A 55,608-nucleotide genomic window follows, 5' to 3' on the forward strand; every position below is an offset into this window, starting at 1 on the left:
ATACCCCCATATAGGACTTTTATATTTCATTGTCCTATATGAGGGTAGCATATCAATGATGATGGTTCTTATTTTAGTCTTACATATGAAATTCTTTAACAGATCAATCAATCTTCTCCATAGAATCTTTTGCGTTCTGGAGAACTGTGTCAAAAGCAACTGCGGCTTTTGCATATTCTTCATCGCTTTCGATGTTGGAAAGCATCGGATCACCGCTCTCAGTACGGGCAAATGTGTAGAGGTAAACCTCGCCGCTTTCATTCTGACCGTTCTCATCAAGTGGGAGAAGTGCGATATATTCCTTAGCATCTACCGGGAAAACGGTGAGGATCGCACATTCTACCTCTGTATCGTCTTCCATGGTAAGGGTGATTGTCTTGTGGTTTTCAACAGGATCGCATCCGCCGGCTGAACTGCATCCACCACCGCAGGAAGCGCAGTCACTCGGGTTACATCCGCCAGCTGTAAATTCGTCACTCATTTTATATTCCTCATTCTTTCTTATTTATCAGGGACTATGTTTATCTGATGTCAGTTCATTGTAGCAGAAACCGGAAAAAAATGCAATGAGCAGAAACCGGAGAAAAAGAGGTTTTTTACAGTCATGAAACGTGCTATAATAGACCAGAAGCGTTCAGGGGAGAATCGTTAGCAAATGCTGAACAGGGCTAATAAGAAAACAAAGGGGATCAGTTGATTATGAAATTAATCTCATGGAATGTAAATGGTATACGTGCATGCATTGGCAAAGGGTTTGAAGAGAGCTTTGCAGCACTTGATGCGGATATTTTCTGCCTGCAGGAAACGAAATGCCAGCAGGGGCAGGTGAAGCTGGAACTTCCGGGATATTATCAGTACTGGAATTATGCCAACAGACGGGGATATTCCGGAACTGCTGTTTTTACAAAGAAAGAGCCACTGTCTGTGGCGTATGGAATTGGAATTGAGGAACATGACAAAGAAGGGCGTGTGATCACCCTGGAATATGAAAAATTTTATCTGGTGACTGTATATACACCAAATTCCCAGAGTGAACTGCGCAGACTGGAATACCGTATGCACTGGGAAGAGGATTTTCTGGCATACTTGTTGAAATTGCAGGAAAGTAAGCCTGTGATCTGCTGCGGGGATTTCAATGTGGCACATCAGGAGATCGACCTGAAGAATCCTAAGACCAACCGGAAAAATGCCGGATTTACAGATGAAGAGAGAGCATGCTTTGGTAAGGTGCTGGAGAGTGGATTTATCGATACATTCCGTTATTTTTATCCGGATGTAGAGGGCAGATATTCCTGGTGGTCTTACAGATTTAAAGCAAGAGAGAAGAATGCAGGGTGGAGAATTGACTATTTTATCACGTCTCCACAGTTGAAGGATAAGCTTGAAGGCGCAGAAATCCATTCTGAAATTATGGGTTCCGATCATTGTCCGGTAGAACTTCAGATTACATTATAGCGTTGTATAGTGTTTCTGAAAAGTGTAATGAGCAACAAGAAAAAATATGAAGGAGAGAAAGAGATGGCTGAGAGCAGAAAGATGAAAACAGAAAAGGGGCTGGCTCTTGTGCCTGGTGCAAATCCGTTGGCAGATGGCTGTAATTTTGCAGTTGAGGTACCGGAAGACAGCAGAGCATCTCTGATTCTCTACAAAAAGAGATCAGCAAAACCTTATGTGGAGATTCCTTTTACAGAAGAAAACAGAACCGGAAATGTATATGCAATGTATATTCCGGATTTTAATCTGAAAGAGTACGAGTACAATTTTCTGATAAATGGAAAGGTGTATACTGATCCCTGTGCGTACAGGATTCTGGGACGGGAACGCTTTGGTGCAGAGGTGGGTACGAATCCGCACAAAGTCAGGGGAGGATTTCTTAAAAAAGAAGTTTTTGACTGGGAGAACGACAAAAATCCGGCTATTCCATATCACGAAATGATCCTTTATAAACTGCATGTGCGCGGATATACAAAAGCGAATCGGACGATAACCGGTACAAAGGGAACTTTTCAGGCACTGGAGGAAATGATCCCGTACTGGAAAGAGCTTGGTATCAATACAATTGAACTGATGCCTGCATATGAATTTATGGAAAGCGGTACCTGTAAGAATTCTGAATCTGAGAAAATGGTATCTGAGAAGCATACACAGGGACGTGTTAATTTCTGGGGATATATGTATGGCTATTATTTTGCACCCAAGAGATCTTACTGTGCAACAGATGATCCGGAGAAAGAGTTTAAAACATTCATTAAAAAACTGCATCAGGCCGGAATTGCCTGTATCATGGAAATGTATTTTCCACGAGAATGTAATCCTGTGACAGCACTCAGGGCATTGCAGTTCTGGAAGCTTTACTATCATGTAGACGGATTTCATGTATTGGGTGAGGGAGTTTCTGCCAAATTGCTGATGCATGACGGGGTTTTAAGTGATACCCGGCTGATGTTTCACGATTTTGATGAGAGCCAGATCCGGAAAAAGAAGAAACCGGAAGACAAATGTATTGCACAGTATAATCCGGGATTTTTGCAGGATATGCGCCGTTTTCTGAAAAGTGACGAGGATATGGTCTCAGCGGCTGCTTACCATATCAGAAGGAATCCAAATACCTATGCAGTCATTAATTATATGGCCTGTCAGGATGGCTTTACCATGAATGATATGGTGACCTATAATTACAGACATAATGAGGCAAATCAGGAGAATAATTACGATGGCAGTAGTTATAATTATTCCTGGAACTGTGGCGTGGAAGGGCCAAGCAGAAGGCTGCAGATCAGACAGATGAGAGAACGTCAGATCAGAAATGCTTTTCTTATGGTGCTGCTCAGTCAGGGTGTTCCTATGATCTATGGCGGGGATGAGTTTGGAAATTCACAGAACGGAAATAATAATGCCTATTGTCAGGATAATCAGGTTGGATGGATTGACTGGAAAGCACTGAAGAAAAATGAATCCCTGTTTCAGTTTGTAAAGAATGCCATTGCTTTCCGGAAAGAACATCCGATTCTTCATGTTCCGGGAGAAATGTACGGAGTGGATTATCAGACCAGGGGACTGCCGGATGTTTCCCTTCATGGAGAACGCGCATGGTATATGAATTCTGAGAACACATCCAGACTGCTTGGAATTATGTATTGTGGCGCCTATGCGCACCGGGCAGACGGCAGCGAGGATGCTTCCATATACGTTGCATATAACTTTCACTGGGAAGATCGTATTTTTGCGCTTCCTAATCTGGCAGGATACAGAAAATGGAAGAAAGTGATTGATACCAGTGCTGTGAAAGAGAATGGTTTCCTGGAGCAGGAACAGGAAACTTATAGTAAAAAGCTGAAGGTCACACCGCGTACGATCGTGGTGCTGATGGCTGTAGAGGAGGAGAAGAAAGATGCATCCGTGGCTGCACTTTAAAACAATAACCAGACATAAGCTGTTGGTTATGCATTACTGTTTCCGGGCTGGTATGTATAAACAGGGACTGCTTCATGACCTGTCCAAATATGCACCTGTGGAATTTCTGGTTGGATGTAAATACTATCAGGGAGACAGAAGTCCCAACAATGCAGAAAGAGAAGATACAGGAATATCAAAATCCTGGCTTCATCATAAAGGGCGCAACAAACATCATTTTGAGTACTGGGTAGATTATGCACCGGGAGATGAGCATATCATCAATGGTGTGCCCATGCCCCGTAAATATATTGCGGAAATGGTGATGGACAGGATCAGTGCTTCCAGAAATTACCTGGGGGATAAGTATGATCAGCATCAGCCGCTGGACTATTATCTGAAAGGTAAGGAAAAGCTGTGGTTTATTCATCCTAAGACAAAGAGAGATCTGGAGGGACTGCTGCGGATACTTAATGATCATGGGGAAGAGGTACTGATTTCCTATATTAAGAATGTTTATCTGAAAAAAGATAAAGCCCTGGAGCGTGTCTGAAAAATCATTCCCGCAATCTGCACGCCCCACTTTGCGGTATATTTTGTCCGAATTCGGTTGTCGTAGCCCGCTACGACGCCCTCATCCGAACAAAATCTCCCACAAATTGTGACGCACATCTTGCGTAAAGCATTTTTCAGACACGCTCTGGCAGGCAGAAAACATACAGCAAAAAGAGAATGTAAACAGGCTGGCAGACAGAAACAGATAAATTTCTGATTGACAGAGTACCTGTTTGGGTGTAAAAATATAAAACAGTTACTGTGAAGGTCTTTGCTGGACGGTAACAGTAATAATTCCATAAAATGGCGGAAAAATGTCGAAAAACAAGAAATACACTTGCGTGATGCTAAGGTAATGTGGTAAAGTAGCCGGGTACAGAAGTGGTACCCGGTTACTTTTTGCAGTATATAAAATGACTGTATTCTGTTTTTGGATAAATATGTGAAGGAAACAGAACATACTTTGACAAATCCAGAGTGTATGAAAAAAAGAAGAAAAAAGGAGGAGTAAATTTGAGTGGTACAACAATGGTCATATTGTCCGCATTTGTTGCCTATCTGTTACTTATGATAGTCATTGGTGTGGTTTATATGAAAAAAACAAGCAGCTCGGAAGATTATTTTCTGGGCGGACGTGGACTGAATGCATGGGTAGCTGCTCTTTCAGCACAGGCATCAGATATGAGCGGATGGCTCTTAATGGGACTTCCGGGAGCAATTTATTCACTGGGAACAGGACAGATCTGGATTGCTGTAGGTCTGTTCATCGGAACTGTATTAAACTGGGTGTGTATTTCACACAGACTTCGTAAATATACGATCGCAGCAAACAATTCCCTTACAATCCCGGCATTTCTTGAGAACAGATTTCAGGATAAGAAGAGAATCCTGTTATTGCTTTCATCCATCGTGATCGTAATCTTTTTCCTGGTTTATACAGCTTCTGCACTGGCAGCAGGCGGTAAACTTTTTAACACAGTATTTGGAATTGATTATCATATAGCTCTGGCAATTGGTGCAGCAGTCATCCTCTGTTATACATTTATGGGGGGATTTATGGCTGTATGCGTAACTGACTTTGTACAGGGAACACTGATGCTGATCGGTCTTCTGATCGTTCCGCTGGTTGCATATCTGACACTGAGCGGAAGTCTGAGTGATCTTCTGACACAGAGCGGAGCACCGGGGGGAGCAGCAGCTTTCCTGAATCCTTTTGAGAACGGAGAGCGCCCATATACATTTGTTGAAATCTTTTCCCAGCTTGCATGGGGACTTGGATACTGCGGTATGCCTCATATCCTTACCCGCTTCATGGCTGTAAAGAGTGAGAAAGAATTAAAAAAATCCAGTGCGATCGCAATCGTGTGGGATATCCTTTCTCTGACAGCAGCGTGCTTTATCGGTATTATAGGTCGTGCATATCTGCTTCCGACTGTACTTGGTGAAAATGGTGCATCTTCCTCAGAGAGTGTATTTATCGAGATGATCAATAAACTGTTTTCCAGTCATCTGGGACTTCCGTTTATCGGAGGAATCTTCCTCTGCGGTATTCTTGCGGCAATTATGTCCACAGCGGATTCACAGCTTCTGGTAACAGCGTCCGCAGCATCTGAGGATTTATATCATCAGTTCATTAAGAAGGATGCAGACTCAAAGGAAATCCTTGCAGTTGCAAGATTTACGGTTATCGTGGTGTCTGTTCTGGCATTTGTGATCGCGTGGAATCCGAACAGCAGTATCATGGGACTGGTATCCAATGCATGGGCCGGTCTTGGTGCAGCGTTTGGTCCGACTGTGGTAATGTCACTGTTCTGGAGAAGAACAAACCTTGCAGGTGCAGTTGCAGGTATTGTTTCCGGTGGTCTGACAGTTATCGTCTGGGATTATATACCGTTTGCAGCAGGACAGACTCTTGGTTCTTATACAGGACTTTATTCTCTGGCTGTAGGTTTTGCTGTCAGCCTTGTGATGATCATTATCTTCAGTCTGGCTACGAAAGCACCATCCAAAGAAATCACAGATGTGTTTGATAAAGTGACAGGAAAATAATAGAATAGAAAGACTATCCATTTTCGGATGAATTTGTTATAATGGCAGTAGCGCAAAAAAAGCGTTACTGCTTTTTCAATATTACAAGAAGAAGGTGTCGCACATGAAGAAATATGATTATCTGATAGTAGGAGCCGGCCTTTTTGGTGCAGTATTTGCACATGAGGCCACAAGACGGGGGAAAACATGCCTTGTGATCGATAAGAGAGGTCATATCGGCGGTAATATTTACACAGAAGAAGTAGAGGGGATCCAGGTACACAGATACGGTGCACATATCTTCCATACTTCCAGAAAACAGGTGTGGGATTATATCAATCAGTTTGCAGAATTTAATCATTTTGTAAATTCACCGATCGCAGTCTATAAGGATGAGTTATATAATCTGCCGTTTAATATGAATACCTTCCATCAGCTCTGGGGAGTACGTACTCCTGCAGAGGCAAAAGCGAAGATACAGGAACAGATCGCAAGAATGCACATTACCCATCCGAAGAACCTGGAGGAACAGGCGCTTGCACTGGTTGGACAGGACGTATATGAGAAACTGGTAGAGGGATATACAAGGAAGCAGTGGGGCAGGGAGTGTAAAGATCTGCCGGCATTTATCATAAAAAGACTGCCTTTGCGTTATACTTATGATAATAACTATTTCAAAGATCCTTATCAGGGAATCCCCAAAGGTGGATATACACGTATTGTGAAGAAACTTCTGGAGGGTGTACAGGTATGTCTGAATACAGATTTCTTTGCAAACAGAGAAGAACTGACTGCACAGGCAGATAAAGTACTCTTTACAGGTATGATCGATGAATTTTATGACTATTGTTACGGAGAACTGGAATACAGATCACTGAGATTTGAGACAGAAGTGCTGGATATGGGAAATTATCAGGGCAATGCGGTTGTCAATTATACAGATTATGAAGTTCCGTATACAAGGATCATCGAGCATAAACATTTTGAATTTGGTACACAGCCAAAGACTGTGATCACCAGAGAATATCCGGCAGCATGGGAGAAAGGCAAAGAGCCGTACTATCCGGTCAATGACCCGAAGAACAGTGAACTGTTTGACAAATATGAACGTCGCGCACTGGAAGAGAAGAATGTGATCTTTGGCGGAAGACTTGGCATGTATCGCTACATGGATATGGATCAGGTTATTGAAGAGGCGCTGTCTCTGGCAGAAACAGAGCTTACTTATGAAGAGCCATGAAAGTAAATTTTGGGATTGTAAGATAAAGGTAGCAAACAGTTACAGATAAAGTAACCGGAAAGGATAAATATATGACAGACACACCAACAATTGCTCTTTATTACAGAGAGCATGATCCGATGAAAAGAAAGATGTTTCTTGACCAGTCTATTGCTGCAGGCGAAGATGAGGAGGCAAATGCTGTCCGTAAGGAACTGTGGGAACTGCGTTACGGAGAACCTTCAGAGGCAGGTTCCGGTACACGTGCTGATGGGTATCTGGCGCTTTGGATGGCAATGGAATACAGCAAGGATACAGCGGGAAAGCTGTTTGGTTTAAAGAGAGCCAGAAAAGAAATCGAGAAAAATCTTGCCAGACTGAAATTCAGGGAAATGCAGGAAAAGAGCGAACTTCACAGGGAACTGCTTTACAGAGAATGCTGCCATATGGTTAAGACTTATATGGAACTTTGTGAGAAGGACAAGACATATAATACTACCCTGTGCGGAATTGTTCCTATCAGTGAGAAAAGTGCGAAGAGTAAGCTTCAGAAAGATGTGTATACCACTGCCATTGTGTTTCCGGAAGAAATCAATATGCAGGAAGAACTGGAAATGATAACAAAGGCAGCAAGGGAAGCTTACGAAGCTCATTTTCCGGGAGAAGGCGGATTATAAAGAAAAGCCAAAAAAAATTACTGGAGGCATACATGAACAAAGCAAATTTGACAGCTTATGAAGTTGTAACAGAAGAAAACCTGACAGATATCCATTCCACAGGCTGGCTTCTGCGCCATAAGAAAACAGGTGCAAGAGTTATGCTGATCGAGAATGATGATGAGAATAAAGTATTTAATATCGCATTCCGCACACCGCCTAAGGACAGCACAGGTGTGGCACATATCCTGGAGCACAGTGTACTCTGCGGTTCAAGGGAATTTCCATTAAAGGATCCTTTCGTAGAACTGGTAAAGGGTTCTCTGAATACGTTTCTGAATGCCATGACTTATCCGGATAAAACCTGCTATCCTGTAGCCAGTTGCAATGATAAGGATTTTCAGAATCTGATGCATGTTTATCTGGATGCGGTATTTTATCCGAATATCTATAAAAGAGAAGAGATTTTCCGTCAGGAAGGCTGGAACTATCATCTGGAACAGAAGGAAGGACCGCTGAAATATAACGGTGTTGTATATAATGAGATGAAAGGTGCTTTCTCCTCACCGGATGAAGTTCTGGAACGGGAGATTATGAATCACCTTTTCCCTGATACCACTTATGGATGTGAATCAGGTGGTGATCCGAAAAATATTCCGGATCTTACCTATGAAAATTTCCTGAACTTCCACAGAACTTATTACCATCCATCCAACAGCTATATTTATCTGTATGGAAATATGGATATGGAAGAGAAACTGGCATTCCTGGATGAGCATTATCTGTCGCATTTTGATTATCTGGATGTGGATTCTGTTATTCAGGAACAGAAAGCATTCGGAGCATGCCGGGATGTGACTCTTGAGTATCCGGTTGCTGAGAATGAGGGAGAAGAGGACAATACCTATCTTTCTTATAACATGGTTGTGGGAAATGCTGCGGACAGTCAGATGGCGATGGCATTTGAGGTATTGGATTACGCACTGTTAAGCGCACCGGGAGCACCGTTAAAGCAGGCACTTCTGGATGTAAAAGCAGGCAAGGATGTCTATGGATCTTATGATGATGGTATTCTCCAGCCATATTTTACAGTAATTGCAAAAGGTTCCAATCCGGACAGAAAAGAAGAATTCGTATCTGTGATCAGACAGGTACTGGGAGATATTGTTAAGAATGGAATTGATAGGAAAGCTGTAGAGGCAGGAATCAATTACTTTGAATTCCGCTATCGTGAAGCTGATTTTTCCTCTTATCCGAAAGGACTGATGTACAGTCTGGATATTCTGGGAGACTGGCTGTATGAAAAAGGAAATCCCTTTGCACAGGTACAGCAGCTTACAGTTTTTGAAAAACTGAAAAAGGCAGTAAACGAAGGATATTTTGAAGAACTGATCCGTAAATATCTTCTTGAGAATCCACATGGATGCATCATGACTCTTGTGCCGAAGAAAGGTCTGGCAGCCCAGCGTGAGAAAGAGCTGGAGGAGAAGCTGGAAGCATACAGAAGCAGTCTTTCTGAAGAACAGCTGGATGCAATGGTTGAGAAGACGAAAGCACTGGAAGCATATCAGGAAGCCGGCGAAGATCCAAAAGCACTGGAGTGCATTCCGATGTTAAAGAGAAGTGATATTAAAAGAGAAGCTGCAAAGATCATAAATGAAGAATTAACGGTAGATGACAGTCTGTTCCTTTACCATGACGTATGCACAAATGGCATCGGTTACGTAGACCTGATGTTTAAGACTGACAGTATTGCGCCTGAGCAGATTCCTTATCTGGGACTTTTGAAATCCGTACTGGGTTATGTGGATACAGAGAATTACACATACGGAGAACTGTTCAATGAAATCAATGCCAATACAGGCGGTATCAACTGTGGGGTAGAGGTTTTTGACAGAGCTGATTCTACAGAAGAGTTTCAGGCTATGTTCTCTGTAAGAGGTAAGGCACTTTATACGAAAATGGATTTCCTTTTCAAAATGATCGGGGAGATCCTGAACAGCTCGAAACTGGAGGATACCAAGCGTCTCTATGAGATTGTTGCATCTGTGAAGTCCAGGGCACAGGTAAACCTGACAGGTGCCGGACATTCCACTGCTGTACTCAGAGCAGCTGCATATTCTTCTCCGATGGCTGCATTTCAGGATGAGATGGCGGGAATCGGATATTATCAGTTTATCGAGAAACTGGAAAAAGATTTTGAACAGCGAAAAGAGGAAACTGTAGAAGAGCTTTGCAAACTGATGAAAAAAATTCTCCGTCCGGAGAACTTTATGATCAGTTATACAGGTGAGAGAGAGTCCCTGGAGACAGTTCAGAAACTGGCGGGAGCTGTAAAGGCAGGACTTGGCACAGAACCAGTGGAAAAATCGAAAGAGAAGCTGACCTGCACAAAGAAAAATGAGGGATTTAAGACTTCCGGACAGGTTCAGTATGTGGCTCAGACCGGTAACTTTAAGAAAAAAGGCCTGGAATATACAGGTGCACTGGAAATTCTGAAGGTTATCTTAAGTTATGATTATCTGTGGATGAATCTGCGCGTAAAGGGCGGTGCATATGGATGTATGAGCGGATTTAAGAGGAATGGTGAGAGCTATCTGGTATCTTACCGTGATCCTCATCTGAAACGTACACTGGATGTATATAAGGGGATTCCGGATTATATCCGTAATTTCCAGGCAGATGAGCGGGAGATGACAAAATATATCATTGGTACCATCAGCGGAAAGGATGTGCCCAGGACACCTCAGATGAAAGGTTCTGTTTCCAAGACAGCATATTTCTGCGGTGTGACAGAGGAGATGCTCCAGAAAGAACGTGATCAGATCCTGAATGCGTCTGCAGAGGATATTCATGCACTGGCCGAGATCATAGAGGCAGTTCTGGCAGCAGATCAGATCTGTGTAGTGGGAAGCGAGAGCAAGGTGGCTGAGGCTTCTGATGTACTGATGGAAGTGAAACCACTGATCAATTGTTAAAAAAGGAAAGAACAGAATGAACGAAAATTTTAAATCCGGATTTGTAGCGATTATCGGACGTCCAAACGTAGGTAAATCTACTCTGATGAATCATCTCATCGGACAGAAGATCGCTATCACATCCAAGAAACCACAGACAACCAGAAACCGTATCCAGACCGTTTATACCTGTGACGAAGGTCAGATCGTATTTCTCGATACTCCCGGTATCCACAAGGCAAAGAATAAGCTGGGAGAATATATGGTCCAGGTGGCAGAGCGAACTTTAAAAGAGGTAGATGCCATTATGTGGCTGGTAGAGCCAAGTACCTTTATCGGGGCAGGAGAGCGTCATATTGCAGAACAGCTTCAGGGAATCGGAGTGCCGGTAATCCTGATCATCAACAAAATTGATACTGTATCAAAGGAAGAAATCCTTCCTGCCATTGATACCTACCGAAAAGTATGCGATTTCGCAGAGATTATCCCATGCTCCGCACTGCGTGGACAGAATACACAGGATATTATCGGTTGTATCCTGAAATATCTGCCTTACGGTCCTATGTTTTATGATGAGGATACAGTTACTGATCAGCCTCAGCGTCAGATCGTGGCTGAGATCATCCGCGAGAAAGCACTTCATGCACTGGATGCGGAAATTCCTCATGGAATCGCAGTTGCCATTGACCGGATGAAAACACGTCCGGGAAAAAATCCAATCGTGGATATTGATGCGACAATTATCTGTGAAAGAGAGTCTCACAAAGGAATTATCATCGGCAAACAGGGTGCGATGTTAAAGAAAATCGGAAGTAATGCAAGATATGAGATTGAGCGTATGCTGGAATCAAAAGTGAATCTGAAGCTTTGGGTAAAAGTAAAGAAAGACTGGAGAGACAGTGATTTCCTTATCAAGAACTTTGGTTACGATAAGAAGGAAATCTAAATAAAAAGACAGTCAGGAAACAGAGAGAATGAGTGATTTGATAACTGTGCAGGGAGTAGTGCTCTCTGCCATGCCTGTGGGAGAATATGACAAGCGGATCGTCCTTCTCACCAGAGAAAGAGGCAAGATTTCCGCGTTTGCAAAAGGAGCCCGCCGCCCAAACAGCCAGTTTCTGGCGGCTGCCAATCCTTTTGTGTTTGGAACCTTTGCCCTTTATGAGGGGCGTTCCAGTTATAATCTGAATCAGGTATCCATCAGTCATCATTTTGTGGAACTGGCAGGCGAACAGCCTGGAATTTACTATGGATATTATTTTCTGGAACTGGCAGATTATTTCGGACAGGAGGGGATTGACGAGAAAGAATCTATGAACCTTCTGTATGTGACAGTGAAGGCACTTCTGAACCCGAATATTGATGACAGGCTGGTGAGGTGTATTTTTGAACTTCGTATGATGGCTGCACAGGGATTGTGTCCTTCACTGTTTCATTGTGTGTGCTGCGAAAGACAGCCTGTGGAGGGAGAAGAGCTTTTCTTTTCTCAGCAGAATCATGGTATTCTGGATAAAGCCTGTCTGGGACATGTAAATGATGCAAAGAGAATCTCAGCACCTGCATTATATGCCATGCAGTACATAGTAACTGCTTCTCTTGGGAAGCTTTATACATTTACTGTTACAGAAGAAGTACTCCATGAACTGGAACGTCATATCCATACCTATATTGCTGCGAACACTGAAAAACGGTTCAAAAGTCTGGAAATTCTGGAAATAATGAGCTGAGATACCTTGAAAAAGAAATCAGATACAGTTATAATAACGTTAATTGTAGCTGTTTATTACGTTAATCAAATAGCGGAATGGATTGTGAACCAAATTGCCTGACGGATATGAACAGTTACACGCATTTTATAAAAAGAACGAGGAGAATAGTCATGGAAAAAACAATGGACAAAATCATTGCGCTGGCAAAGGCAAGAGGATTTGTTTACCCGGGTTCCGAAATCTATGGTGGTCTTGCAAACACATGGGATTACGGTAATCTTGGTGTAGAATTAAAGAATAACGTAAAACGTGCATGGTGGCAGAAATTTATTCAGGAATCCCCATACAATGTAGGTGTTGACTGTGCAATCCTGATGAACCCGCAGACATGGGTTGCATCCGGACATCTGGGAAGCTTCTCTGACCCGCTGATGGACTGTAAGGAATGTCATGAGCGTTTCCGCGCAGATAAGATCATCGAAGACTTCAGCCAGGAGAATGGCATTGAACTTGAGAGCTCTGTAGACGGATGGTCTCAGGAAGAGATGATGAACTTCATCAAAGATCACAATGTACCATGCCCTACATGCGGCAAACATAACTTTACAGATATCCGTCAGTTCAACCTGATGTTCAAGACATTCCAGGGTGTTACAGAGGATGCCAAGAATACAGTATACTTAAGACCTGAAACAGCACAGGGTATTTTCGTAAACTTCAAGAATGTTCAGAGAACATCACGTAAGAAAATCCCGTTTGGTATCGGTCAGATCGGTAAATCTTTCCGTAACGAGATCACACCGGGTAACTTCACATTCCGTACACGTGAGTTCGAGCAGATGGAGCTTGAATTCTTCTGTGAGCCGGATACAGACCTTGAGTGGTTTGCATACTGGAAGAACTTCTGCCTGAACTGGTTACATTCTCTTGGATTGAAGGATGAAGAAGTTCGTTATCGTGACCATGATGCAGAAGAGTTAAGCTTCTACAGCAAAGCTACTACTGACGTAGAGTTCCTGTTCCCATTCGGATGGGGCGAGCTTTGGGGAATCGCTGACAGAACAGACTATGACCTGACACAGCATCAGAACGTATCAGGACAGGATCTGACATACTTTGACGATGAGAAGAAACAGAAATACATTCCATATGTAATCGAGCCGTCACTTGGAGCTGACCGTGTGGTACTTGCATTCCTGTGCAGCGCATATGACGAAGAAGTTCTGGATGCAGAGAAGAATGACGTTCGTACCGTCCTTCATTTCCATCCGGCACTTGCACCTGTTAAGATCGGTGTGCTTCCTCTTTCCAAGAAGCTTAATGAGGGTGCAGAGAAGATCTATCAGCAGTTAAGCAAGAAATATAACTGTGAATATGATGATCGTGGAAACATTGGTAAACGTTACAGAAGACAGGATGAGATCGGTACTCCGTTCTGTGTAACTTATGACTTTGAGTCCGAAAACGACGGAGCAGTTACAATCCGCGACCGTGATACTATGGAGCAGGTTCGTGTGAAGATTGATGAACTGGATGCATATTTTGCGGATAAATTTACATTTTAACTGAAAAAACAGCAAAGGAGCTGTATCGGATGGGAATCCGGGTACTCCTTTGCTGTTTTTTATTACAAAATACAGATTATAAAAATTCGTTACTGTTCACTCCGTTCTCAGCAACACGCTTCGCGATGCAGGAAATATGAACCTCCTTGTGCAATGCCCAAGGAGTATCGTTTGCTTCGCAAACTTAATTTATGCTAATCGCATAAATTCGCGCAGTATGTCTCGGGTTTTCTGTGACCTTCGCTCACAAAAAACACCTCGCGGGATATTACCAGTGAACAGTAACAAAAATTCGACATCAAAAGTTATCAAAATAATTTTTGCTTGTGTAAATATTCATTTTTTAGTATAATGTGCGATAATAACATGAAAAGGAGGCAATAAAAATGAGCGAAAAGAAAAAGAGTGGCGGAGCCTTACTTGGCGCAGCGTTTCTGATGGCCACATCTGCAATCGGACCAGGATTCCTGACACAGACAGCAACCTTTACCGGACAGTATCAGGAAAGTTTTGGATTTGTTATCCTGGTTTCCGTAATCCTTGCAGCCATTGCACAGCTGAATATCTGGCGTGTGCTTTGTGTGACCGGACTTCGTGGTCAGGATGTTTCCAATAAGGTACTTCCGGGACTGGGATATCTGGTATCTATACTGATCGTATTCGGTGGTCTGGTATTTAATATCGGAAACGTAGGTGGCGGAGCACTTGGTTTTAACACATTGCTTGGAATACCTACCAAAGTTGGTTACATACTGGCAGGTCTTTTGGCAATCCTGGTATTTGTGCTGAAAAATGCCAAAAGTGCCATGGATACTATTACCAAGGTACTGGGTGCCATTATGATTATCGTAATCTTTGTTGTGATCATTGTGGTAAAACCACCGGTAGGAAGTGCATTGAAGAATACATTTGTACCGGAAGCCGGTGCCACAAATCTGATTCCTGCAATCCTTACACTTCTGGGAGGTACTGTTGGAGGATATATCACTTTCTCCGGCGCACATCGTCTGATTGATGCAGGAATTACAGGCGAGAAGAACCTGAAAGAGATCAACAAGAGTTCTGTTATGGGTATGATCATTGCTACGATTGTTCGTATTTTCCTGTTTCTGGCTGTTCTGGGCGTTGTTGTCAAGGGCGTAACACTGGATGCTGCAAATCCTGCAGCAGACGCCTTCAAGCAGGGGGCTGGTGAAATCGGATACCGTTTTGCAGGTCTGGTTCTTCTGTGCGCAGCAATCACATCCATTATCGGTGCAGCTTATACTTCAGTTTCCTTCCTGAAGACTTTCAGCAAGTCTATCGAGGAAAATGAAAATAAAGTGATCATCGGATTTATCATTATTTCTACAGCCATTATGTTTATCCTTGGAAATCCGGCAGTACTTCTTGTACTTGCAGGTGCTGTGAATGGTCTGATCCTTCCGATCACCCTGGCAATCTGTCTGATCGCTGCACATAAGAAATCTATTATGGGAGAGAATTATCATCATCCGGTAGTACTTACCATTCTTGGAGTGATCGTGGTAATTCTTACAGCATACCTCGGTGTGACTACATTTGTATCTAAGATCGGTACATTGTTATAATTGAGGAAAATGTATCCGGTTTTCAGACTGGAGAGTATATCAAAAAGGTGTGATCGTCCAGGTTACACCTTTTTGGTTCATTAACAGCCATGTGATGCAGAAAGAAGCAGATAAAAAGACATGGCGAAAAGATTAAGAAAAGAGGAGCAGATTATGCCGGACATTAGAATTTTAACAGAAGGTGATTCTTCTGTTCTGGTTGAATTTGGCAAAGAGATCAGTCCGGAGATCAACCGGAAGATCACTGCCACTGTACAGCTTATGAAAGAACAGCATATAGAGGGAGTTGTAGATATGATCCCTGCGTTCTGTTCTTTGCTGGTTAATTATGACCCGCGTGTGATTTCCTACGATGACCTGAAAAAAAGACTGGAAATTCTGTTAAAGATGGAAGTTACAGCAGGTGAAGGATGCAGAAAAGTTTATGAGATCCCTGTATGCTATGGGGGAGAATATGGTCCGGATATTGAGAATATTGCAGAACATGCCGGACTTTCCGTAGAGGAAGTAATAAAGATTCATTCTTCCAGAGATTACCTGATCTATATGCTTGGTTTTCTTCCGGGCTTTTGTTATCTGGGCGGGCTGGATGAAAGGATCCATACACCCCGTCTTGCAAATCCCAGAATCAAGATCAATGCAGGAAGTGTGGGAATCGGTGGTTCCCAGACAGGGATTTATCCTCTGGATTCTCCGGGAGGATGGCAGCTGATGGGAATGACACCTGTAAAAACCTATGATCCGGACCGTGAAATCCCGATTCTGGTAGAGGCAGGAGATTATATCCGTTTTGTACCGATCGATGAAGATGAGTACAAACGGATCAGAGAATTAGTAGAACGTGGCGAATACCAGTGCACCGTTCATGAGGAGGCATAAAATGGGAATTCGTATATTAAAAGGCGGAATGATGACAACGGTTCAGGATCTGGGGCGTTATGGATATCAGAGTCAGGGATTCAGTGTGGCAGGAGTCATGGATGTCCGTTCATTCAAAATAGCCAATCTTCTTTTGGATAATCCGGAGAATGAGGCAGTATTGGAGATAACGCTGATAGGCCCAACCCTTGAATTTACATCAGCTACTATCATTGCAATCACAGGCGGAGATTTCCAGCCAACCATTAATGGAGAGCCGGCTCCCATGTATACAGCCCTGTATATGAATAAGGGAGATGTACTGAAATTTGGAAGCGCCAGAACGGGAAGCAGAGGTTATATTGCTTTTTCCAGTTATCTGGATATTCCGGTAGTGATGGGAAGCCGATGCACCAATTTAAAGAGTGGTCTGGGCGGATTTAAGGGAAGAAAACTGGAAGCGGACGATTATATCGGATTTCGTATTAAGAGACGTTATCTGCCGTTTTTCCTTTCCCGAAAGCTTGATATGGATGAGTTTGATCAGACAGAAGCAACACTGCGGGTAGTAATGGGACCGCAGGATGGTATGTTCAGCAAACAGGGCATCCAGACTTTCCTGGGCAGTGAGTATACAGTGACAAATGAATTTGACCGTATGGGCTGCAGGCTGGAGGGACCGTTTATTGCTCCTAAGGAGACTTCGGATATTATTTCCGACGGAATCGCATTTGGGGCTATACAGGTACCTTCCCATGGTAAACCTATCATTCTGCTGGCTGACCGTCAGACAACGGGCGGTTATGGGAAAATTGCCACAGTAGCATCTGTGGATATTCCCAAGCTGGTACAGAGAAAAACAGATGATAAGATACATTTCAAGGCAATTACCGTACAGGAGGCTCAGGCTCTTTATGTTGAGGAAATGAAAGAACTTGACGGGCTGAGAAAGATCATTCATCAGCCATGTAAAGAGGTTCTGGACTGCCGTCTGGTGGCAAAGAGACTGCGTAAGCTGTTTGAAGAATAACCATAAAAATAATATAGAATAGACAGAAAGGATAATGTTCGATGGATTTAGAGAAGATTGAGGGATTGGTAAAGATTATTGAGGATTCATCACTTAACGAATTCACATATAAGGACAAGGATGTAAAGATTACAATGAGCAAGTTGGATCATCCTCCTGTAGTTGCAGCGGGAGTACCTGTGGCTGCATCTGCACCTGTGAATACAACTGTGGAAAAGGCTGAGGAAGAAGAGGAGGAAAGTCTGTTTATCACTTCTCCTATCGTGGGAACCTTCTATTCAGCAGCTGCTCCGGATGTACCTGCCTTTGTAAAGGTGGGAGATCAGGTAAAGGCAGGACAGACAGTCTGCATTCTGGAAGCTATGAAGCTTATGAATGAGATCCAGAGTGACTATGACTGTGAGATAGAAGCAGTTCTGGTAAGCAATGAACAGAAAGTAGAATACGGACAGCCTCTGTTCCGCGTTAAGAGACTGTAGGATAAGGAGGCTTTCATATTGTTTAATAAAATTTTGATCGCCAACCGTGGGGAAATTGCAGTCCGGATCATACGTGCCTGCAGGAATCTGGGGATCCGAAGTGTGGCTGTTTATTCAAAAGAAGATGCTAAGAGCCTTCATGTACAGCTGGCAGACCAGCGTATCTGTATCGGAGAAGGTCCTGCCAGAAACAGCTACCTGAACATGGACCGGATCATTGCTGCAGCAGAAAATATGGGAGCAGATGCTATCCATCCCGGTTTTGGCTTTCTTTCAGAAAACAGTGAGTTTGTACGTAAATGTAAAGAAAACGGAATTACTTTTATCGGACCGGATGCAGATGTTATTGATAAGATGGGTAACAAGTCCCATGCCCGTAAAACCATGATGGATGCCGGTGTACCGGTTGTACCGGGAACAAAGGAACCTGTATATGATGCAGAAACAGGTAAAAAGCTGGCTGAAGAGATTGGATATCCGGTTATGATCAAGGCTTCCTCAGGAGGCGGCGGTAAGGGAATGCGTGTAGCTGCCAATGAGGATGAATTTGAGTTTCAGTTTAATATGGCACAGAGAGAATCAGCCAATGCTTTCGGGGATGATACCATGTACATTGAACGTTTTGTAGAAAATCCCCGCCATGTGGAAATCCAGATTATGGCAGACAGTCATGGAAATGTGGTGGCACTGGGAGAGCGTGACTGTTCGGTACAGAGAAATCATCAGAAGCTGATTGAGGAATCCCCTTCTCCTGCCATTGATGAAGAAACCCGCAGGAAAATGAATGAATATGCAGTTCTTGCTGCGAAAACAGTAGGTTATACCAATGCAGGAACTATTGAATTTATCGTAGATCCAAAAGGCAACTTCTATTTCATGGAAATGAACACCAGAATCCAGGTGGAGCATGGAGTAACAGAGATGGTTACAGGCACAGATCTGATCATTGAGCAGATTCGTGTGGCTATGGGAGAGGAGTTAAGCTTTAAACAGGAAGATATCCGGATTAAAGGACATGCTATTGAATGCCGTATCAACGCAGAGATTCCTGAGAAAAATTTCATGCCAAGTCCCGGAGTAGTACAGCATATGCATCTTCCGGCAGGCAACGGAGTCCGGGTGGATACTGCCCTTTATACAGGCTATAAGATTCCGTCAGAGTATGATTCCATGATTGCGAAGGTAATCGTTCATGCACCTGACAGAGAGGCTGCCCTGCAGAAAATGCGCTCTGCGCTGGATGAGATGGTGGTCATGGGTGTGGAGACAAACCTTGATTTCCAGTATCAGATTATGAAGAATCAGGTATTCTGTGACGGGAAGGCAGATACGGGATTTATAGAAAATGTGCTGAAAATCAAAGGATGATAAATAAAAAAGAGGTAAGATGAATGTATACAGTAGATTTAAACAGTGACTTGGGAGAGAGCTTTGGAAACTATAAAATCGGTAATGATGATAAGGTCATTCCGCTGATCTCCTCTGCAAATGTAGCCTGCGGTTATCATGCTTCAGATCCGGTAGTTATGGGAAATACGCTGGCAATGGCAAAGGAAGCGGGAATTCGTATAGGAGCACATCCGGGTTTTCCTGATCTGATGGGCTTCGGAAGAAGAAATCTGAGTGTTTCCCCTGCAGAGGCAAAAGCATATGTGCTTTATCAGCTGGGTGCACTGGATGCATTCTGCAGAGTAACCGGTGTAAAAATGCAGCATGTAAAGCCTCATGGAGCCTTATATAATATGGCTGCAGAGGACTATGCCCTTTCTACTGCGATCTGTGAGGCAATCAAAGAATTTGACAGCAGTCTGATCGTACTTGCTCTTTCCGGCGGACAGCTGGCAAAGGCTGCTCAGGATATGGGCCTGCGTACAGCTATGGAGGTTTTTGCAGACCGCGCCTATGAAGAAGATGGTACTCTGGTAAACAGACGTAAGGAAGGTGCTGTGATCACTGATGAAAATGAGGCTATTGTCAGGGTGATCCGTATGGTCAAAGAGAAAAAGATTACTGCAATTACAGGAAAAGATATTGATATTCAGGCAGATTCTGTCTGCGTTCATGGAGACGGAGCCAAGGCTCTGGCGTTTGTGGAAAAAATCAGAGAGGCTTTTGTAAAAGAAGGAATCCAGATCAGTTCTCTGGATGAGTTTGTAAAATAAAAGAAATTTAGAAACAACTATTAAAAGGACTGAAGTAAAGAGGCTGTGGCACAGATTTTCTGATTGCCACAGCCTTGTTGCTGTTTTACAGCTTGCAGCGGTCCTTCTACTGATGCTTCAGATTCAACCCCTGCTGTTTTGCAAGTGAAGTGATAATCTCAATACAGTTATCGTATCCAAGGCTTCCGGTATCCAGACACAGGTCATAATCGTGATAAGTGCCAAGCTCATGTTTTGTATAGGTTTTGAAATAGGTTTCACGCAGGTTGTCCATTTTGGTGAGATATTTCCTGGGATCTTCCTTTCCGTTTAGGCCTAATTTCTGAATATGTTCTGTGCGGAGATTCACATCTGCATGAAGGAAAATATCCAGACTGGGAATACCGGCATTTCGCAGGATAAGATTGGAACAGCGGCCGATAATAATACAGTCCTGTTCTGCTGCGAACTGGAGGATCAGCTCTTTCTGAGCCTGATAAATGGCATCATGGGAACTGAAATAGCCTGCAGAGTTATTCAGAATGTTGTCAAGAAGTCTGGCACTGCGGCTCAGATTTTCACCCTCACGATCAATATCCTCCTGGGAATATCCGCTTCTGGCAGCAGCCTGTTTTGCAAAATCCCGATCGTAATATGGGATACCAAGCCTTTCTGAAACTACTCTTGCAATACTGTGTCCCCCGGCACCAAACTCCCGGCTGATTGTGATGACAGGGTATTTTCTTTCGGACATAATAGATACCTCCATTGGGTTGTTATTTATTTTGTTATCCATGTTTTTCCTTTATTGTAACGTTTTTTGTAAGATTATTCAATAAAGATTATCATTTTTTGAAAAAATATGTTATAATTCAAAATATTATGTACCTGAAGGAGATGGATTTATGAGAAACAAAGAGCTTTTCAGAGGCAGGAGAAAAGCTGGCAGGATTGTTGGCCTTGTTTTGACTCTTGCACTTGCAGTCAGCCTTCTGAGCGGCTGCGGACAAAGTAAAGAACGTCTGACGTTCGGTACCGGCGGTACGGCGGGAACGTATTATTCCTACGGTGGTGTACTGGCCCAGTATATTACCAATAATACAAATGTAAAGGTTACAGCAGTTTCTACAGGTGGTTCTAAAGCGAACCTGCAGTCAGTACAGGACGGAGATTTCCAGCTTGGATTTGTCCAGTCAGATGTAATGGCCTATGCATGGGACGGCGTAAGAGCATTTGAACAGGACGGTGCAACTCATGATTTCAGGACTCTGGGCGGCCTGTATGCAGAGACTGTCCAGCTGTTTACCATGGATCCTGACATTAAGACAGTGGAAGATCTGAAGGGCAAGAGCGTATCTATCGGTGCGGCAAACTCCGGTGTATATTTCAATGCTCTGGATGTTTTAAATGCAGGCGGCATTACCCTGGATGATATCCATCCCCAGTATCTGTCTTTTGAGGACAGCAAGGAATCTTTGAAGGATGGAAAAATTGATGCTGCGTTTATTGTTGCAGGTGCACCTACAACAGCTATCACAGAGCTTGCAACTACCAATGGTGTCTATATGATCAATATTGATGGCGCGATCAGGGATTCGATCCTGAGTGACTGTCCATATTATACATCCTACCAGATTCCGGCAGGAACCTATCCGGGACAGGATGAGCCTGTAGAAACCATCACAGTCAAGGCGACGATCGTAGTGTCCGAATCTCTGGATGAGGATACAGTTTATGATATGACTGCGGCAATTTTTGACCATGCAGACGAGATTTCTGCTGAGAATGCAAAAGGAGCGGAGCTTTCTCTGGAAAACGCTACTTCCGGTATGACCATTCCTTTCCATAAGGGTGCGGCGCGTTATTATGCAGAGCATGGAATTACAGTGGATACGAAAGGGGAATAGTCAGGATGAAAGACAATAAGATAAAAAAAGCAAACACATCCCCGGAAGGGCAGGCTGGTTCTGAGAACATGAGCACAGCAGATGTAGATGCAGTAATGAAGAAATATGACCGCGAATCAAACGTTCGTGTGTGGACCGGTAAATATAAGTTGGCTGTACGTGGCCTGCTGGTTGCCTTTTCTCTGTGGTGTATCTATGTTACCTTATTTGCAACCTTCCTGGAGGAAATCCGACTGACTTCTTTTCTGGGGCTGATCATTCTTATCGGATTTCTTACCTATCCGGCGAAAAAAGGAGATATCAGAGAAAACTACATGCCGATTGGCGATATTATTTTTATGATCGCAGGCACAGGTGCTTTTCTGTATTTTACTTTTTTTGCAAATCAGATCATCAATCAGGGTACCAGATTTGCCCCTTATCAGATTGTGATCGGTATTATCGGTATTGCTGCACTGATCGAGCTTACCAGACGATGCGTGGGCCTGCCGATCCTGTTTGTGGCAGGTTTTTTCCTGATCTATGCACTGGCTGTAGGGCTTACCAATCCGGCATTTTGGGGAAGAGTGAAATTCCTGGTGCGGAATCTTTTCTACACAAAAGAGGGTATTTTCTCCACACCTGTAAATGTATGCTCTAAATATATTGTGGTATTTATTATTTTCGGTGCGTTTCTGGAGAGAACAGGAATCTCCAACTTCTTTATTCAGCTGGCTAACTGCATTGCAGGAAAATATGCAGGTGGACCGGCCAAGGTAGCGGTTATCAGTTCTGCACTCTGTGGAATGGTATCCGGTTCCTCTGTAGGTAACACAGTAACAACCGGTTCTGTTACAATCCCGATGATGAAGGACACAGGCTACAAACCGGAATTTGCCGGAGCAGTAGAAGCTGCTTCTTCCACAGGTGGACAGATCATGCCTCCGATCATGGGAGCTGCCGCATTCCTTATGGCAGATTTTGTGGGTGTACCGTACTCCAACATTATTGTCAGGGCGATTCTGCCGGCATTGTTGTACTTTACAGGAATCTTTATTTCTGTACATCTGGAAGCAAAGAAATTAGGACTTTCCGGAATTCCGAAGGAAAAACTTCCGGTATTTAAGCTTCTGATCCGTAAAATCTATCTGTTATTACCTCTGGTCATGCTGGTAATCTGGGTGTCCGGAAACTATATGACCATGCAGAAGGCTGCCAGCTATGCAATCGTTCTTTCTGTTATCGTAAGTCTTTTTGACAAAGAAAACAGAATCAGTGTTACCAAATGTATTGATGCGCTGGAAGCAGGAGGAAGAGGTGTTATCTCCGTAGCAGTAGCCTGCGGTGTTGCAGGAATCATTTCCGGTTCCATCACCATGACAGGACTTGCCAATGACCTGATCAACGGAATCATCAGTGTTGCAAACGGAAAACTGATCATTGCACTGCTTCTGACTATGCTGTGCTGTATCGTACTTGGTATGGGTGTACCTACCACTGCCAATTACTGTATCATGGCAGCAACCTGTGCTCCGATCCTGGTACGTATGGGAGTACCTACACTGGCAGCTCATTTCTTTGTATTTTACTTTGGTATTGTTGCAGATATCACACCGCCGGTAGCGCTGGCTGCCTACGCAGGTTCAGCCATAGCGAAGGCCAATCCGATGAAGACTGCATTTACAGCCTCTAAGCTGGCTATCGCAGTATTTATCGTACCTTATGTATTCTGCTTCAATCCGGCAATGCTGCTGATCGATACCACACCGCTTAAGGTTGTTCAGATCTTTATCACCTCACTGATCGGTGTGTTTGGATTGTCCTCCTCACTGGAAGGCTTCCTGTCAGTGAAAATGTCTGTACCGGTTCGTGTCTTAATGGCAGCAGGCGGACTGATGCTGATCGATCCGTCACTGATGACTGATGTTGTGGGAATACTTCTGATCGTGGGATGCTGCGTATGGCAGACAGCGCAGAAGAAGAAAACTGCATAGAGAAGAATAGAAAATCCGGCAAAACACCTGTCATTTGGGTGTCCTGCCGGATTTTTTTATTTAGAAATCCAGTTCTTTCAGATACCGTCCAAGTGCATCCTGCCAGGTGGGGAGTGGTGTGAAACCATTGGCTGTCAGTTTGCTCTTATCCAGGCGGCTGTTAAACGGTCTGGCTGCTTTGGAAGCGCCATACTCTGCAGTTGTGACGGAGTTGACTGTCATGTTTTCCGGGAGATATTCCGGGTGTCCCATGGCAGCGGCCTGACGGAAGATTTCTTTTGTGAAATCATACCAGCTGATATATCCGCCCTCATTGGTTGCATGATAATAACCGTATTTTTCAGTTTCGATCATATCTACCAGAAGTCTTGCCAGGTCATAGGTATAAGTAGGTGTACCGATCTGGTCATTGACTACGGAGAGAGTATCATGAGTTTTTCCGAGGTTGATCATGGTTTTGATAAAGTTCTTGCCGTTTTTGCCGAATACCCATGCAATACGGACGATAAAGAACTTATCAACTGTGCCGGATACGGCAAGTTCACCGTCCAGCTTTGTCTGTCCATAGACATTTAATGGTTTATAGTCCTTGCAGTCAGGCTCCCATGGAGTGGTTCCCTGACCATCGAATACATAATCAGTGGACAGATACAGCATCTTGATGTCAAGCTCTTTGCACACATCAGCAATATTCTGAGTTCCGGTTACATTTACCAGACGGACCTTCGGCTGATTCTCTTCATCTTCGGCAGCATCTACAGCTGTCCATGCAGCACAGTGGATCACAGCATCAACATTTGCTTCTTTAATGACTTTTTCTACAGAAGCTTTGTCAGTGATATCCATCTGAACATAAGGCATTGTGGTAACTGCAGTGCCATCAGCGATTCCGCTGTAGGAAGGAGCAATGTCGCTTCCCACACCTTCATAGCCGCGTTTCGCAAGTTCGTTCATAACATCATGTCCAAGCTGACCGCCTACACCTGTTACAAAAATTCTCATAAATTATGCCTCCCCGCGGTTTGCGTACATTTTTTCATAGTAGTTCTGGTATTCACCGGAGATGATCGTTTCCCACCATTCTTTGTTATCCAGATACCATTTGATGGTCTTCTTGATACCGTCTGCAAATTTTGTTTCCGGTAACCAGCCAAGTTCGTTGTGAATCTTAGTCGGGTCGATTGCATAACGCATGTCATGACCTTTACGGTCTGCTACGTAGGTGATCAGGCTTTCTGGTTTGCCAAGTTCTTTGCAGATGATCTTAACGATATCAATGTTTGTCATTTCATTGTGTCCGCCGACGTTGTAAACTTCTCCAACACGTCCTTTGTGGATGATCAGGTCGATTGCGCGGCAATGATCTTCTACATAGAGCCAGTCACGAACGTTTTCGCCTGTTCCGTATACCGGAAGTGGTTTGTCATTTAATGCATTGGCGATCATTAACGGAATCAGTTTTTCCGGGAAATGATATGGTCCGTAGTTGTTGGAGCAGCGGCTGATAGATACAGGCAGTCCGTAGGTTCTGTGGTAAGCCAGTACCAGAAGGTCTGCAGAAGCTTTGGAAGAGCTGTAAGGGCTGCTTGTGTGGATCGGAGTTTCCTCTGTGAAGAACAGGTCAGGTCTGTCTAATGGAAGATCTCCGTAAACTTCATCAGTAGATACCTGATGATAACGTTTGATACCGTATTTGCGGCATGCATCCATGAGAACAGCAGTACCGATAATATTTGTGGTAAGGAAAACTTCCGGGTTTTCGATGGAGCGGTCAACGTGACTCTCTGCAGCGAAGTTTACAACCATATCAGGGTGTTCTTCCTCAAAAAGTTTGTAAACTGCTTCGCGGTCGGTGATGCTTTCTTTTACGAAACGGAAATTTGGGTTGTCCATGACAGGTGCAAGAGTGGAAAGGTTTCCTGCATAGGTCAGACAGTCCAGACAGATGATGCGGTAATCCGGGTATTTTTTTAACATGTGAAAAATAAAGTTGCTTCCGATAAATCCGGCACCGCCGGTTACGATAATGTTCATAGTGATTCTCCTTAAAAAATATATAATATGAATATCTGTAAGATTCTGTTATAGAGTCAGGCAGATAAAATTATCCGCCTTGCTGCATGGCGGGTGATATATCAAATAACTGTTTGAAAATTTGATATATCACTCACTTGACTGCGAATTCGCTTGTACAGGTCTAAAAGCTTCGGTTAGTGCAATACATCCAGATATTTACCGTCCAGAACGTCTTTTAAGTACTGACCATACTGATTTTTCTTCAGTATTTCATAAACCTTCAGCACATCTTCCTTTGTAATCCAGCCATTGAGATATGCAATCTCTTCCAGGCAACCGATTTTGCGGTGCTGGTGGCTTTCCATTGTTTTTACAAAGTTGGTGGCTTCCACAAGGCTCTCGTGTGTACCTGTATCCAGCCATGTGAATCCCTGTCCGAGAAGCTCTACGTTTAATTCGCCCTTTTCCAGATAGATGCGGTTCAGATCTGTGATCTCAAGTTCGCCTCTGGCACTTGGTTTCAGATTTTTTGCATACTCTACGACGCGATTGTCATAGAAGTATAAACCTGTGACACAGTAGTTGCTCTTCGGGTGCTCAGGTTTCTCTTCAATTGAGATAGCCTTGCCTTCATGGTCAAATTCTACAATACCGAATCTCTCCGGATCATCTACATAGTATCCGAAAACAGTTGCACCCTCGCCGGATTCTGCGTTCTTTACAGCAGCTTTCAGTCTTTTCTTCAGTCCATGTCCTGCGAAGATATTATCGCCGAGAACCATGGCAACAGTATCATCACCGATAAATTCTTCGCCGATGATAAATGCCTGAGCAAGTCCGTCCGGACTTGGCTGTACTGCATAGGTGAGATGGACACCGAATTGATGTCCGTCACCAAGAAGTTCCTCAAAACGAGGAGTATCCTGCGGAGTAGAGATGATCAGGATATCGCGGATTCCTGCGTTCATCAGTACAGACATGGGATAGTAGATCATTGGTTTATCATAGATTGGCAGAAGCTGTTTGGATGTTACCATTGTAAGCGGATAAAGGCGTGTGCCGGAACCGCCTGCTAAAATAATACCTTTCATGTGTATTCTCCTTTGTTATTTGGCAGTATGCGGTCGGAGCGATATTCTGTCAGTTATCTGTGTAAATGATAAGCAAAATATCAGGCGACTGCGGTACTAATCAACGGGTTTCTGGATTGTCAGTCTGAGTTACGATATCATCCTGACTCTGGTGATTGTATTATAAAAGGTGACCTTAGGTCACCTTCAAGTACTTTTTACAAAAAAGTTAAATTTTGGTTATTTTTCACAAAGAAAAATGCCGGCATCCTTGGTAATAAAGAACCCATCCTTTGTCTTTCGCGATACAAATCCCCGGAAATCTTTGTATTTGTCCAAAAGATACTGATTCTGATTTCCATGGCAGGAGAGGATATAGGAAATCAGCGGTTCTGCATCGGGGACAAGAAGAGAGTCCTTATAGCTTTCCCAGAAAATACGGGAAAAATACGGTGCCAGGATATCTGCTCCGTTTTCTCTGCCAAAACGCTCATAGAGTTTGTCTGCGGAGAGAACGATCCGGTCGTCAAAATCCCGGACTAGTCTGCTGACTTCCTGCATGTGTTTTTTTCCATAGGTACTGCAGATCAGTTTTCCGCCCGGAGTGAGCACACGTTGAATTTCGCTGCATACAGCTGAGATATCTTCACAGTAAAAAAGCACATGGTTTGCAATGACCAGATCAAAGCTTCTGTCTTCATGAGGAATTCTTGCACAGTCAAATGCCTCGAAGGAAAAACGGCTGTCTTTGCGTCCGATAGCACGTCTGGCATCACGAAGCATTCCGGATGAAAGGTCAGAAAGAGTAACGGAAACTTTACCGGGGAGGCTGGAAATATTCTGTGTCCACAGAACACCGTCGCCGCATCCAAGTTCAAGGATACGCATCCCCGGATGAATCTGACACTGCTCATAAACCCATGGAAACCATCCCTGTTTATTCTGGGAATAAAGGCTGTGCAGATTAATGCGTGAGGAAATGTTGGAGGCGTTCTGGTATTGATTTTTCATGCTTTTCTCCATGCCTGTCAGGTGGATCAGGTCAAGCATCTGATTCCAGTCTATGGAATGATGGGAGCGGATCGCATCTGTGGTATCCTGGATTGCCTTTTCCACCAGCTGCATTTGTTCGATACGGTCACGTACCAGCTTTAGCTGGATGTTCAGGGAATTTTCCATAAAATGATAGTCCGAGTCATCAATGGTCATTTCCCGGATATCATCCAGGGAGAAACCCAGATATTTCAGAAGCAGGATCTGGGAAAGTCTTGCAAAATCCTCATCTGTATAAAAACGTGCGCCGGATTCTGTTACATAGGAGGGTTTGAGGATATTCTGTTTGTCATAATAGCGGATAGTGCGGAGCGTTACATGTGCCATCCGTGCAAATTCTCCGGAAGAGTAGTAGCCGTCTTTTTTCATGGGAAAACCTTCTTTAAGAAAAATAGTCTTGCCTGCAAATGCGAATAGAAACAGTTGTTCAGTTTGTATTTGCGTATTGCTGATATGTGTAGAGTATAACACAGCTGACTGGCAGGCTACAAGCATCAGGTATTACCGGATAGATAATATTATACTGACTGAACTGTAAGTCTTATATGGTGATTTTTGACATTATTTGAAGGATACTAATTCTTGTCTTTTGACAGAAACTATGGTATGTTAAATAAGAATCCAAACTGATTTTCATACAAATCATAATCTGGCAGTTCTGCCATATTTTTTCCAAAATACAATAAATATTAAGAGAGAACAGTAATGACAATATGAAAGGTGCAGGGACAGGAGGAGCCTGATGATTAATTTATTTGATTTTACTTACTGCGGAGACTATAATCGGCAGATTCAGAATCTGGCAAGGATGGTGCCGGAGAAGTGGAGCTTTTCGGATACAGATGATAACGGAATTCTGAAAGGATACCTGGAACATACATTTAAACGCCTTTATGAAGAACAGAAGGTGTGGGAGAAAAAGAATTATGCCATATTTAATACAGGACTCTTTAATTACTATTATCAGCCGATTTATGCGTATTTTATTCCCAATCTGGTCCCGGACAGGCAGCCCTGGTTTCTGGATGGCTTTTATACAGAATACTATTTGTTAAAAGAAGGAATCACCTGTCTGCCGGAAAAGGCATGCTATGTGGAAAATCCGTCAGATCTTGTGTTTGATACAAAACTTCCGGTAATTCCACAGTACGAGCATATTTTCGGGGATGAGGAAAATGCTGCCCGTCTTCCAAAGGAAGTACGTGACAGCAGCATGAAAATGCAGCTGTTTGACGGCGCGCTGAAACAGACAAAAAGAATGCTTGAGGCAGATTACAGAACGGCAATTCCACAGTATTATAATCACTCAATTCAACTGCTGCTCCCAATCTGTCTCCGCCATCCGGGAAAACCCGACCTTGCACTGGCGTGTATGAAAACTTCGGACGGAAGCAAATATCTGGGGCGTACCTGCCTGACTCTCAGAATGGCCTATCATAATGCCAGACTTCTTGCAAGGGTGGACCGAAGCTGGCTGATGACTTCTGTATCTGCCTGAGGTTTGACATGTGTGGTTCGCTTTGATATATTATAGCAGCGAAGCGGATGATTTTATCTGTTTGACTGAAATGATGTCAGGTCAGACATTTACGGATTGTTCTGCTGCTATAGATGAAACAACAGAAAAAGGTGGGTGAGAAATCAAATGCGAAATAAAAGTCTGGATGCTGTAAAGGCCATTGCTGCGTGCCTGGTGGTATGCATCCATGTAAGCTTTCCGGGACAGGCCGGGCAGCTTGTAAAAGTACTGGCAAGATGTGCGGTGCCGTTTTTCTTTATGGTATCCGGGTATTTCTGTTATTATCAAAATTGCAATGCCTCAAAAAGAATATTGTCTAAAATCCTGCATATCATGAAGCTTTTTGCAGTTTCAGTTGTGTTTTATTTTATCTGGGAATGTTTTATGAAAGCCTGGAATGGGGAGAGAGTATGGACATGGATAAAAGGGCTTGTGAGTACAGAGTATCTGAAGGAATTTTTCGTGTACAACAGTACTTCTCCGGTAAGAGCACATTTATGGTTTCTTCCTGCATTAATTTACTGTTATCTGCTTGCTCTCCTGATTGAAAAATGGAGAATGCGTAAGGCTGCATATTGTATGGCACCTGTATTGCTGGCAATACTTTTATGGAGAGCGGAGTTTTGTGTCTTTTTTGACAGATTTTATCACACTATGGAATACAGAAACTTTCTGTTTACAGGAATGAGCTTTTTCCTTACAGGTCAGATGATCCATGAATATCAGGATAAGATAGTATGCAAACGTCTGGAGCAATGGATGCAATGGGGATTGAAAGCAGGGATGAGTTTCGGTGTGGCACTCAGCATGATGGAATATGCTTTCCGAGGAGCAGGAGAAATTTACACAGGAAATTGTGTTGCAGTGATCTGTCTGTTTCTGTGGCTTATTTTATATGGAAGGGAAATAAATTTTCCCTCTGTACTGGTGGAAACCGGAAGAAAATATGCTTTCCTGATCTATCTTCTTCATCCGGCAGTATCAGATCTTCTGAAAAAATGTTCAGAAGGTCTGGGAGTCAGCAACTGTCAGATTTATTTTTGGCTGCGTCCGGTTTTGGTATATATGCTGACAGTGGTGACAGTTTCTGGCATATCTGCGGTCTCTGCGTATGCAAGGCAAAATATTTTGCAGAATAATCATGTATAGTCAGGGTATGAAAATCCAGAATGAATTTTGGCTGCGTTACTGAGAATGGAATGAACAGTAACATAGTAACGTTATCTTCAGGAACCGCGGGAATTATAACTGTTCACATAATGGAAAATGTGATATAGTAATCAGTAAATCTTATGAACGTAACCGTTCGGTGTTTCACAGAATGGAGGATTGCTGAACAGTTACCGAAAATCATTATGCAGAAAATACAAAGGAGAGAGAATGGCAGATAAAAATCAGGACAAGAACCAGAGTAAGAACAGAGCAGAACAGGCAGAAGAGCACGATGAAAGCGTGCTGAATCCGGAGATTAAGAATGAATCGGATTTGTCAAAGAAGGAAAGACGTCTGATTGAGAAAGAAAAATTAAAGGGAATGGGGCCAAAGAAAAAGCTGGAATATATCTGGATGTATTATAAACCGGCTATTTTCGGAGTGATCGCAGTGATTGCTCTTATATTCGGAATAAAGGATTACTATGAACAGTCCAAAATAAAAACAGTTCTGTCCATGACAGTGGTAAATTCAATGGCAAATGATACGGAAACTCCTGAGCAGAAAATCAAAGAAACACTTGGGTACAAAGATGATCCCTATAGTAAAGTAGAGATAGGCGTGAATCTTACTACGGACTCTGAAATGGCAGAATTTGATTATAATGCACAGATGGCTTATGTGGCACAGATCCAGGCAGGTTCCATTGATATTATGGTTATGCCGGAGAAGCTTTATCAGACTTTGAAGAAGAATGAGCCATTTGCAGATTTGAAGGAATTGATGGGTGAGGAAGCTTTTGAGAAGTTTGGAATGCAGACAGATACTACGCACATTTCCATTACTGACAGTGAGCTTGAACAGGAATTAGGTGTAATCTACGATCCTGTATGCATTGCAGTGCCATATTCAGCACCGAATCAGGAAAACGCAGTAAAATGGATAAAAAGTCTTGACAGCAGGAAATAAATTGTGATATGTTTATCACACCAAAACTGGTGTGGATTTTTCAGTCTTGTGACAAACATGAACTCTTTTCGCCGCACGATTATCATACAGCAATGTAGAGATAATTGTGTGGCGTTTTTTGTTGCAATGAAACAGAGAAAGGAAAAAAGAATGAACAATACTTTTATGAAGAAAAAACCGATTCTGCCGCTTCTGGCATCTATGGCAATGCCTATGGTACTGTCTATGCTGGTGAATTCACTGTACAACATCGTAGACAGCTTTTTTGTGGCAAAGATCAGTGAGCAGGCGATGACAGCTCTATCTCTGGTATTTCCTGTACAGAACTTTATTAATGCAGTTGCCATTGGTTTCGGTGTGGGAATCAATGCACAGATTTCTTTTCAACTGGGAGCAAAAAATATTAAAAATGCGAATATAGCAGCTACCCATGGTATGCTCTTTAATATTATCCATGGAATTATTTTTACAGTAATCTGTATTCCGTTTATGCCTGTATTTCTCGGTATGTTTACAAAAGAGCAGGAAGTGATCTCGCCTGGTGTGCAGTATTCAACTATTGCATTTGCATTTTCCACAGTGATCATGATCAGCCTGTCCTTCGAAAAGATTTTTCAGGCTGTGGGCAGAATGAAACTGACAATGATCAGCCTGATGATCGGTTGTATTTCCAATATTATCCTGGATCCGCTGCTGATTTTCGGAGTGGGGATTTTCCCGGAAATGGGGATCAGAGGTGCAGCACTGGCAACTGGTCTTGGCCAGGTATTTACAGTTATTGTATATCTGATCGCATATAAAAAGTGTAGTATTCCGGTGGAGATCAGCAGGAAATATCTGGAACTTAACAGGAACCTGGATGGGAAGCTGTATATGGTAGGGATTCCCGCAATCCTGAATATTGCCCTGCCGTCAGTTCTGATCTCTTTCCTGAATCAGATATTATCGGCTTTTTCCGGAAGCTATGTAGTGGTTCTGGGAATCTATTATAAGCTTCAGACTTTTTTATATCTGCCTGCAAGCGGCATTGTCCAGGGAATGCGCCCGTTGATAGGATATAATTACGGAGCAGGGGAAATACAGAGGGTAAAGAAACTTTTTGGGATTTCTGTGCTTCTGAATGGTATGATCATGCTGGCAGGAACAATTATCTGCTTTACAGCATCAGAGACATTGATGGGAATGTTTACTGAGAACCCGGAAACTGTAAGATTTGGCACTGCAGCATTACAGATTATCAGTATCGGGTTTATCCCATCTGCCATCTCTGTTACAGCTTCCGGTGCATTAGAAGGACTGAGCAAAGGTGCTCAGTCCCTGGTGATTTCGTTATTAAGATATATTATAGTGATCATTCCGGCAGCTTATCTGCTGTGCTATTTTGCCGGGGCAGATGCTGTGTGGAATGCGTTCTGGATCTGTGAATTTATAACAGCAGTGGTAGTAGGTATCGGGATAAAGTATTACCGGAACCGTCTGCTGCAGTAAACGATAGTGATAAAGCTGCTAAGTCAGGCTGCGCCTGCTTCAGCAGACTCAGCATCAGACTCTGCTTCTGAGGCATTTTCATCAGTAACATCTTTGGCATCGGAATTGCTTCCACCGCTGAGAACATAAGTGATGACTTCGTCCGGAACGCCTGCATTGGACAGATTATCCATAAGTGTAGTGAGGTCGAGTGTAGCTGCGTAGGCACTCATATCATCTTCATTGGTTACGTCATAAACATCTCCCAGAGCCGTAAGGTCCGGAATTTCAACAGATTCGCCTGCACCGGAAGTAACAGTGAAGCTTCCGAGAGTGCTTCCTGCACTTTCAACGGACAGTGCAACAGAACCAGAATCTTTTGCTGAATTTAAATCTAATACAAGTGCAAAGTTCTCGAGCATGGAAAGAGAAGAATCTGTATCTTCTGAAGAATCAGCAGGGAAGGTGATAGTATAGTTACCGTTTAAGTAACCTTCTTTTGCAGATTCGGTGTCGTAGTCCTTTACTTCGATAACAGCTGCGGCTGTATCATCCTGAGAAATTTTATAGGTTCCGTTTAATTTACCGCCATCAATCTGACCGGATCCGGACAGGGAGAGTGTGCCGGAATCATCTGTTTCAATGGAGAGAAGATAGCCAAAGTCTGAGCCGTCCCTGGTCATCTGCCAGTTCAGAACAGGAGTTATTTTATCACCTTCCTGAAACTCAATTTTACGTCCTGCAATTCTGCCGGTCTCATCAACCCAGATTCTGGTGTTGAGATGAGAATCATCGGAATCACCGGTATCTGCATCTTTCAGAAAATCAAGACCGTCTTCTACAGCTTTGGTAAAGCTTTCGTGCAGGTCCTCGTTACTTGAGAGTTTCTCTGTCCAGGTATCGAGGATGTTCTCAATATCACTGTCTGATTTTGCTTCTTCCAGGATTGCAGTTGCAGTTTTTACAGCGTCTTCGGCTGAAATCTGGCCTTCATATACTGTACAGTCCTGACTGATATCACCTGCTGTCAGAGTTTCCTGACTGCTTTCGCCTTCTGTTACATTGTCAAAAAGCATAGATCCGTATTTATCCAGAAGTGTTTCTACTACAGAAGCTTCTGGAGCTGCTGCTGACAGATCAGACATCATGGAAACAGTCAGGCTGAGACTGTCAGAGTAAGCGGAAGCGAAATTGTCTGTCGGAATATCTGCATCTGAATCATCAGGGGTTAATTCTTCAAGATCATTTTCAATATTGGCAGCCTGCTGGTCTGCGGCTTCTTTCAGATTGGTCTTGAAATATTTATCAGAGAGTTCAGGGATGCGCATATAAATATCCTGGCTGTCCGGATCAAGATAATATTCCAGAGTACAGATTTCATTATCATTAAGAAGGACCTTCATCAGAATACCTTCTTTTCCTTCTGTAAAAGAAATATCATTGGAAAGTGTGATATTGTCCAGCCAGGAGACATCAAATGGTGCGACAAACCCCAGCAGTGAGCGTCCGGAATCTTCAAATTTCAGAATCATGTCACTCTGCATTCCTGACATCAGAGACTGGCTTTCCTCTATAGATGTAGCGTAAGAAGATGCCATTTCTGTGACCTTTTTTGCCCATGCATCTTTTTCAATGGAAGCGTAACTGTCTGCTGCAAATGCTGTAGATGGAATTGCAGCAGTACCAAGAAGTGCTGCAGTACAGATAGCGGTTGTTTTTCTTAACCATTTTTTCCTTGTTTTCATAAAGGGCCTCCTTCCGTTCTGTTATGAATCTTATGTAGTGGAATTACATTTCAGGACATTCATTTTCAGATATGTCGTTTGACTGAAATAATAATCTATAGCAGTCCTTGTAAATGATTTTTCAAATACGCTCTATATTAAGATGCATTATTTTAGAGGATTGCTATATATCAATTTTACCAGATAAAGATAGAAAAAGCTATGTTTTTTCGACAATATGGAAAAAGATGTTGATTTTAGACTAAATTATTTCTATAGAAAAATAACAAAATATAGAAAAAAACTATACGTGTATATAAATAATTGATATAAGAAAATTTATTGACAGATTTATGTGAAAAATATATACTACTATTCATATCGAAACACTATGGAATTGCTAAAAACAGGGAAACGATATATCACAGAAAACATACCGTTAGTCCGGAGATTATTATATTTTACAAGGGGAATATGCTCATGGAATTTCAGACTAAATTATTACACGGAAAAGCAGTAGACAATTATGCGAATGGTTCAACAGTGCCGCCTATCAGCCTGGCAAATGCTTTTGCATATGAATCTTCAGAACAGTTGGAAAAAGTATTCCAGAATCGGGCACCGGGATTTGCATATACCAGGATTGCGAATCCGACAGTAGATGCGTTTGAGCGAAGAGTAAATGAATTAGAAGGCGGGATTGGAGGTGTAGCCTGTTCCTCCGGAATGTCAGCGGTTACATTATCATTACTTAATATCCTGCAGGCAGGGGATGAGGTAATCGCAGGAAGTGCATTGTTCGGAGGTACACTGGATCTGCTTCATGATCTGGAGGCATTCGGAATCAAAGTACATTTTATACCGAGGGTAGAGAAGGCGCTGATCGAGCCGTTTCTTACAGATAAGACCAGAGCAGTGTTTGGCGAAATAGTAGGAAATCCAGCACTGAATGTAATGGATGTCCGGGAAACAGCAGATTTTCTTCATGGAAAAGGAGTGCCGCTGATCGTAGACAGCACAACTTCGACTCCTTATCTGCTTAATCCGATTCAGTATGGTGCGGATGTAGTGGTGCATTCTACTTCTAAATATATAAATGGAAGTGGAGATGCCATCAGTGGAATTATCATTGACAGCGGAAACTTTTCCTGGAGTCCGGAACGTTATCCGGGAATGAAGGAATATAAGAAATACGGAAAGTTTGCTTATCTTGTGAAACTGAGGAACGGAATCTGGCGAAACATGGGCGGCTGTCTGGCTCCGATGAACGCTTATCTGAATATTATCGGAATGGAGACACTTGGTCTTCGTATGGAGCGGGTCTGTAATAACGCTTTCCGGCTTGCCCAGGCACTGGAGAAGCTGGAAGGTGTATCTGTCAACTATCCGCTGCTGGAGTCCAGTCCATATCATGAACTGGCAGAAAAACAGCTTAGTGGACAGGGTGGAGCGATTCTGACTATCCGTGCAGGTTCCAAAGAACGGGCATATAAGCTGATCAATCATCTGAAATATGTAAAGATTGCAACCAATATTGGTGATGTGAGAACTCTGGTGATTCATCCGGCGTCTACAATTTATATCCACAGTACGCCGGAGGCAATGGAAGAGGCTGGAGTGTACGACGACACAATCCGTATCAGTGTGGGTATCGAAGATATAAAAGATTTGATAAAGGATTTCACAGAGGCAGTGGAGAGCCTTGGAGAAGAATAATTCATGATATACACATTATCAGGCGCTTTGGTCGGAACATGATAGTAACCGGACAGAGGCGCTGGTTTAAAAACAGAATAACTGACAGACAGTCAGAAACAAGAGAAGCCCCGGAAGTTCAGGAGTGTCCAGTTAAGTGGAACTCGATGATCTTCCGGGCTTCTTTTTGCAGCAAAATTTTTTCAGATATTGAATCTGTTTCCGAAACCGTTTCGTTATAAAAAATAGCGGTTAAAAATTAACAACTATCTGCGGGCGCGTTTTTCAATCAGTCCGAGGAGTCCGTACAGGATAATAGCGATGATGCACAGGATGATAATGGACATCAGCACCCAGGTAAGCTTAAAAGTCTGGCTGGAATAGATGATCAGGTAGCCAAGTCCTTTTCTGGCACCGATAAATTCGCCTATGATAACACCAACCAGACACAGACCAATATTAACTTTCATAACACTGAGCAGTAACGGCACAGAAGACGGAAGAATAATCTTCATAAGCTTCTCTTTCTTTCCACCGCCCAGCGTCTCAATCAGCTTCAGTTTTTCCGGGTCAGCTTCGCCAAAACCTGTATACAGATTCAAAATCGAACCAAAGATAGCAACTGACATACCGCAGACAATAATCGTCCGTTCGTTGGCACCAAGCCATACAATAAGCAAAGGTGCCAGAGCAGATTTCGGAAGGCTGTTCAGTACTACGAGATAAGGCTCTGTGATCTTCGCAAGTCTGGGACAGGTCCACAGCAGAACTGCCATCCCTGCACCCAGAACAACAACGAACAGAAAACTGACCAGTGTTTCCGTAATTGTAACAGAGAGATGGGGAAAAATAGAGCCGTCTCTGCACATACTGCAGAAGCTGTGCCAGATCATTACCGGACTGCTGAAGATAAAAGAATCGATCAGCCCGGTCCTGGCGGAGATTTCCCACAACACCAGAAAGAAAAGAAGAATAAATATCCGCAAAAAAAGAACAAGTTTCTTTTCTCTTTTCTGATGTCGGATATACTGTTGCTGATGATATGAGATTTCAGACATCATGATTCAGCTCCTTCCAGATAAGATTGAAATAAGATTTAAATTCAGGCGCATTTCTGGAAGCCATAGGAGTACGGTTCTCCAGATCAAAACAAATTGGCACAATCTTACGAATAATGGCAGGCCTTGGAGAAAGAATGATAACCCGGTCTGCCATGCTGATCGCTTCTGAAATATCATGGGTGACAAGGATCGCAGTCTTTTTTTCCTGACGCAGGATTCTGCCGATATCATCACTTACGCTGAGTCTGGTTTGAGAGTCAAGTGCAGAGAACGGTTCATCCAGCAGAAGAAGTTCCGGCTTTAATGCCAGAGTACGGATCAGTGCAGCTCTCTGGCGCATTCCTCCGGACAATTCGGACGGATGTGCAGAGCGGAATTTGTCCAAACCGTAATCTGAGAGAAGCTGATTTACATAAGCAAGTTTTTCGGCAGTGAGTTCCCTGCGGATTTCCAGTCCGAGAAGAACATTTTTATAAATTGTCCGCCACTCCAGCAGATGATCCTTTTGCAGCATATATCCGATACGGCAGTCACCGGAAGTTACCGGCGTGCCGTCCAGAAGAATCTGTCCCTGTTCCGGCCGGAGCAGACCACAGATCAGATTCAGCAGCGTGGACTTTCCACAGCCTGACGGCCCGACGATGGCGAGAAATTCACCTGGCATCAGTTGAAAGGATATATGAGAAAGGGCAGGGGTTTCCCCTGATAAACTGTGGTAGGAGAGACTGACATCTGTAATATCCAGCAGTGGTTTCATACAGATACCTCCATATTCGGTGAATAGTAACGAATATTTGTTACTGTTCACACACCAACTATCCCGCTAGTGCGCCGACAAGTTGATTCTTGAAACAATCTTGCAGGATAAATTTTCTTATTTCAAGGCGGAGGAAGGAGGCGTAGCGGTGGCTACGGCGACCGACGACAACGCGGAAATAAGAAATTTAGACGCAAGATTGTTCGAGAAATCAACTTGTTGGCACACTAGGTGTTTTGGCATGAATATGCCAAAATCCCGAGACATACAAGCCAAAATTCCATTGCCGCAGGCAATCTGGAATGAATTTTGGCTACGTTACTGTGAACGGAGTGAACAGTAACGAATATTTTCATAATTTATGATATGCAGAAATGTCAGGGTATGATATAATAGATGAACTATAGTATTTTTGCTGCTATAGTATTTGAGGGCAAATGTTCTGTAAGGAATACGTTACTGTTTACTATGTGTTTCATATCAGAAATATACATATATCAGACACTGCGACATGCATGAATCGGGTATAGAAATCAGACGAATGCTGTAAAAAACTGTATAAGAAAGTGTAAGCAAATGAGAAACAAAAAGAAAGCAATATTTAACACCATTTTTCTGATCCTTATATTTTCCATTACCGTATATATGGTATTTAAGGGAGAGGATCTGGGAGAGATTATTCATACAGTACGGCAGGCAGATCCGGTTTACTTACTGATCAGCGTGGTTTGTGTGGTACTGTTCATACTTGGCGAGTCTGTAATTATCTTCTATATGATGCGGACTCTCGGAGCAAAAGTAAAGATGGGGCATTGTGCTCTGTATTCTTTTGTGGGATTCTTTTTCAGCTGTATCACACCGTCTGCATCCGGCGGACAGCCAATGCAGATTTATTTTATGAAAAAGGACAAACTTCCGATTCCTGTCACTACGCTGGTCCTGATGATTGTCACGATTACTTATAAAGCGGTTCTGGTAGTGATCGGAATTGTAATCTGGATTTTTGGCAGAGGCTTTCTGGAAGGATATCTTGGTCAGTACATGTGGGTGTTTTACTTGGGCGTAGGCCTGAATATTTTCTGTGTTACTTTCATGATGATCCTTGTATTTGCCCCTGGATTGGCGAAGTGGATTATGGTAAAAGGACTGAAACTTATTGAACATTTCCGTTTCCTTAAGCCAAAGGCAACCCGGCTTGAGAAACTGGAAGCGTCTATGGATCAGTATCATGAAACTGCGGCTTTCTGGGCAAGTCACAAGCTGGTGATCCTGAAAGTGTTACTGATCACTATGGCGCAGAGGATTTTGTTATTTACAGTTACATACTGGGTATACCGTTCGCTGGGATTTCATGGATATTCCATCATAACCCTTACGATTTTGCAGTCTGTCATATCTGTCTCTGTTGATATGCTGCCTTTACCCGGAGGAATGGGAATCAGTGAGTCTCTTTATCTGGTGATGTTTGCACCGGTTTTCGGAGAAGCATTACTTCCTGCAATGCTGCTCAGCAGAGGAATTTCCTATTATGCACAGATGCTTATCAGTGCAGTGATGACCTGCGTGGCGTATTTCATAATAGGAAGAAAAGAACAAGAAGAAAAGTAGGGGGAGAAAATATGTTTTTAGGAATTTATGATTATACGGTAATATTGACTTATATAAGCCTGGGAATTTCCGTATTTGGAATTAGCAGGGCTCTGGAGGGGGATTTTAAGGTTGCGATTTTCTGTCTGGCACTTTCCGGACTGTGTGATATGTTTGACGGAAAGATAGCCAGAACAAAGAAGAACCGTACGGATGATGAGAAGAATTTCGGGATTCAGATCGATTCCTTATGTGATGTGGTCTGCTTTGGTATTTTTCCGGTAATGATCTGTTACTGTCTGGGTGTGAATACACCGGCGGGGATTGGGGCGCTTATTTTTTACAGTGTGGCATCTGTCATCCGCCTTGCATATTTTAATGTTTCAGAAACAAAGAGACAGAATGAGACTTCTGAGAACAGACAGTATTATCAGGGGCTTCCGATCACATCCATGGCGATCATCCTGCCGTTCCTTTATCTGATGAGAAGATATTGCGGACTCTATTTCCTGATCGTGATACATATTGCAGTGATTATCGTGGGACTGCTTTTTATTCTGGATATCAAGGTAAAAAAACCTCAGAATCCGGTACGTATCCTGCTGGTTGCAGTCGTGGCACTTGCACTTGCGAAGATGTTCCGTTTGATATAAAATAAATATAACTGTTGACTGGCCGCAGCGGTTCCCGGGAAACGGGGAGGCTGCGGCTATACTTTTGCTGCTGAGAACGGAGTGAACAGTAACACAAACTTTTTTATGGAGGGAAGATACGAGTCAACTCCCCATCACCTAAAGGTAATGGGCTTGTAACTGCCCAGTCGTAGTAACGGCTTACGCCTCCGACCTTTTATCTCCAATAGGTATTGCTACCTAAAGTGGCGCCACATCATAGGGTGGTTGACAGCACCCTTTACAGACAAGATATACTCATCTGTAACTGTATCAGGTACTAAACTTCCCATGCTATACAGCAAACATTCTTTTACGGGTAAGATTTTACGCAATACGCGAGTTTTGTATTGCAACCTCATATCTTGTCAATGCACAAAAGAGTGTCTTTGATGAGCAGCACATCTAACGGTTTTCTCTTTAAAAACTGCTACGGTTATTGTAGCATATTGGGTAACAATTTACAAGGCTCCTCCCACCGCCTAAAGGAAGTGGGTTTCTGCCTATGACAAAGGAAAGGATTTATTTATGAAGTATATTGACAGAAAAGGAAATATCACGATTGAAGAGAATGAGCAGGATAAATTTCTGCGGCATTTATATAATGACCGGGGTGGCAGACTCTGCCTGAAACTCCTGATCAGACCTTTCGTGTCAAAGGCAGCGGGAGTCCTGCTTAACACCAGACTTTCTGCCAGATTTGTACCGGATTTTGTAAAAAACAACAAGATTGACCTGAGCATTTACGAAAAACAGAACTTCTCTTCATGGAATGACTTCTTTATAAGGCGCATCCGAAAAGAAGAACGCCCGATCGATATGCGCGAAAACATCCTGATCAGCCCCTGTGACGGAAAACTTTCCGTACACAGGATCAGCTCAGACTCATGTTTCAGCATCAAAGATACAGAATATACAGCAGGACAGCTTCTGAAGAATAAGGCAATTGCTGAGAGATACACAGGCGGCTATGCGTTGATTTTCAGACTGACAGTAGATGACTATCATCATTACTGCTATGTGGCAGATGGAAGAAAATCCGCGAATGTAACTCTGCCCGGCGTTTTCCACACAGTGAATCCTGCAGCAAACGATGTATATCCCATCTACAAAGAAAACGCCAGAGAATACACTCTGCTGAAAACAAAACAATTCGGAACCATCCTCATGATGGAAGTAGGCGCCATGATGGTGGGAAAAATCACAAATCTCCATAAAAATCCTGCCACAGTAAAGAAAGGCCAGGAAAAAGGCAACTTCGAATTCGGAGGTTCCACAATAATCCTTCTCATCCAGCCGGGAAAAGTCCGCATTGATTATGATCTGATCGAGAATACAGAAGAGGGATATGAGACTATCGTAAAAATGGGCGAACGAATAGGAGAGTGCAGGAAGTTAAAAAATACAAAGAATCATTACGAAGGCACAATAGAGAATACCTGAACAGGTATTCGCATTTTATTAAAAGATAATAAAAAGCATTTGTGAAGATGCAGAAAGGATATCATAATACTGTTGAATAAACGAAACTATCAGAAAGAACTGGAAAAACTTATAGATCAGGCGCAAAAAGATAACAAGATCCCAAGCCTGTTTCTCCACAGCTGCTGTGCACCCTGCAGCAGTTACGTACTGGAATACCTGTCGAAATATTTCAACATCACAGTATTCTACTACAACCCAAACATCTACCCGGAAGAAGAATATCGCAAACGAGTCCGCGAAATCACCCGTCTTGTAAACTCCATGGAATTTGAGCATCCTGTCAAACTGATAGAGGGTCACTACGACCCACAGGAATTCTTCCGGATGGCAAAAGGCCTCGAAGACGTACCCGAAGGTGGCGAACGCTGCTTCAAATGCTACCGCCTCCGCATGGAAGAAGCAGCAAAACTGGCAGAAGAGGGCGGCTATGACTATTTTACCACCACCCTTTCCATCAGCCCTCTGAAAAACGCAGCCAAGATCAACGAAATCGGTGAAGAACTGGCAGAAATCTACCACGTCCAACACCTCCCATCCGACTTCAAGAAAAAAAACGGCTACAAACGTTCCATCGAACTATCCCACGAATACGACCTCTACCGTCAGAACTACTGCGGTTGCGTCTATTCCCGAAGAGAGGCTGAAAACAGAAAATAAAGCAGTAACCACAATTATGTAACATATAGCCAATACCCAGTGAAGAAAAAGAAGGTGTGTTGGGGCGCATTTGAGGGTTCTTGTAATTCTTGGTATTCGGGAATCTGCGTTATGAGCCGACCGTCTCACGTGTCTGAGCGAAGTTTGCAACGGAGCGAGTTTGAGAGGGCGGCTCATGGTTTTAGCAGATTCCCGAATGCCTTAGAATTACAGGGTTCCGAAACTAAGCCCCAACACACCTTCTTTTTCTTCACGTACCTTTTGAATGATTCCAAACTAACTACTTTGCAATACTGAAAAAATATGTTACACTAACACGTAAAAGCAATAATACCAAAAATAAAGAAGAAACGAGGAATAACACAATGGCACAGCTTTGGGGCGGACGTTTCACAAAAGAAACAGACAAACTTGTATATAACTTCAACGCATCCATCTCTTTTGACCAGAAATTCTATGAGCAGGACATCAGAGGCAGCAAAGCACACGTAGCAATGCTCGCCAGACAGGGGATCCTGACAGCAGAAGAAAAAGATCAGATCGAAGCAGGTCTTGACGGAATCCTTGCAGATGTAAGATCCGGCAAACTCGAAATCACATCCGAATATGAAGATATCCACAGCTTTGTCGAAGCAAACCTTATCGACAGAATCGGTGATGCAGGCAAGAAACTTCACACAGGAAGAAGCCGTAACGACCAGGTAGCCCTTGACATGAAACTCTATGTAAGAGATGAGATTGACGAGACAGACGAACTGGTAAAGAAACTTCTCGAAGCACTTCAGAAGATCATGGAAGAGAATGTCCACACATACATGCCAGGCTTCACACACCTCCAGAAAGCGCAGCCGGTCACACTGGCTCACCACGTAGGTGCATACTTTGAAATGTTCGTACGTGACAGAAGCAGACTTGCAGATATCCGTAAGAGAATGAACACCTGTCCTCTGGGTGCAGGCGCACTGGCAGGAACCACCTATCCACTTGACAGAGAATATACAGCACAGCTTCTCGGTTTCGACGGCCCGACCAGAAACAGCATGGACTCTGTATCAGACAGAGACTATGTGATTGAGCTTCTGTCCGCATTCTCCACAATTATGATGCATATGAGCCGTTTCTGTGAAGAGATCATCATGTGGAACTCCAATGAATACCGCTTCGTAGAGATAGACGATGCCTACAGCACAGGCAGCAGTATCATGCCGCAGAAAAAGAACCCGGATATCGCAGAACTTGTAAGAGGAAAAACAGGACGTGTATACGGAGCATTAACATCTATCCTTACAACCATGAAAGGAATCCCTCTTGCATACAACAAAGATATGCAGGAAGACAAAGAACTTACATTTGATGCCATTGACACTGTAAAAGGATGTCTTGCCCTCTTCACAGGCATGATCTCTACTATGCAGTTCAACAAACAGAATATGGAAGCAAGTGCAAAGAATGGCTTTACAAATGCTACAGATGCAGCCGATTATCTGGTAAATCATGGAGTACCTTTCCGCGATGCACACGGCATTGTAGGCCGTCTGGTGCTTACCTGTATTGATAAAGGGATTTCTCTGGATGAACTTCCTCTTGAAGAATATAAAGCCATCAGCCCGGTATTCGAGAACGATATTTACGAAGCGATCAGTATGAAAACCTGTGTGGAAAAACGTATGACCATCGGTGCACCGGGACCTGACGTGATGGAGAAAGTGATCGCTGAGAACAAAAAATATCTGGAAGAAAATTAAAAAAATGCTTGCAATTTATTTTGGTTTGTTATAGTATGTACAAGAAAGACAGATGTACGCAATATAAGGACACCTGAATAAAAATGTCCGCGTAAGGGTAGAGACGCGGGCAGAAGATAAAGAGGAGAAAGATATTATGAGTGAAAAGCTTAGAGTCGGTATTTTAGGTGCTACAGGTATGGTAGGTCAGAGATTTATCTCTCTGCTTGAGAATCATCCATGGTTTGAAGTTGTAACTGTAGCTGCAAGTCCGAGAAGTGCAGGAAAGACATACGAAGAGGCAGTTGGCGGAAGATGGAAAATGGATACTCCAATGCCGGAGGGTGTCAAGAATCTTGTTGTTATGAACGTAAACGAAGTAGAGAAGGTTGCTGCAACAGTTGATTTCGTATTCTCTGCTGTAGATATGTCAAAAGAAGAGATCAAGAAGATCGAGGAAGAATATGCTAAGACAGAGACACCGGTTGTTTCCAACAACAGTGCTCACAGATGGACACCGGATGTACCGATGGTAGTGCCGGAAATCAATCCGGAACACTTCGATGTAATCGAATCCCAGAAGAAACGTCTTGGAACAACACGCGGATTTATCGCTGTTAAACCAAACTGCTCTATCCAGAGCTATGCTCCTGTATTAACTGCATGGAAAGAGTTCGAGCCATATGAAGTAGTTGCTACTACATATCAGGCAATCTCCGGAGCAGGTAAGACATTTAAGGACTGGCCGGAAATGGTTGGAAACATCATCCCATACATCGGCGGCGAGGAAGAGAAGAGCGAGAAAGAGCCATTAAGAATCTGGGGTAAAGTAGAAGACGGTGTAATCAAACCTGCTACAGAACCGGTTATCACATGCCAGTGTATCCGTGTACCGGTACTGAACGGACATACAGCAGCTGTATTCGTTAAATTCCGTAAGAACCCTACTAAAGAGCAGCTTATCAAAGCATTAGTAGAGTTCAAGGGACTTCCACAGGAATTAGAACTTCCAAGTGCTCCGAAGCAGTTCATCCAGTATCTGGAAGAGGACAACCGTCCGCAGGTTACAGAGGATGTAAACTTCGAACATGGCATGGGCGTATCTGTAGGACGTCTTCGTGAAGACACCGTATATGACTGGAAATTCGTAGGACTTTCCCACAATACAGTCAGAGGTGCAGCAGGCGGAGCAGTTCTCTGTGCTGAAACCTTAAAAGCAAAAGGATATATCCAGGCGAAATAATTTATAGAAAATAATAAAAGAGGTGCCGGTAACGGTGCCTCTTTTTATGAGGACACGACGGATTATGAAAGAAAAAGTTCTGACAACAGTGGTGACTTTTGAAACTACCACTCAGGCAATTGCCATGGAAAGGGAATGTAAGAAAAACAAATTTACAGGCAGACTGATCCCTGTGCCAAGAGAAATATCAGCTTCCTGTGGCCTTGCGTGGAAATGCGGGGAACAGAACGAAGAAGAAACAGCTTCCTATATGAAGGAACAGGATCTGGAATATGAAAAGATTTATAGGATTCTTGCATAAAATGGAAAGATTTATAGGAATACCTGATATATGGTAAACGGTTCACGTTTTGACGGATATGTGAAAACATGATACAATGATAGCACTGAATCTCTTGTTATAGAAGATATGTAACTATTCGGCAGTCTGTCGGCTGTGAAAGTACGTTACTGTTCACTCCGTTTACAGTAACGAAAGTATTGAACAGTTACGAGGAGATTCTGAATATGGAGATCAATTGGGGTGAACTGACTTATGGGAAATGAAATGAAAAAAAGTGAAGTGCGTCTTACACAGCTTGCCAGTGCAGCCGGATGCGGTGCTAAGATTGGCCCGAAAGTTCTGGCGCAGGTAGTAGGCAAACTTCCGAAATTTACAGATCCGATGCTTCTGGTAGGTCCGGAGACATCAGACGATGCAGCAGTATACAAGATTAATGATGAACTGGCAATGATCCATACAGTAGACTTTTTTCCGCCGGTAGTGGATGATCCGTATATGTACGGGCAGATCGCGGCAGCCAATGCACTGAGTGATGTCTATGCAATGGGCGGTGTTCCGAAACTGGCATTAAATGTGGTAGCATTTCCAAACTGCCTTGGTCCGGAAGTACTGGAGCAGATTCTGCGCGGTGGTGCAGATAAGGTCATGGAAGCCGGAGCAGTCCTTGCAGGCGGGCATACTATCAATGATAAAGAACCGAAATACGGACTCTGTGTAACTGGTTATGTGCATCCGGACAAAATGTGGAAAAATTACGGCGCAGAAGAAGGAGACATCCTTATTCTTACCAAACCGCTGGGCTGTGGAATCCTTAACACTGCCATTAAGGCAGAAATGGCGTCTCAGGAAGAAATTGAGAGAGTCCAGAAGATCATGGCGAAGCTGAACAAATATGCAGCAGAGATTGCATCTAAATACACGATCCACAGCTGCACCGACGTAACAGGATTCAGTCTTGCAGGTCACAGTCTGGAAATGGCAAAAGGCAGCCGGAAAACCCTGGTGATCCAGTCTGAGAAACTTCCGATCATTGAGGGTGTTGAAGAATATGCACAGATGGGACTGATCCCTGAAGGTGCATACAGAAATCGTGATTTCGCAGGCGATGAAGTACGAAGTGAGATTAAGGAACTCTGGATGGAGGATCTGGTATTTGATCCGCAGACATCCGGCGGACTTCTGCTTGCAGTACCGGCAGAAGAAGCCGATGCCCTTGCAGAAGAGCTTGCAGGTATGGATATCTTCGGCGGTGTTATCGGATATGTAACAGAATTGCAGGATAAAGCAGTTGTATTTGAATAAAAAAATCAGCTTTACTTTCAGACATGCTCTGCACGCCTGCGGAGATCTTTCTTGTCTTTTGCGCTCTGCCGAACTGTCTTGAATGCATTAGTTTATGGAATTGCTATAAAAATCTTCGAATATAATGGAACATAATTACAAATCTGAAGAATATTCTTGAATTGTTTGACGATTTCGGTTGTGAAACAGATATTCAGGTGATATAATGTTCTCAATAAAATACATTGCGGAGGTGTAGTTATGAATTACGAAGATGTACAGAAAGTGTCAAACGCGGCGAAAGCCAAGAGTAACCTGGTGAATACCAACTTTTTCAAGTACTTCATACGTGCAATCATGGCGGGTTTTTTTATTGATGTGGCCATGATCTACAGTAATGTAGTTGGAAACGTATTCTCCAAGACCATGCCTGAATGGGGAAAATTTGTGGGGGCATTAGTATTCTCCATTGCAGTGCTTCTGATCAGCTTCGTAGGCGGCGAACTTTTTACAGGAAACAATATGGTAATGGCGTTCGGAGCCTATGATAAACAGGTGAGCTGGAAAGAGGCAGGTAAGGTATGGGGCGTAAGCTACCTTGGAAACTTTGTCGGATGTGCAATTTTAGCATTGTTGTTTGTAGGTGCAGGAGCGTCCGGAACAGCAGATTATTTTGCAGGATTTATCGGAAACAAATTGAGTATTCCGCTCGGACAGATGTTTTTCAGAGCAGTGCTCTGTAACTTCTTCGTCTGTCTCGGTGTGCTCTGTGGTATGAAATTAAAGAGTGATGCAGGAAGATTCCTGATGATCGTTATGTGTATCTCAGGATTTGTTGTAAGTGGATTTGAGCACTGCATCGCAAACATGGGAATCTTTGTTACCGCATACTGCCTGGTACCTGGATTATCCCCTGGAGCCATGTTAAAGAGCATGGTAGTAGTAACTTTAGGAAATATGGTGGGCGGTGCCCTGTTGCTGGCATGGCCGCTCAGAAAGATGAGTGCAGATAAATAATATGTCAAAAGCTTTATACATAGCCGAAAAGCCCAGTGTGGCACAGGAATTCGCAAAAGCTTTGAAAATCAACGGACAAAGACGGGATGGCTACCTGGAATCTCAGGACAGCGTGGTGACCTGGTGTGTGGGACACCTGGTCACCATGAGCTACCCGGAAAAATATGATATCAAATATAAAAGGTGGAGTTTAGATACCCTGCCTTTTTTGCCGCGCGAATTTAAATATGAAGTGATCTCCGGAGTGCAGAAGCAGTTTGAGATTGTCAAAGGACTGCTTAACCGAGAGGATGTGGACACTATTTACGTGTGTACCGACTCCGGACGGGAGGGAGAATACATCTACCGTCTGGTGGCACAGATGGCAGGTGTTCATGGAAAAAAAGAAAAGAGGGTCTGGATCGACTCTCAGACAGAAGAAGAAATTATGAGAGGAATCAGAGAGGCAAAGGATCTGTCAGCATATGACAATCTTTCTGCTTCAGCCTATCTTCGGGCGAAAGAAGACTATCTCATGGGAATTAATTTTTCCCGTATACTGACACTGCGTTATGGAAACAGTGTGTCAAATTATTTAAATACGAAATATCAGGCCATTTCCGTAGGACGAGTTATGACCTGTGTACTTGGAATGGTAGTGCGAAGAGAACGTGAGATCCGTGCGTTTGTGAAAACTCCGTTTTACCGTGTACTCAGCAGCATTGCCCTTGAGGGAGAAAACTTTGAGGGAGAATGGAGAGCTGTGGAAGGCAGCAGATATTTCCAGACTCCTTATCTGTACAAAGAGAACGGATTTAAAGAAAAAGCCTACGCTGAAAAACTGATACAGGAGCTGTCTGTGAATCAGCCGCTGCAGTGTACAGTGGAGAAAATCGAGCGAAAAAAAGAGAACAGGAATCCGCCGCTTTTATTTAACCTGGCGGAGCTTCAGAATGTGTGCTCCAAGCTGTTCAAGATCAGTCCAGATGAGACATTAAAAATCGTACAGGAACTGTATGAGAAGAAGCTGGTTACTTATCCCAGAACAGATGCCCGTGTGTTGTCTACTGCGGCAGCAAAAGAGATTTATAAGAATATCTCCGGGCTGCGAAATTATGAACATACAGCAGAGATCGCACAGCACATTATTGAACAGGGAAATTACAAAAATCTGGCAAAGACCAGATATGTTAATGATAAGCAGATCACAGACCATTATGCAATCGTACCCACAGGCCAGGGCTTAAACGCATTGAGAAGTGTTTCTCTTACTGCGCAGCGTGTATATGAGACCATTGTCAGAAGGTTTGTATGTATTTTTTATCCTCCTGCAGTATATCAGAAGATCAGTCTTGTGACAAAAATTCAGAATGAGAGCTTCTTTTCTTCATTTAAAGTACTGCTGGATGAAGGGTACTTAAAAGTTGCCACAAATTCTTTTGCGAAGCGAAAAGCAGCAGATGCCATGAGCAGTGTGAACAGAGCCGGCGTAGCCGGCAATGAGGGAAGTGAAGAGGAAGATCCGGATACAGGAAAAAACGGCGGGAACAAAGCTGATGATTCGGCTGAGGATATGGCGTGTGATACCAGACTTCTTGCCGCATTGCAGAACCTGAAAAAAGGTGATATACTCTCTGTGGACAGCCTGAGTATCAAAGAGGGCGAGACATCGCCGCCAAAGCGTTATAATTCCGGTTCTATGATTCTTGCAATGGAGAATGCAGGTCAGCTGATCGAGGACGAAGAGCTTCGTGCCCAGATTAAAAGCTGCGGAATCGGAACCAGTGCCACCAGAGCGGAAATTCTTAAGAAACTGTGCAATATCAAATATCTGGCACTCAATAAGAAAACCCAGGTGATCACTCCAACCCTTCTTGGAGAGATGATCTTTGATGTGGTAAACTGCTCCATCAGACAGCTTCTGAACCCAGAACTGACAGCAAGCTGGGAAAAAGGACTGAATTATGTGGCAGAGGGCAGTATTACAGAACAGGAATATATGGATAAGCTGGAACATTTTGTGCGCCTTCGCACCAGACAGGTGGAGGACAGCAATATCCAGCCATATCTGAGACAGTTCTTTGATGCTGCAGCAGTGAATTATAAGGATTCATCTGAAAAAAACAGTGCGAAAACAACAGGCAGATCAACGTCCGCAGCGGGACGATCACGTACCTGCAGAAAGCCGTCTGCTTCAAAGTAGTGTGCATTTGTGACAGATAAAAGAAAACATGTCATCATAGCGAGAGAAAAGAGGAAAATATTATGTTAAAAGATTTTACAATTGCAAACCTTCTGGATCTGAACGAAACAATCGCAAAGGATTTATTTGAAGGAAAAACATATCCATGGGAAGTATTACCGGAGATCGGAGATTTCATTCTGAAACTGGGACAGACCTTAAGTGAAGAAGAATACGACCACCCGTCAGAAGATGTATGGATCGCCAAGAGTGCCAAAGTAGCACCTACAGCCTGCATCAACGGTCCGGTCATCATAGGTAAAGAAGCAGAAGTACGCCACTGTGCATTTATACGCGGAAAAGCAATTATAGGTGAGGGTGCAGTAGTAGGTAATTCTACGGAATTAAAGAATGCGGTACTTTTCAACAAGGTACAGGTTCCGCACTACAATTATGTAGGCGATGCAGTTCTCGGCTACAAATCCCATATGGGTGCAGGTTCCATCTGTTCCAATGTAAAATCTGACAAGAAACTGGTAGTTGTAAAAGACGGTGACGAGAAGATTGAAACAGGTCTGAAGAAATTCGGCGCAATGCTTGGAGATAACGTAGAAGTGGGATGCGGTTCCGTATTAAATCCCGGAACTGTGATCGGACGCTGCTGCAACATTTATCCACTTTCCTCAGTAAGAGGCTGCGTACCTGCAAATCACATTTATAAGTCAAAAACAGAAATTGCAGAAAAGAGAAGTTGAAAATATAGAAGAGGCAGGTTGTATGAAGGATATTATTTCAATCATACAGCCTGCCCTTTTATATTTTTATGTCTGTCTGAGATAGAAGATATTTGTTGTACCTGATATTACATATGAAATAAAAGTTTTCTCAGGATTACCAGAATGGTAATGTGCACCGGATAAAACCAGTAAAAAACATATTTCAGAAATCTTCCTTTTACAAATCCACGTTCACCATTGTACATATTAATGGAAAGAAAAGCAAAGCAGGCTTTCCATTCATAGTAAAGCCAGCAGCTTCCGATGATCGCCTGGGCGGTTTTATCGTTGCGGAACCAGTACATGATCAGCAGGAATACAAATCCCCGCCATCCGTAATCTGCCTTCAGAAACACAGAGACAGTCAGCAGTGCCAGCACGCAGACAAGCTGCATTTTCTGATTATCCCAGAAGTATTCCAGGGCACAGAATGCCAGGTATCCCAGAAACAGGGTGAAAAATACATTCTGTTTTTCATATCTCCAGGTGTTGGTAAACATGAAGTTCCATGGAATCTCAGAGATACATGCAAATAGAAACAGATTCAGGCCATATTTCTTACGGTTATGTGTATGTAGAAATCCTTCCACTAACAGAAAACAGAAAATTGGAAAAGCGGCCCTGCCGATATCCCGGAAAATCCGATACCAGCTGTAATCCACGCCACCGAAACTGAAAAGGGTTGCAGTTGTGGCAGGATAATTATACAGGATCATTAAGCCGGTATGGTCAATCAGCATCAGGGTGATAGCAATTAATTTTAAAGCGCTTCCGCTCAGAACCTGAAATTTTGCAGGGAGAAAGGAAGCAGGTAACTTTGTTGTCATAATAGAAATCCCTTCATTAATAGAAATTAGAACTATTTTACCACAAAAAAATCAAAGATGGTTAAAAATTTTACAATTTATGACTGGACGAATCAGCACTTTTGTGAGAAAATAACACTAGGTTGTTAGGCATACTCCTCTGAAGTCATTCAGCAGACATCGGAGTTTTATCCTGTGCAGTTCATTCAGCAGTTCTGTACAGTGGAGAGTATAACAACATGAAGTTAATCTATACTTGAAAGGAGTTTTACAATGATTTATTCACGCGAAGTAGAAGAAATGTGCCCAGTTGCACAGGGCGTTCATCATGGCGCCGCTCCAATCCCAGAAGAAGCTAAATGGGTACAGGCAAAAGAAGTCAAAGACATTTCCGGTCTTACACACGGTGTTGGCTGGTGTGCACCACAGCAGGGTGCCTGCAAGCTTACATTAAATGTTAAAGAGGGTATCATCCAGGAAGCGCTGGTTGAGACAATCGGATGTTCAGGTATGACCCATTCTGCAGCTATGGCTTCCGAGATTCTTCCGGGACTTACAGTTATGGAGGCACTGAACACTGACTTAGTTTGTGATGCGATTAATACAGCTATGAGAGAACTCTTCCTTCAGATCGTTTATGGACGTACACAGTCTGCATTCTCAGAAGAAGGACTTCCAGTAGGTGCTGGACTTGAAGACCTTGGTAAAGGACTTCGTTCTCAGGTTGGTACAATGTATGGAACTCTGAAAAAAGGACCTCGTTACCTTGAAATGGCAGAAGGTTATGTAACAGGTATTGCTCTTGATGCAGATGATGAGATCATCGGATATCAGTTCGTAAGCCTTGGAAAAATGACTGATTTCATCAAAAAAGGCGATGACCCGAATACTGCATGGGAAAAAGCAAAAGGTCAGTATGGCCGTGTTGCAGACGCTGTTAAAATTATCGACCCAAGAAAAGAATAATTTAGGAGGTAACAGGAAATGGCTTTATTTGAATCATATGAGAGACGAATTGACAAGATCAATTCTGTTTTAAACAGCTATGGCATTGCTTCTATCGAAGAAGCTGAGAAAATCACAAAAGACGCAGGTCTTAATGTATACGATCAGATCAAAGGCATTCAGCCAATCTGTTTCGAGAACGCTTGCTGGGCATACACAGTAGGTGCTGCAATCGCAATCAAAAAAGGATGCAAGAAAGCAGCAGATGCAGCAGCAGCTATCGGTGAAGGACTTCAGGCATTCTGTATTCCTGGATCCGTTGCTGATACACGTAAAGTAGGTCTTGGACATGGTAACCTTGGCAAGATGCTTCTTGAAGAAGAAACAGAGTGCTTCTGCTTCCTGGCTGGACATGAGTCCTTCGCAGCAGCTGAAGGTGCTATCGGTATCGCTGAGAAAGCTAACAAAGTTCGTCAGAAACCATTACGTGTTATCCTGAACGGTCTTGGTAAAGATGCTGCTCAGATCATCTCCCGTATCAACGGCTTTACATATGTAGAGACAGAATACGATCCATATAAGAACGAAGTTAAAGAAGTATTCAGAAAAGCATACTCCGAAGGACTTCGTGCAAAAGTTAACTGCTACGGCGCTAACAGCGTTCCGGAAGGTGTTGCTATCATGTGGAAAGAAGACGTTGACGTTTCTATCACAGGTAACTCCACAAACCCGACACGTTTCCAGCATCCGGTTGCAGGTACATACAAGAAAGAACGTCTTGAAGCAGGTAAGAAATACTTCTCAGTTGCTTCCGGTGGTGGTACAGGACGTACACTTCACCCAGACAACATGGCAGCAGGTCCAGCTTCCTACGGTATGACAGATACATTAGGACGTATGCACTCTGATGCACAGTTCGCTGGTTCTTCTTCTGTACCGGCTCACGTAGAGATGATGGGTCTCATCGGCGCTGGTAACAACCCGATGGTTGGTATGACAGTTGCAGTAGCTGTTTCCATCGAGGAAGCTGCTAAGGCTGGAAAGTTCTAATCAAACCTTTTTAATCAAAGAGTCAACAAACCTAGAAAGTACCGTAGTTCCAAGGGCTGCGGTACTTTTCTTAGTTTAGATCAAAAAATGAGAAAGTAATTTGAGACACGGTGAGAAGCCTTGAAAATGGCAAGATAGGCAAACAGGTAGGTAACAAGTAGGCAACAGAGCGAAGGAAACAAAAAGAAGAGCCGATCACAGGAAAAGAAATGCCGCAACCACAAGGGTTACGGCATTTTTTCTAGTGTGCCGAGCATGGCACTAATCTTACTGGTGAAAGTCCAGTCACGGGTATTTACCGCCAAGTGTAGTGAACCACAAGTCGGTACCAGTAATGGTATGGATGAAGGTAGAAAAAAGCGGCTTTTCAAGCCGCTTTTTCTGCATAGTTAAATATGTTAAATAAAAAAGATTGTTGAAAAAATATTACATATATGATACAATATGTTAACATAAACGTAACATGATAACGAGGTATAATGATGGAAAGAAGGCAAAGTATTATGAGAAGGAGAGGCAAAACATTTTTATCGCTGTTTCTTTCTGCTGTGATCGTTACCGGTCAGCCGGTATTGGCAGCCGATTTTTCTGCTGGAGAGGAAACATTTATTTCGGAAACCACAGAGCAGGAAGGCGATGTATCGGAAGCTTCAGCTATTTTCGAGGATACTGTGGATTCAGACAGTGAAATGAGATATGAGAAATATGAGGCGACAGTTTCTAGTGAAATCCTTGATTTGGGACAGACTGGAGTAAACGGCGGCGGTTGGGAAAGGCTAGAGATAAAAAATACAGGTACAGAGAGCTGGCAGATCAAATCCATTTCAGAATTGAATGATTTTAGACTTGAACATTTAGAGCATCCATTATTATATGAGGGAAGACTTCCGATGAAAGTTGGGAATAAGGTTAAGCCCGGAGAAGCTGTTGCAGTGGATATTTATGTAAAGCCAAATCTTTCTCAGGGGATTCATGAAGAAACTTTTGTCATGGAAACAGAAGAAGGAATTCAGGCAGAGTGCAGGATACGGGTTCTCGTTCGTGGGGAATCAGAGGAGGATTACGAGGTTAACTGTGTACCAAATAGTGGTACGAGATTTCTCACAATTACTCAGGAAGAGTACGATTCATGGGATGATGTAGAACCAGAGCCGGATATGTTGATGTGCCCATCACGGTTGATTACAATATGCAACAATGGGCAAAAACCTGTCACAGTTGATTTTGAGGATACGGAACATTTCAGGGCATGGTTCTATATTGACGAAGACACGGGAGTTGTTATGCCGGGGGAAAATACGATAATTCAGGTTTTTCCGAAAGCAGAAGAACAGGTAGCTACTGATATTTTTAAGGTTTCCATCACAGGAGGAATAGAAT

General features: G+C 43.2%; 48 protein-coding genes and 1 pseudogene. 38 read left to right on the top strand and 11 right to left on the bottom strand.

What is annotated here, in order from left to right:
- Positions 1-103: 103 nt before the first annotated feature.
- Positions 104-481 carry a DUF1292 domain-containing protein gene (locus LJE12_RS11205; RefSeq protein ID WP_026649275.1) on the bottom strand — a complete coding sequence of 126 codons (378 nt, stop codon included), beginning with the start codon at positions 479-481 and terminating at the stop codon, positions 104-106.
- A 218-nt stretch (positions 482-699) separates the two neighbouring features.
- Here LJE12_RS11205 and LJE12_RS11210 point away from each other — a divergent pair, with 218 nt between their 5' ends.
- From LJE12_RS11210 to LJE12_RS11220, 3 genes are all read left to right on the top strand, one after another.
- The gene (locus tag LJE12_RS11210; protein ID WP_055053692.1) at positions 700-1,455 is read left to right on the top strand and encodes an exodeoxyribonuclease III; all 756 of its coding nucleotides are present in this window, start codon (positions 700-702) and stop codon (positions 1,453-1,455) included.
- Positions 1,456-1,518: 63 nt separating this feature from the next.
- Positions 1,519-3,414: a Type II secretory pathway, pullulanase PulA and related glycosidase gene (locus LJE12_RS11215; RefSeq protein ID WP_227226956.1), complete on the top strand. Its 1,896-nt coding sequence runs from the start codon at positions 1,519-1,521 to the stop codon at positions 3,412-3,414.
- Positions 3,392-3,946, top strand: coding sequence for a DUF5662 family protein (locus LJE12_RS11220; protein ID WP_025577200.1), 555 nt, complete (start codon positions 3,392-3,394; stop codon positions 3,944-3,946). The genes LJE12_RS11215 and LJE12_RS11220 overlap by 23 nt, the downstream gene beginning before the upstream one ends.
- Here LJE12_RS11220 and LJE12_RS21090 read toward each other — a convergent pair.
- Positions 3,910-4,026, bottom strand: a pseudogene (locus tag LJE12_RS21090) (DUF6783 domain-containing protein); the annotation flags it as partial. The gene LJE12_RS11220 and the pseudogene LJE12_RS21090 sit on opposite strands and share 37 nt — an antisense overlap.
- Here LJE12_RS21090 and LJE12_RS21095 point away from each other — a divergent pair.
- The 14 genes from LJE12_RS21095 to LJE12_RS11285 all read left to right on the top strand — a co-directional run bounded on the left by LJE12_RS21095 (position 3,985) and on the right by LJE12_RS11285 (position 20,200).
- Positions 3,985-4,074: a DUF6783 domain-containing protein gene (locus LJE12_RS21095; protein ID WP_319017437.1), complete on the top strand. Its 90-nt coding sequence runs from the start codon at positions 3,985-3,987 to the stop codon at positions 4,072-4,074. The pseudogene LJE12_RS21090 and the gene LJE12_RS21095 overlap by 42 nt on opposite strands.
- Positions 4,075-4,461: 387 nt before the next feature.
- Positions 4,462-5,997 carry a sodium/proline symporter PutP gene (putP, locus tag LJE12_RS11225; protein WP_173705155.1) on the top strand — a complete coding sequence of 512 codons (1,536 nt, stop codon included), beginning with the start codon at positions 4,462-4,464 and terminating at the stop codon, positions 5,995-5,997.
- A 103-nt stretch (positions 5,998-6,100) separates the two neighbouring features.
- Complete coding sequence (gene glf / locus LJE12_RS11230) at positions 6,101-7,216, top strand: UDP-galactopyranose mutase (RefSeq protein WP_025577203.1); 1,116 nt, start codon at positions 6,101-6,103, stop codon at positions 7,214-7,216.
- Between the two features lie 71 nt (positions 7,217-7,287).
- On the top strand, positions 7,288-7,872 hold the full coding sequence (locus LJE12_RS11235; RefSeq protein WP_227226955.1) for a DUF6553 family protein: 585 nt from the start codon (positions 7,288-7,290) through the stop codon (positions 7,870-7,872).
- Between the two features lie 32 nt (positions 7,873-7,904).
- Positions 7,905-10,829: an insulinase family protein gene (locus LJE12_RS11240; RefSeq protein ID WP_227226954.1), complete on the top strand. Its 2,925-nt coding sequence runs from the start codon at positions 7,905-7,907 to the stop codon at positions 10,827-10,829.
- A 16-nt stretch (positions 10,830-10,845) separates the two neighbouring features.
- The gene (era, locus tag LJE12_RS11245) at positions 10,846-11,754 is read left to right on the top strand and encodes a GTPase Era (protein ID WP_008707556.1); all 909 of its coding nucleotides are present in this window, start codon (positions 10,846-10,848) and stop codon (positions 11,752-11,754) included.
- A 28-nt stretch (positions 11,755-11,782) separates the two neighbouring features.
- Entirely contained in the window at positions 11,783-12,535 is a 753-nt protein-coding gene (gene recO, locus LJE12_RS11250; RefSeq protein WP_025577211.1) for a DNA repair protein RecO, read from the top strand.
- A 152-nt stretch (positions 12,536-12,687) separates the two neighbouring features.
- On the top strand, positions 12,688-14,082 hold the full coding sequence (locus LJE12_RS11255; RefSeq protein ID WP_022380971.1) for a glycine--tRNA ligase: 1,395 nt from the start codon (positions 12,688-12,690) through the stop codon (positions 14,080-14,082).
- A gap of 386 nt (positions 14,083-14,468) precedes the next feature.
- Complete coding sequence (locus LJE12_RS11260; protein WP_008707553.1) at positions 14,469-15,671, top strand: NRAMP family divalent metal transporter; 1,203 nt, start codon at positions 14,469-14,471, stop codon at positions 15,669-15,671.
- Between the two features lie 153 nt (positions 15,672-15,824).
- Positions 15,825-16,550: a 5-oxoprolinase subunit PxpB gene (gene pxpB, locus LJE12_RS11265; protein ID WP_020993687.1), complete on the top strand. Its 726-nt coding sequence runs from the start codon at positions 15,825-15,827 to the stop codon at positions 16,548-16,550.
- Position 16,551: 1 nt separating this feature from the next.
- Positions 16,552-17,559: a biotin-dependent carboxyltransferase family protein gene (locus tag LJE12_RS11270; protein ID WP_026649284.1), complete on the top strand. Its 1,008-nt coding sequence runs from the start codon at positions 16,552-16,554 to the stop codon at positions 17,557-17,559.
- Positions 17,560-17,600: 41 nt separating this feature from the next.
- The gene (gene accB, locus LJE12_RS11275) at positions 17,601-18,038 is read left to right on the top strand and encodes an acetyl-CoA carboxylase biotin carboxyl carrier protein (protein ID WP_025577217.1); all 438 of its coding nucleotides are present in this window, start codon (positions 17,601-17,603) and stop codon (positions 18,036-18,038) included.
- An 18-nt stretch (positions 18,039-18,056) separates the two neighbouring features.
- Positions 18,057-19,406, top strand: a complete 1,350-nt coding sequence (gene accC, locus LJE12_RS11280) for an acetyl-CoA carboxylase biotin carboxylase subunit (RefSeq protein ID WP_008707547.1) — start codon at positions 18,057-18,059, stop codon at positions 19,404-19,406.
- Between the two features lie 23 nt (positions 19,407-19,429).
- Entirely contained in the window at positions 19,430-20,200 is a 771-nt protein-coding gene (locus tag LJE12_RS11285) for a LamB/YcsF family protein (RefSeq protein ID WP_144136583.1), read from the top strand.
- Positions 20,201-20,306: 106 nt separating this feature from the next.
- Here LJE12_RS11285 and LJE12_RS11290 read toward each other — a convergent pair whose 3' ends face one another.
- Positions 20,307-20,933: a cytidylate kinase-like family protein gene (locus tag LJE12_RS11290; RefSeq protein WP_144136582.1), complete on the bottom strand. Its 627-nt coding sequence runs from the start codon at positions 20,931-20,933 to the stop codon at positions 20,307-20,309.
- Positions 20,934-21,084: 151 nt separating this feature from the next.
- On the opposite strand from LJE12_RS11290, the gene LJE12_RS11295 reads away from it, so the two are divergent.
- Together LJE12_RS11295 and LJE12_RS11300 are read left to right on the top strand one after the other, a co-directional pair.
- Complete coding sequence (locus LJE12_RS11295; RefSeq protein ID WP_008707541.1) at positions 21,085-22,086, top strand: TAXI family TRAP transporter solute-binding subunit; 1,002 nt, start codon at positions 21,085-21,087, stop codon at positions 22,084-22,086.
- Positions 22,087-22,091: 5 nt separating this feature from the next.
- A complete protein-coding gene (locus LJE12_RS11300) occupies positions 22,092-24,059 on the top strand; it encodes a TRAP transporter permease (RefSeq protein ID WP_227226953.1) in 1,968 nt (655 codons plus the stop codon).
- A gap of 60 nt (positions 24,060-24,119) precedes the next feature.
- On the opposite strand, the gene rfbD is transcribed toward LJE12_RS11300, so the two are convergent.
- The 4 genes from rfbD to LJE12_RS11320 form a co-directional block, all read right to left on the bottom strand.
- Positions 24,120-25,061, bottom strand: coding sequence for a dTDP-4-dehydrorhamnose reductase (rfbD, locus tag LJE12_RS11305; RefSeq protein ID WP_025577224.1), 942 nt, complete (start codon positions 25,059-25,061; stop codon positions 24,120-24,122).
- A gap of 3 nt (positions 25,062-25,064) precedes the next feature.
- Positions 25,065-26,093 (bottom strand): dTDP-glucose 4,6-dehydratase, encoded by a 1,029-nt coding sequence (gene rfbB, locus LJE12_RS11310; RefSeq protein WP_025577226.1) that lies wholly within the window; start codon positions 26,091-26,093, stop codon positions 25,065-25,067.
- A gap of 176 nt (positions 26,094-26,269) precedes the next feature.
- Positions 26,270-27,166 (bottom strand): glucose-1-phosphate thymidylyltransferase RfbA, encoded by an 897-nt coding sequence (gene rfbA, locus LJE12_RS11315; protein ID WP_022380581.1) that lies wholly within the window; start codon positions 27,164-27,166, stop codon positions 26,270-26,272.
- Positions 27,167-27,385: 219 nt separating this feature from the next.
- Complete coding sequence (locus tag LJE12_RS11320; RefSeq protein ID WP_022380582.1) at positions 27,386-28,567, bottom strand: MerR family transcriptional regulator; 1,182 nt, start codon at positions 28,565-28,567, stop codon at positions 27,386-27,388.
- A gap of 373 nt (positions 28,568-28,940) precedes the next feature.
- Between LJE12_RS11320 and LJE12_RS11325 the strand changes: the two genes are divergently transcribed.
- The 4 genes from LJE12_RS11325 (at position 28,941) to LJE12_RS11340 (ending at position 33,326) form a co-directional block, all read left to right on the top strand.
- Positions 28,941-29,696 (top strand): DUF3825 domain-containing protein, encoded by a 756-nt coding sequence (locus LJE12_RS11325; protein WP_020993689.1) that lies wholly within the window; start codon positions 28,941-28,943, stop codon positions 29,694-29,696.
- 147 nt (positions 29,697-29,843) lie between these two features.
- Positions 29,844-30,866, top strand: a complete 1,023-nt coding sequence (locus LJE12_RS11330; RefSeq protein ID WP_055148971.1) for an acyltransferase — start codon at positions 29,844-29,846, stop codon at positions 30,864-30,866.
- Between the two features lie 231 nt (positions 30,867-31,097).
- A complete protein-coding gene (locus LJE12_RS11335) occupies positions 31,098-31,838 on the top strand; it encodes a hypothetical protein (protein WP_008707524.1) in 741 nt (246 codons plus the stop codon).
- 150 nt (positions 31,839-31,988) lie between these two features.
- A complete protein-coding gene (locus LJE12_RS11340; RefSeq protein WP_227226952.1) occupies positions 31,989-33,326 on the top strand; it encodes an MATE family efflux transporter in 1,338 nt (445 codons plus the stop codon).
- Positions 33,327-33,349: 23 nt separating this feature from the next.
- On the opposite strand, the gene LJE12_RS11345 is transcribed toward LJE12_RS11340, so the two are convergent.
- On the bottom strand, positions 33,350-35,050 hold the full coding sequence (locus LJE12_RS11345) for a hypothetical protein (RefSeq protein ID WP_227226951.1): 1,701 nt from the start codon (positions 35,048-35,050) through the stop codon (positions 33,350-33,352).
- Positions 35,051-35,509: 459 nt separating this feature from the next.
- Here LJE12_RS11345 and LJE12_RS11350 point away from each other — a divergent pair, with 459 nt between their 5' ends.
- Positions 35,510-36,745 (top strand): O-acetylhomoserine aminocarboxypropyltransferase/cysteine synthase family protein, encoded by a 1,236-nt coding sequence (locus tag LJE12_RS11350; RefSeq protein WP_227292190.1) that lies wholly within the window; start codon positions 35,510-35,512, stop codon positions 36,743-36,745.
- A gap of 245 nt (positions 36,746-36,990) precedes the next feature.
- Here LJE12_RS11350 and LJE12_RS11355 read toward each other — a convergent pair whose 3' ends face one another.
- Both LJE12_RS11355 and LJE12_RS11360 read right to left on the bottom strand, forming a co-directional pair.
- Complete coding sequence (locus LJE12_RS11355; RefSeq protein ID WP_020993690.1) at positions 36,991-37,782, bottom strand: ABC transporter permease; 792 nt, start codon at positions 37,780-37,782, stop codon at positions 36,991-36,993.
- Positions 37,775-38,542, bottom strand: coding sequence for an ABC transporter ATP-binding protein (locus tag LJE12_RS11360; RefSeq protein ID WP_055053699.1), 768 nt, complete (start codon positions 38,540-38,542; stop codon positions 37,775-37,777). The genes LJE12_RS11355 and LJE12_RS11360 overlap by 8 nt, the downstream gene beginning before the upstream one ends.
- A gap of 576 nt (positions 38,543-39,118) precedes the next feature.
- Here LJE12_RS11360 and LJE12_RS11365 point away from each other — a divergent pair.
- The 11 genes from LJE12_RS11365 to LJE12_RS11415 all read left to right on the top strand — a co-directional run bounded on the left by LJE12_RS11365 (position 39,119) and on the right by LJE12_RS11415 (position 51,406).
- Positions 39,119-40,150: a lysylphosphatidylglycerol synthase transmembrane domain-containing protein gene (locus LJE12_RS11365; RefSeq protein WP_025577240.1), complete on the top strand. Its 1,032-nt coding sequence runs from the start codon at positions 39,119-39,121 to the stop codon at positions 40,148-40,150.
- 11 nt (positions 40,151-40,161) lie between these two features.
- A complete protein-coding gene (locus LJE12_RS11370; RefSeq protein WP_025577243.1) occupies positions 40,162-40,782 on the top strand; it encodes a CDP-alcohol phosphatidyltransferase family protein in 621 nt (206 codons plus the stop codon).
- 546 nt (positions 40,783-41,328) lie between these two features.
- Positions 41,329-42,243, top strand: a complete 915-nt coding sequence (locus tag LJE12_RS11375) for a phosphatidylserine decarboxylase (protein ID WP_227292192.1) — start codon at positions 41,329-41,331, stop codon at positions 42,241-42,243.
- 69 nt (positions 42,244-42,312) lie between these two features.
- Positions 42,313-42,942, top strand: a complete 630-nt coding sequence (locus LJE12_RS11380; RefSeq protein ID WP_334298435.1) for an epoxyqueuosine reductase QueH — start codon at positions 42,313-42,315, stop codon at positions 42,940-42,942.
- A gap of 365 nt (positions 42,943-43,307) precedes the next feature.
- Positions 43,308-44,687 carry an argininosuccinate lyase gene (argH, locus tag LJE12_RS11385; RefSeq protein ID WP_008707514.1) on the top strand — a complete coding sequence of 460 codons (1,380 nt, stop codon included), beginning with the start codon at positions 43,308-43,310 and terminating at the stop codon, positions 44,685-44,687.
- A gap of 136 nt (positions 44,688-44,823) precedes the next feature.
- Positions 44,824-45,909, top strand: a complete 1,086-nt coding sequence (gene asd, locus LJE12_RS11390; RefSeq protein ID WP_008707510.1) for an aspartate-semialdehyde dehydrogenase — start codon at positions 44,824-44,826, stop codon at positions 45,907-45,909.
- Positions 45,910-45,973: 64 nt separating this feature from the next.
- Positions 45,974-46,210 (top strand): DUF3343 domain-containing protein, encoded by a 237-nt coding sequence (locus LJE12_RS11395; RefSeq protein WP_008707504.1) that lies wholly within the window; start codon positions 45,974-45,976, stop codon positions 46,208-46,210.
- A gap of 246 nt (positions 46,211-46,456) precedes the next feature.
- The gene (selD, locus tag LJE12_RS11400) at positions 46,457-47,494 is read left to right on the top strand and encodes a selenide, water dikinase SelD (RefSeq protein ID WP_118330356.1); all 1,038 of its coding nucleotides are present in this window, start codon (positions 46,457-46,459) and stop codon (positions 47,492-47,494) included.
- Positions 47,495-47,734: 240 nt separating this feature from the next.
- Complete coding sequence (locus LJE12_RS11405; protein ID WP_227292194.1) at positions 47,735-48,490, top strand: formate/nitrite transporter family protein; 756 nt, start codon at positions 47,735-47,737, stop codon at positions 48,488-48,490.
- 1 nt (position 48,491) lies between these two features.
- On the top strand, positions 48,492-50,672 hold the full coding sequence (locus tag LJE12_RS11410) for a DNA topoisomerase (RefSeq protein WP_227292195.1): 2,181 nt from the start codon (positions 48,492-48,494) through the stop codon (positions 50,670-50,672).
- 62 nt (positions 50,673-50,734) lie between these two features.
- Positions 50,735-51,406: a UDP-N-acetylglucosamine pyrophosphorylase gene (locus tag LJE12_RS11415; RefSeq protein ID WP_008707500.1), complete on the top strand. Its 672-nt coding sequence runs from the start codon at positions 50,735-50,737 to the stop codon at positions 51,404-51,406.
- Positions 51,407-51,513: 107 nt separating this feature from the next.
- Here LJE12_RS11415 and LJE12_RS11420 read toward each other — a convergent pair whose 3' ends face one another.
- Positions 51,514-52,254 carry a TraX family protein gene (locus LJE12_RS11420; protein WP_008707499.1) on the bottom strand — a complete coding sequence of 247 codons (741 nt, stop codon included), beginning with the start codon at positions 52,252-52,254 and terminating at the stop codon, positions 51,514-51,516.
- Between the two features lie 252 nt (positions 52,255-52,506).
- Here LJE12_RS11420 and LJE12_RS11425 point away from each other — a divergent pair, with 252 nt between their 5' ends.
- From LJE12_RS11425 to LJE12_RS11435, 3 genes are all read left to right on the top strand, one after another.
- Entirely contained in the window at positions 52,507-53,199 is a 693-nt protein-coding gene (locus tag LJE12_RS11425) for an iron-sulfur cluster assembly scaffold protein (protein ID WP_008707498.1), read from the top strand.
- 18 nt (positions 53,200-53,217) lie between these two features.
- Positions 53,218-54,228, top strand: a complete 1,011-nt coding sequence (locus LJE12_RS11430) for a GGGtGRT protein (RefSeq protein WP_008707497.1) — start codon at positions 53,218-53,220, stop codon at positions 54,226-54,228.
- Positions 54,229-54,731: 503 nt separating this feature from the next.
- Positions 54,732-55,608, top strand: an 877-nt coding sequence (locus LJE12_RS11435; RefSeq protein ID WP_173703821.1) for a hypothetical protein, incomplete at its 3' end; no start/stop codon positions are given.

Source organism: Blautia sp. DFI.6.71 (assembly GCF_020593585.1).
GTDB lineage: Bacteria > Bacillota > Clostridia > Lachnospirales > Lachnospiraceae > Blautia_A > Blautia_A wexlerae.

What these genes read in the sequence shown, in the direction of transcription:
- LJE12_RS11410 (WP_227292195.1), top strand. Translation starts at nt 48,492, where the DNA reads ATGTCAAAAGCTTTATACATAGCCGAAAAGCCCAGTGTGGCACAGGAA.
- rfbB (WP_025577226.1), bottom strand. Translation starts at nt 26,093, where the DNA reads ATGAACATTATCGTAACCGGCGGTGCCGGATTTATCGGAAGCAACTTT.
- LJE12_RS11375 (WP_227292192.1), top strand. Translation starts at nt 41,329, where the DNA reads ATGAAGTATATTGACAGAAAAGGAAATATCACGATTGAAGAGAATGAG.
- selD (WP_118330356.1), top strand. Translation starts at nt 46,457, where the DNA reads ATGAAAAAAAGTGAAGTGCGTCTTACACAGCTTGCCAGTGCAGCCGGA.
- argH (WP_008707514.1), top strand. Translation starts at nt 43,308, where the DNA reads ATGGCACAGCTTTGGGGCGGACGTTTCACAAAAGAAACAGACAAACTT.
- LJE12_RS11420 (WP_008707499.1), bottom strand. Translation starts at nt 52,254, where the DNA reads ATGACAACAAAGTTACCTGCTTCCTTTCTCCCTGCAAAATTTCAGGTT.
- LJE12_RS11335 (WP_008707524.1), top strand. Translation starts at nt 31,098, where the DNA reads ATGGCAGATAAAAATCAGGACAAGAACCAGAGTAAGAACAGAGCAGAA.
- LJE12_RS11295 (WP_008707541.1), top strand. Translation starts at nt 21,085, where the DNA reads ATGAGAAACAAAGAGCTTTTCAGAGGCAGGAGAAAAGCTGGCAGGATT.
- LJE12_RS11360 (WP_055053699.1), bottom strand. Translation starts at nt 38,542, where the DNA reads ATGAAACCACTGCTGGATATTACAGATGTCAGTCTCTCCTACCACAGT.
- LJE12_RS11270 (WP_026649284.1), top strand. Translation starts at nt 16,552, where the DNA reads ATGGGAATTCGTATATTAAAAGGCGGAATGATGACAACGGTTCAGGAT.
- rfbD (WP_025577224.1), bottom strand. Translation starts at nt 25,061, where the DNA reads ATGAGAATTTTTGTAACAGGTGTAGGCGGTCAGCTTGGACATGATGTT.
- pxpB (WP_020993687.1), top strand. Translation starts at nt 15,825, where the DNA reads ATGCCGGACATTAGAATTTTAACAGAAGGTGATTCTTCTGTTCTGGTT.
- rfbA (WP_022380581.1), bottom strand. Translation starts at nt 27,166, where the DNA reads ATGAAAGGTATTATTTTAGCAGGCGGTTCCGGCACACGCCTTTATCCG.
- LJE12_RS11405 (WP_227292194.1), top strand. Translation starts at nt 47,735, where the DNA reads ATGAATTACGAAGATGTACAGAAAGTGTCAAACGCGGCGAAAGCCAAG.
- LJE12_RS11415 (WP_008707500.1), top strand. Translation starts at nt 50,735, where the DNA reads ATGTTAAAAGATTTTACAATTGCAAACCTTCTGGATCTGAACGAAACA.
- LJE12_RS11350 (WP_227292190.1), top strand. Translation starts at nt 35,510, where the DNA reads ATGGAATTTCAGACTAAATTATTACACGGAAAAGCAGTAGACAATTAT.
- LJE12_RS11320 (WP_022380582.1), bottom strand. Translation starts at nt 28,567, where the DNA reads ATGAAAAAAGACGGCTACTACTCTTCCGGAGAATTTGCACGGATGGCA.
- accB (WP_025577217.1), top strand. Translation starts at nt 17,601, where the DNA reads ATGGATTTAGAGAAGATTGAGGGATTGGTAAAGATTATTGAGGATTCA.
- LJE12_RS11330 (WP_055148971.1), top strand. Translation starts at nt 29,844, where the DNA reads ATGCGAAATAAAAGTCTGGATGCTGTAAAGGCCATTGCTGCGTGCCTG.
- era (WP_008707556.1), top strand. Translation starts at nt 10,846, where the DNA reads ATGAACGAAAATTTTAAATCCGGATTTGTAGCGATTATCGGACGTCCA.
- glf (WP_025577203.1), top strand. Translation starts at nt 6,101, where the DNA reads ATGAAGAAATATGATTATCTGATAGTAGGAGCCGGCCTTTTTGGTGCA.
- LJE12_RS11260 (WP_008707553.1), top strand. Translation starts at nt 14,469, where the DNA reads ATGAGCGAAAAGAAAAAGAGTGGCGGAGCCTTACTTGGCGCAGCGTTT.
- asd (WP_008707510.1), top strand. Translation starts at nt 44,824, where the DNA reads ATGAGTGAAAAGCTTAGAGTCGGTATTTTAGGTGCTACAGGTATGGTA.
- LJE12_RS11430 (WP_008707497.1), top strand. Translation starts at nt 53,218, where the DNA reads ATGGCTTTATTTGAATCATATGAGAGACGAATTGACAAGATCAATTCT.
- LJE12_RS11290 (WP_144136582.1), bottom strand. Translation starts at nt 20,933, where the DNA reads ATGTCCGAAAGAAAATACCCTGTCATCACAATCAGCCGGGAGTTTGGT.
- LJE12_RS11370 (WP_025577243.1), top strand. Translation starts at nt 40,162, where the DNA reads ATGTTTTTAGGAATTTATGATTATACGGTAATATTGACTTATATAAGC.
- LJE12_RS11285 (WP_144136583.1), top strand. Translation starts at nt 19,430, where the DNA reads ATGTATACAGTAGATTTAAACAGTGACTTGGGAGAGAGCTTTGGAAAC.
- LJE12_RS11255 (WP_022380971.1), top strand. Translation starts at nt 12,688, where the DNA reads ATGGAAAAAACAATGGACAAAATCATTGCGCTGGCAAAGGCAAGAGGA.
- LJE12_RS11425 (WP_008707498.1), top strand. Translation starts at nt 52,507, where the DNA reads ATGATTTATTCACGCGAAGTAGAAGAAATGTGCCCAGTTGCACAGGGC.
- LJE12_RS11395 (WP_008707504.1), top strand. Translation starts at nt 45,974, where the DNA reads ATGAAAGAAAAAGTTCTGACAACAGTGGTGACTTTTGAAACTACCACT.
- LJE12_RS11345 (WP_227226951.1), bottom strand. Translation starts at nt 35,050, where the DNA reads ATGAAAACAAGGAAAAAATGGTTAAGAAAAACAACCGCTATCTGTACT.
- recO (WP_025577211.1), top strand. Translation starts at nt 11,783, where the DNA reads ATGAGTGATTTGATAACTGTGCAGGGAGTAGTGCTCTCTGCCATGCCT.
- LJE12_RS11355 (WP_020993690.1), bottom strand. Translation starts at nt 37,782, where the DNA reads ATGTCTGAAATCTCATATCATCAGCAACAGTATATCCGACATCAGAAA.
- LJE12_RS11240 (WP_227226954.1), top strand. Translation starts at nt 7,905, where the DNA reads ATGAACAAAGCAAATTTGACAGCTTATGAAGTTGTAACAGAAGAAAAC.
- LJE12_RS11235 (WP_227226955.1), top strand. Translation starts at nt 7,288, where the DNA reads ATGACAGACACACCAACAATTGCTCTTTATTACAGAGAGCATGATCCG.
- LJE12_RS11325 (WP_020993689.1), top strand. Translation starts at nt 28,941, where the DNA reads ATGATTAATTTATTTGATTTTACTTACTGCGGAGACTATAATCGGCAG.
- LJE12_RS11210 (WP_055053692.1), top strand. Translation starts at nt 700, where the DNA reads ATGAAATTAATCTCATGGAATGTAAATGGTATACGTGCATGCATTGGC.
- LJE12_RS11215 (WP_227226956.1), top strand. Translation starts at nt 1,519, where the DNA reads ATGGCTGAGAGCAGAAAGATGAAAACAGAAAAGGGGCTGGCTCTTGTG.
- LJE12_RS11340 (WP_227226952.1), top strand. Translation starts at nt 31,989, where the DNA reads ATGAACAATACTTTTATGAAGAAAAAACCGATTCTGCCGCTTCTGGCA.
- LJE12_RS11365 (WP_025577240.1), top strand. Translation starts at nt 39,119, where the DNA reads ATGAGAAACAAAAAGAAAGCAATATTTAACACCATTTTTCTGATCCTT.
- LJE12_RS11205 (WP_026649275.1), bottom strand. Translation starts at nt 481, where the DNA reads ATGAGTGACGAATTTACAGCTGGCGGATGTAACCCGAGTGACTGCGCT.
- LJE12_RS11300 (WP_227226953.1), top strand. Translation starts at nt 22,092, where the DNA reads ATGAAAGACAATAAGATAAAAAAAGCAAACACATCCCCGGAAGGGCAG.
- LJE12_RS11220 (WP_025577200.1), top strand. Translation starts at nt 3,392, where the DNA reads ATGCATCCGTGGCTGCACTTTAAAACAATAACCAGACATAAGCTGTTG.